This is a genomic window from Microbacterium sp. NPDC089190 (assembly GCF_040701795.1).
Classification (GTDB): domain Bacteria; phylum Actinomycetota; class Actinomycetes; order Actinomycetales; family Microbacteriaceae; genus Microbacterium; species Microbacterium galbum.
On the sequence record NZ_JBFBHF010000005.1, the window covers coordinates 224,620 to 270,929 of the forward strand.

Annotated in this window: 42 protein-coding genes (1 of these 42 running past the window's edge); 18 read left to right on the forward strand and 24 right to left on the reverse strand. The window is 71.7% G+C overall.

The genetic code is table 11. From position 1 onward, the window contains the following. Window positions 1-754: the 5' portion of an LLM class flavin-dependent oxidoreductase gene (locus AB0230_RS16830; protein WP_366376987.1), read on the reverse strand. Its footprint begins 452 nt before the window's first position; only the first 754 of its 1,206 coding nucleotides appear in the window; its start codon is at window positions 752-754; the stop codon falls past the left edge of the window. Between the two features lie 315 nt (window positions 755-1,069). On the opposite strand from AB0230_RS16830, the gene AB0230_RS16835 reads away from it, so the two are divergent. From AB0230_RS16835 to AB0230_RS16860, 6 genes are read left to right on the forward strand one after another with little or no spacing between them, the layout of a single operon-like run. Beyond that, a complete protein-coding gene (locus AB0230_RS16835; RefSeq protein ID WP_366376989.1) occupies window positions 1,070-2,485 on the forward strand; it encodes an FAD-linked oxidase C-terminal domain-containing protein in 1,416 nt (471 codons plus the stop codon). A gap of 43 nt (window positions 2,486-2,528) precedes the next feature. After that, on the forward strand, window positions 2,529-4,175 hold the full coding sequence (locus AB0230_RS16840; protein WP_366376991.1) for an ABC transporter substrate-binding protein: 1,647 nt from the start codon (window positions 2,529-2,531) through the stop codon (window positions 4,173-4,175). Window positions 4,176-4,210: 35 nt separating this feature from the next. Next, window positions 4,211-5,227 carry an ABC transporter permease gene (locus AB0230_RS16845; RefSeq protein WP_366376993.1) on the forward strand — a complete coding sequence of 339 codons (1,017 nt, stop codon included), beginning with the start codon at window positions 4,211-4,213 and terminating at the stop codon, window positions 5,225-5,227. Continuing rightward, window positions 5,224-6,132, forward strand: a complete 909-nt coding sequence (locus tag AB0230_RS16850) for an ABC transporter permease (protein ID WP_363577601.1) — start codon at window positions 5,224-5,226, stop codon at window positions 6,130-6,132. Before AB0230_RS16845 ends, AB0230_RS16850 begins: the two co-directional genes overlap by 4 nt. Continuing rightward, the gene (locus tag AB0230_RS16855; RefSeq protein ID WP_366376995.1) at window positions 6,129-7,775 is read left to right on the forward strand and encodes an ABC transporter ATP-binding protein; all 1,647 of its coding nucleotides are present in this window, start codon (window positions 6,129-6,131) and stop codon (window positions 7,773-7,775) included. The genes AB0230_RS16850 and AB0230_RS16855 overlap by 4 nt, the downstream gene beginning before the upstream one ends. Then, on the forward strand, window positions 7,772-8,956 hold the full coding sequence (locus AB0230_RS16860) for a PLP-dependent aminotransferase family protein (RefSeq protein WP_366376997.1): 1,185 nt from the start codon (window positions 7,772-7,774) through the stop codon (window positions 8,954-8,956). Before AB0230_RS16855 ends, AB0230_RS16860 begins: the two co-directional genes overlap by 4 nt. A 136-nt stretch (window positions 8,957-9,092) precedes the next feature. On the opposite strand, the gene AB0230_RS16865 is transcribed toward AB0230_RS16860, so the two are convergent. Both AB0230_RS16865 and AB0230_RS16870 read right to left on the reverse strand, forming a co-directional pair. Beyond that, entirely contained in the window at window positions 9,093-10,103 is a 1,011-nt protein-coding gene (locus AB0230_RS16865; RefSeq protein WP_363577607.1) for an LLM class flavin-dependent oxidoreductase, read from the reverse strand. After that, window positions 10,100-10,816, reverse strand: a complete 717-nt coding sequence (locus tag AB0230_RS16870; RefSeq protein WP_366376999.1) for a GNAT family N-acetyltransferase — start codon at window positions 10,814-10,816, stop codon at window positions 10,100-10,102. The genes AB0230_RS16865 and AB0230_RS16870 overlap by 4 nt, the downstream gene beginning before the upstream one ends. A 169-nt stretch (window positions 10,817-10,985) precedes the next feature. Between AB0230_RS16870 and AB0230_RS16875 the strand changes: the two genes are divergently transcribed. Together AB0230_RS16875 and AB0230_RS16880 are read left to right on the forward strand one after the other, a co-directional pair. Then, a complete protein-coding gene (locus tag AB0230_RS16875; RefSeq protein WP_366377001.1) occupies window positions 10,986-11,486 on the forward strand; it encodes a GNAT family N-acetyltransferase in 501 nt (166 codons plus the stop codon). 99 nt (window positions 11,487-11,585) lie between these two features. Next, window positions 11,586-12,884, forward strand: a complete 1,299-nt coding sequence (locus AB0230_RS16880) for a SpoIIE family protein phosphatase (RefSeq protein ID WP_363387726.1) — start codon at window positions 11,586-11,588, stop codon at window positions 12,882-12,884. Between the two features lie 16 nt (window positions 12,885-12,900). Here AB0230_RS16880 and AB0230_RS16885 read toward each other — a convergent pair whose 3' ends face one another. The 7 genes from AB0230_RS16885 to AB0230_RS16915 form a co-directional block, all read right to left on the reverse strand. Beyond that, window positions 12,901-13,416 (reverse strand): GNAT family N-acetyltransferase, encoded by a 516-nt coding sequence (locus AB0230_RS16885; protein WP_366377003.1) that lies wholly within the window; start codon window positions 13,414-13,416, stop codon window positions 12,901-12,903. A gap of 67 nt (window positions 13,417-13,483) precedes the next feature. After that, window positions 13,484-14,485, reverse strand: coding sequence for an ABC transporter substrate-binding protein (locus AB0230_RS16890; protein ID WP_366377005.1), 1,002 nt, complete (start codon window positions 14,483-14,485; stop codon window positions 13,484-13,486). Window positions 14,486-14,684: 199 nt separating this feature from the next. Beyond that, window positions 14,685-15,467, reverse strand: coding sequence for an amino acid ABC transporter ATP-binding protein (locus tag AB0230_RS16895; protein ID WP_366377007.1), 783 nt, complete (start codon window positions 15,465-15,467; stop codon window positions 14,685-14,687). Next, window positions 15,464-16,492: an amino acid ABC transporter permease gene (locus AB0230_RS16900; RefSeq protein ID WP_315993879.1), complete on the reverse strand. Its 1,029-nt coding sequence runs from the start codon at window positions 16,490-16,492 to the stop codon at window positions 15,464-15,466. The genes AB0230_RS16895 and AB0230_RS16900 overlap by 4 nt, the downstream gene beginning before the upstream one ends. Window positions 16,493-16,803: 311 nt before the next feature. Continuing rightward, window positions 16,804-18,129, reverse strand: a complete 1,326-nt coding sequence (locus AB0230_RS16905; protein ID WP_366377009.1) for a M20/M25/M40 family metallo-hydrolase — start codon at window positions 18,127-18,129, stop codon at window positions 16,804-16,806. Window positions 18,130-18,141: 12 nt separating this feature from the next. Continuing rightward, window positions 18,142-18,492 (reverse strand): carboxymuconolactone decarboxylase family protein, encoded by a 351-nt coding sequence (locus tag AB0230_RS16910; protein WP_366377011.1) that lies wholly within the window; start codon window positions 18,490-18,492, stop codon window positions 18,142-18,144. 122 nt (window positions 18,493-18,614) lie between these two features. Further along, entirely contained in the window at window positions 18,615-19,322 is a 708-nt protein-coding gene (locus tag AB0230_RS16915) for an SDR family oxidoreductase (RefSeq protein WP_366377013.1), read from the reverse strand. 231 nt (window positions 19,323-19,553) lie between these two features. On the opposite strand from AB0230_RS16915, the gene AB0230_RS16920 reads away from it, so the two are divergent. Next, window positions 19,554-20,585 (forward strand): alpha/beta hydrolase, encoded by a 1,032-nt coding sequence (locus AB0230_RS16920; protein WP_366377015.1) that lies wholly within the window; start codon window positions 19,554-19,556, stop codon window positions 20,583-20,585. 270 nt (window positions 20,586-20,855) lie between these two features. Continuing rightward, window positions 20,856-22,232: an amidohydrolase family protein gene (locus AB0230_RS16925; RefSeq protein ID WP_366377017.1), complete on the forward strand. Its 1,377-nt coding sequence runs from the start codon at window positions 20,856-20,858 to the stop codon at window positions 22,230-22,232. Between the two features lie 146 nt (window positions 22,233-22,378). Here AB0230_RS16925 and AB0230_RS16930 read toward each other — a convergent pair whose 3' ends face one another. Together AB0230_RS16930 and AB0230_RS16935 are read right to left on the reverse strand one after the other, a co-directional pair. After that, window positions 22,379-22,750, reverse strand: a complete 372-nt coding sequence (locus AB0230_RS16930; RefSeq protein ID WP_315993873.1) for a hypothetical protein — start codon at window positions 22,748-22,750, stop codon at window positions 22,379-22,381. A gap of 141 nt (window positions 22,751-22,891) precedes the next feature. Next, on the reverse strand, window positions 22,892-23,650 hold the full coding sequence (locus tag AB0230_RS16935; protein WP_315993872.1) for an SDR family NAD(P)-dependent oxidoreductase: 759 nt from the start codon (window positions 23,648-23,650) through the stop codon (window positions 22,892-22,894). A 68-nt stretch (window positions 23,651-23,718) separates the two neighbouring features. On the opposite strand from AB0230_RS16935, the gene AB0230_RS16940 reads away from it, so the two are divergent. Then, window positions 23,719-24,303 carry a TetR family transcriptional regulator gene (locus tag AB0230_RS16940; RefSeq protein WP_315993871.1) on the forward strand — a complete coding sequence of 195 codons (585 nt, stop codon included), beginning with the start codon at window positions 23,719-23,721 and terminating at the stop codon, window positions 24,301-24,303. Window positions 24,304-24,387: 84 nt separating this feature from the next. On the opposite strand, the gene AB0230_RS16945 is transcribed toward AB0230_RS16940, so the two are convergent. The 8 genes from AB0230_RS16945 to AB0230_RS16980 form a co-directional block, all read right to left on the reverse strand. Further along, the gene (locus AB0230_RS16945) at window positions 24,388-25,599 is read right to left on the reverse strand and encodes an MFS transporter (protein ID WP_366377019.1); all 1,212 of its coding nucleotides are present in this window, start codon (window positions 25,597-25,599) and stop codon (window positions 24,388-24,390) included. Between the two features lie 34 nt (window positions 25,600-25,633). Further along, on the reverse strand, window positions 25,634-26,413 hold the full coding sequence (locus AB0230_RS16950) for a creatininase family protein (RefSeq protein ID WP_315993869.1): 780 nt from the start codon (window positions 26,411-26,413) through the stop codon (window positions 25,634-25,636). After that, window positions 26,410-27,741: an FAD-binding oxidoreductase gene (locus AB0230_RS16955; protein WP_366377021.1), complete on the reverse strand. Its 1,332-nt coding sequence runs from the start codon at window positions 27,739-27,741 to the stop codon at window positions 26,410-26,412. The genes AB0230_RS16950 and AB0230_RS16955 overlap by 4 nt, the downstream gene beginning before the upstream one ends. Before the next feature lie 216 nt (window positions 27,742-27,957). After that, window positions 27,958-29,139 carry an ABC transporter substrate-binding protein gene (locus AB0230_RS16960; RefSeq protein ID WP_315993867.1) on the reverse strand — a complete coding sequence of 394 codons (1,182 nt, stop codon included), beginning with the start codon at window positions 29,137-29,139 and terminating at the stop codon, window positions 27,958-27,960. Between the two features lie 125 nt (window positions 29,140-29,264). Continuing rightward, a complete protein-coding gene (locus tag AB0230_RS16965) occupies window positions 29,265-30,155 on the reverse strand; it encodes an ABC transporter permease (RefSeq protein ID WP_363577630.1) in 891 nt (296 codons plus the stop codon). Further along, the gene (locus AB0230_RS16970; RefSeq protein WP_167494159.1) at window positions 30,152-30,928 is read right to left on the reverse strand and encodes an ABC transporter ATP-binding protein; all 777 of its coding nucleotides are present in this window, start codon (window positions 30,926-30,928) and stop codon (window positions 30,152-30,154) included. Before AB0230_RS16970 ends, AB0230_RS16965 begins: the two co-directional genes overlap by 4 nt. A gap of 28 nt (window positions 30,929-30,956) precedes the next feature. Next, complete coding sequence (locus AB0230_RS16975) at window positions 30,957-32,222, reverse strand: amidohydrolase family protein (protein ID WP_366377024.1); 1,266 nt, start codon at window positions 32,220-32,222, stop codon at window positions 30,957-30,959. Window positions 32,223-32,504: 282 nt separating this feature from the next. Then, on the reverse strand, window positions 32,505-33,698 hold the full coding sequence (locus AB0230_RS16980) for a glycosyltransferase (protein ID WP_366377026.1): 1,194 nt from the start codon (window positions 33,696-33,698) through the stop codon (window positions 32,505-32,507). Window positions 33,699-33,931: 233 nt separating this feature from the next. Between AB0230_RS16980 and AB0230_RS16985 the strand changes: the two genes are divergently transcribed. Beyond that, window positions 33,932-35,179 carry a glycosyltransferase gene (locus tag AB0230_RS16985; RefSeq protein WP_366377028.1) on the forward strand — a complete coding sequence of 416 codons (1,248 nt, stop codon included), beginning with the start codon at window positions 33,932-33,934 and terminating at the stop codon, window positions 35,177-35,179. A gap of 4 nt (window positions 35,180-35,183) precedes the next feature. Beyond that, window positions 35,184-36,200, forward strand: a complete 1,017-nt coding sequence (locus tag AB0230_RS16990) for a glycosyltransferase (RefSeq protein WP_366377030.1) — start codon at window positions 35,184-35,186, stop codon at window positions 36,198-36,200. Between the two features lie 53 nt (window positions 36,201-36,253). Here the strand turns inward: AB0230_RS16990 and AB0230_RS16995 are convergent, their stop codons facing one another. From AB0230_RS16995 to AB0230_RS17010, 4 genes are read right to left on the reverse strand one after another with little or no spacing between them, the layout of a single operon-like run. Next, window positions 36,254-37,201 (reverse strand): PDR/VanB family oxidoreductase, encoded by a 948-nt coding sequence (locus AB0230_RS16995; RefSeq protein ID WP_366377032.1) that lies wholly within the window; start codon window positions 37,199-37,201, stop codon window positions 36,254-36,256. 16 nt (window positions 37,202-37,217) lie between these two features. Next, window positions 37,218-37,868: an XRE family transcriptional regulator gene (locus tag AB0230_RS17000; protein ID WP_366377034.1), complete on the reverse strand. Its 651-nt coding sequence runs from the start codon at window positions 37,866-37,868 to the stop codon at window positions 37,218-37,220. After that, a complete protein-coding gene (locus tag AB0230_RS17005) occupies window positions 37,865-39,163 on the reverse strand; it encodes an amidohydrolase family protein (RefSeq protein ID WP_366377036.1) in 1,299 nt (432 codons plus the stop codon). Before AB0230_RS17005 ends, AB0230_RS17000 begins: the two co-directional genes overlap by 4 nt. Next, window positions 39,160-40,179: an XdhC family protein gene (locus tag AB0230_RS17010; protein WP_366377038.1), complete on the reverse strand. Its 1,020-nt coding sequence runs from the start codon at window positions 40,177-40,179 to the stop codon at window positions 39,160-39,162. Before AB0230_RS17010 ends, AB0230_RS17005 begins: the two co-directional genes overlap by 4 nt. A 50-nt stretch (window positions 40,180-40,229) precedes the next feature. Between AB0230_RS17010 and AB0230_RS17015 the strand changes: the two genes are divergently transcribed. From AB0230_RS17015 to AB0230_RS17035, 5 genes are all read left to right on the forward strand, one after another. Beyond that, complete coding sequence (locus AB0230_RS17015; RefSeq protein ID WP_315993857.1) at window positions 40,230-40,799, forward strand: NTP transferase domain-containing protein; 570 nt, start codon at window positions 40,230-40,232, stop codon at window positions 40,797-40,799. Between the two features lie 234 nt (window positions 40,800-41,033). Continuing rightward, window positions 41,034-42,152 carry a multiple monosaccharide ABC transporter substrate-binding protein gene (gene chvE / locus AB0230_RS17020; RefSeq protein WP_315993856.1) on the forward strand — a complete coding sequence of 373 codons (1,119 nt, stop codon included), beginning with the start codon at window positions 41,034-41,036 and terminating at the stop codon, window positions 42,150-42,152. Between the two features lie 117 nt (window positions 42,153-42,269). Beyond that, the gene (gene mmsA / locus AB0230_RS17025; protein WP_315993855.1) at window positions 42,270-43,799 is read left to right on the forward strand and encodes a multiple monosaccharide ABC transporter ATP-binding protein; all 1,530 of its coding nucleotides are present in this window, start codon (window positions 42,270-42,272) and stop codon (window positions 43,797-43,799) included. A gap of 5 nt (window positions 43,800-43,804) precedes the next feature. Then, window positions 43,805-45,025 carry a multiple monosaccharide ABC transporter permease gene (gene mmsB, locus AB0230_RS17030; protein WP_315993854.1) on the forward strand — a complete coding sequence of 407 codons (1,221 nt, stop codon included), beginning with the start codon at window positions 43,805-43,807 and terminating at the stop codon, window positions 45,023-45,025. Between the two features lie 123 nt (window positions 45,026-45,148). Next, a partial coding sequence (locus AB0230_RS17035; RefSeq protein ID WP_366377041.1) for an ROK family transcriptional regulator occupies window positions 45,149-46,310 on the forward strand: 1,162 nt, incomplete at its 3' end.

Sequence of the window (46,310 nt, forward strand, 5' to 3'; positions counted from 1 at the left end):
CGGCGTGCTCCGCGGCGAAGCGGTAGGGCACGCTCTGGTGCGCGAGGGCGGTGATCAGCGGCTGGCCCTGCGGGGAGCGCGGCACGATCGAGGCGCCGGTGATCGAGAAGAACTCGCCCGCGTAGTCGATGTTGTGCACGCGGTCGCGGTCGAGGAATCTGCCCGTCTCGAGGTCGCGCACGATCGCCTCGTCCTCCCACGAGTCGGCGAGCCGGCGGATCACCTCGGCGACCTCGCCCGCCTCGCGGAACGCACCGAGCAGCGCCGGGTCGTCCTCGACCCGACCCGACGCGGGCAGGCCCGCAGGGCCGCCGGTGCGGCGTCCGAAGTTGGCTCGCTCCTGCTCCGTCGATCCGGCCACGAGCCGCACGCCCCCGCGTCCGCGGCTCGCGTGATCGAGCGTCTGCAGCCCGGTCGCGACGTGGAAGGGCTCCGGGTGCGCCGTCGTCACCGTGGGCACGAGGCCGATCCGGCCCGTGACCGGGGCCAGGAACGACGCCAGCAGCACCGCGTCGAGGCGCCCGCGGACGCGGTCGCGCCGCGTCTCGGCATCCGGTTCGCTCGAACGGCCGCCGAGGCTGAGCGCATCCTCGATCGTGGCGAAGAGCACCCCGGCGCCTTCGGCGGTGCGGATCAGATCGCGCCAGTACGCGGCTGATGTCAGTGCGGTGGGGTGGGCGCCGGGCTCGCGCCAGGCGGCGGGATGCCAGCCGGCCCCGTCCAGGGCGACGGCGAGGTGGATGCGGTCCGGCATCGAGGCTCCTTGTTCTGCGGGCGGCGGATCAGCGGGCGGCGGATCGTCTTCACTGTCGCGCGAGGGTGGCGCGGGCCTCAATCGGTGACGTAACGCAACGCCTCGCAGCGACACGTTCGCCGACGAGGCCGCGGAACTTAGCGCTTCCCGCCGGACGACGCACTCCTCGGAGCGGTCTGTGACGCCGCGCGACGCGGCGTTTCCGACGGTGACGGGGCGCTACGGCCCGTGTCGGCCGAGGTGAGGGCGGCGGCACCGGGGCCTACCTTCGGCCGGAGTCCCGTCGCCCATCGCATCCCGGAGAGAGGTTCGCCCATGAGCACTTCCGTCGTCGTCGCCCCGCTCACCGGTCTGCCCGCCCTGCTCGACGCCGTGCGCGAGGTCGCCCCGCACCTCGACGTGCGCGCGCCCTCGGCCGCGACGGCCCCCTTTGCCTTCGACGCCGGAACCGCTCCCCGTCACGGGGAGGCGGACGAGGACGGGCCCGCGGTCGCCTTCCCCTACACCGTCTCCGAGGTGCAGCAGCTCGTGCTCCTCGCCGGGCGGCACGGGGTGAGCATCGTCGCGCGCGGTGCCGGCAGCGGGTTGTCGGGAGGCGCCTCGGCGACCCGTCATCAGCTCGTGGTGTCGACGGACCGTCTCGATCGCATCGTCGAGGTCTCGCCCGCCGACGAGGTCGCGGTCGTCGAACCCGGCGTCCTCAACGCCGCCCTCAACGAGAGGCTCGCGCCCCTCGGCCTGTTCTACGCCCCCGACCCCGCGAGCTGGCGCATCTCGACCATCGGCGGCAACATCGCCACCAACGCCGGGGGCCTGCGCTGCGCCAAGTACGGCGTCACCCGCGAGTCGGTGCTCGCCCTCGACGTCGTCCTCGCCGACGGGAGTCTCGTCTCGATCGGCCACCGCTCGATCAAGGGCGTCACCGGCCTCGACCTCGTCTCGCTCTTCGTCGGATCCGAGGGGGTGCTCGGCATCGTCGTCGGGGCGACCGTCCGCATCCGACCACTCCCCGTCGCCCGCCGCACGGTGACGGCGTTCTTCGACTCCACCGCGGCGGGGGCCGCCGGCATCGGCGCCATCACCGCGTCGCGCGTGCGCCCGAGCGTCATCGAGTTCCTCGACGAGCCCACCCTCGTCGGCATCGACGCCGCGCAGGAGTCGGGACTCCGTGCCCGGGGCGCGGCCCTGCTGCTCATCGAACTCGACGGCTTCGGTATCGACGAGCAGACCGCCGAGCTCACCGTCGCCCTCGAGAGCGCCGGCGCTCGCGTGCGCGTCGAGAGCGACGCGGATGCCGAGACGCTGTGGGAGCTGCGACGGTCCGGGCGCCGGTTCGACGACGACTCGTGGTTCGTCGGTGGAGATGTCGCCGTGCCGAAGTCGCGCATCGCCGAGGTCTTCGCGGGCTTCCCCGCCCTCGAGGAGCGCTATGGCGTCGCCGTGAGCGCCGTCGCTCACGCCGGAGACGGCAACCTGCACCCCGTCATCACCCTGCCCATCCCCGCCGGCGCTGATCCCGCCGCCTTTCCCGCGGTCCTGCACGACGCGGCCGACGACCTCGTCCGCGCGGCCCTCGCCGTCGGCGGCACGGTCAGCGGAGAGCACGGCATCGGCACGGTCAAGCGCGAGCTCGCGGCTGAAGAGCTCGCGGAACGCGTGCGCGTGGCCCAGCTCGCGATCAAGGACGCGCTCGATCCGACCGGGCTCTTCAACCCCGGAAAAGCCCTCTGAAACCCGTTCCCCACAGCACCTCCCCACAGCACAAGGACTCGTCATGAACCTTCGTCTCCGACGCCTCCTCGGCGTCGCCTCCGCCCTCACCGTCGGGGCCGTCCTGCTCAGCGGATGCGGCGCCGGTACCGCAGCCGGCCCGGCCGAGAGTTCGACGCCGAAGCCCGGCGGCGACCTCGTCTTCCTGATCGACTCGCTCGGCGCGACCTGGATCCCGAACAACAGCGCGATCTCGAGCTACCAGGGCCAGATCTGGGGCAACCTCACCGACAAGCTGATCTACGTCGACGCCGAGGGCACCCTCAGCCCGTGGATCGCCGAGAGCTGGGACGAGAACGCCGGCAAGACGCAGTTCACCCTGCACCTCAAGGACGGCGTCACCTTCTCGGACGGCACGCCCCTGGATGCCGCCGCGGTCGTCGCGAACATCGACATCTGGGCCAAGGGGCGCCCCGACGACGGCATCAACCGCATCGGCCTGTTCCCCTCGGCGAACTACGTGGGCGCCGAAGCGGTGGATGCCACGACGGTGACGGTGTCGTTCTCGGCTCCGACCCTGAGCTTCCTCCCGACCCTGGCCTACCACGGCTCGATCCTGATCTCGCCGGCGACCCTCGCCCTCCCCGCCGCGCAGCAGGCCGACCTCACGAAAGACATCGGCAGCGGCCCGTTCGTCGTCGAGAAGGTCGCCGAGGGCGACAGCGTCGTGCTGAAGAAGCGCGACGACTACGACTGGGGCCCCGAGGCCGTCGGCCACGAGGGCCCGGCCTACCTCGACACGATCACCTACAAGCAGGTCGCCGAGCCCACCCTGCGCACCGCCTCGGTCGAGTCGGGCCAGGCGCAGGTGGCGTACAACGCCAGCCCGCAGGATCTCGAGGCGCTCAAGGGCGAGGGACTGACCGTCGAGACGCCCCGCTACCTCGGGTTCGTCAACGGGTACGCCCTGAACACCTCGGTGGCTCCCTTCGACGACATCACGGTGCGCCGGGCCGTGCAGCACGGCATCGACCGTGACGAGATCCTCTCGACGGTCTACACCCCCGACTGGTTCGCGGCCGAGTCGCTGTTCCAGAGCACGGTGCCCGAGGCCACCGACCACACGGCCGACTTCGCTTACGACCCCGACAAGGCCGTGGCCCTGCTCGACGAGGCGGGCTGGACGAAGGGCGCCGACGGCGTCCGCACGAAGAACGGCCAGAAGATGTCGTTCACGCTCTACCCCAACCCCTACCTCCAGGCGTCGCAGTCCGTCGATGAGCTCGTCGACCAGCAGCTGACGAACCTCGGCTTCGAGGTGAACCTCGAGACCTACGACGTTCCGACCTACGGGCAGAAGGTCATCGGCAACGCCGCGGTCCCCGCGAACGAGATCACCCGCAGCTTCGTCGACGTCGGGACGGTGGCCGGCGTCCTGACCTCGCAGAAGAAGGGCGACGAGGACTGGTTCAAGGTCGGCACGTCGGATGCCACGCTGAACGACCTGTCGACGCGCATCGCCACGGCCACCGACCGCGACGCCCGCGCGAAGGTGGCCGACGAGCTGCAGGGCTACATCCTTCAGCAGGGCTACTTCGTGCCGCTCACCCAGATCGTGCAGCGCGTCTACGTTCAGGCGCCCGAGGTGAACGGCGTCTCGTACAACGGCCTCGCCTACGCGTACTACCTGGACGCCTGGCTCACCCGCTGACGTCCTCCCGACCTTCGCGAACGAAAGGAGAGAGCATGCTCGGCACCTACGGCCGCTTCGCGCTGCGGCGCACGGGCCAGGCGCTCGTCGTCGTGCTGCTGGCGTACCTGTTCACGTTCTTCGTGATCAGCATCCTGCCCGGCGACCCGATCACGAGCACCCTGCGCAACCCCGACAACGGCTTCACCGAAGACGACATCGCCCGCATCGTGTCGTACTACGGCCTCGACCAGCCGTGGTGGGTGCAGCTGGGGTCGTCGCTCGGGCGCTTCGTCGTCGGCGATCTCGGCGTCTCCCTGCGCTCGAACCTGCCCGTCGGAACCCTCGTGCTCGACGCGCTCGGCTCGACGCTCAGTCTCGCGGGGGCCGCCCTGCTGGTCGCCGTGGTGCTGGCCGTCGCGATCGCGTACGGCACGCAGTTCCTCCCGCCCCGGTTCGGTCAGGGAGTGCTGCGCTCGCTGCCCTCGCTCTTCCTGTCTGTGCCGAACTTCGTGATCGGCCTGCTGCTGATCCACGTGTTCGCTTTCGGGCTCGGGCTGTTCAGCATGATCGACACCGAGACGCCCTGGGGAACGTTCTTCGCGGCCGTGGCCCTCGGCATCCCGGTCTCGGCGCAGCTCGCCGAGGTGCTCATCGCCTCGCTCGACCACGAGTCGCGGCAGGAGTACGTCGCGGTGGCGCGCTCACGCGGCCTCGGTCAAGGCGCGCTGTTCCTGCGTCACCTCGTGAAGCCCTCCGCGCTGCCGACGGTGACCGTGCTCGCGCTGATCGTCGGCGAGCTGCTGGGCGGCGCGCTCATCACGGAGGCGATCTTCGGTCGCGTGGGCATCGGGACCCTCGTGGAGCAGGCCGTCGCGAGCCAGGACCTTCCGGTGCTGCAGGCGGTGGTCTCTCTCGCGGCGATCGTGTTCGTCGTGGTCAACCTCGTCGCCGACCTGGCCTACCCGCTCCTCGACCCGCGGGTGTCGATCGGCTCGCGCGGGAGCACCGTCGCCGCCCCCGCGGCCGATGCACCCGCACCGGCGCTGCGTGAAGAGGTGAGCATCGTATGACCGCCGCACCCCTGTCCCCGGTCGCGGCCCCGGTGCCGTCCGCGGCCGACCCGTCGCCGGGATCGGTGTCGGGATCCGCCCCGGGCGGGCCGCTCGCCCGCATCCGTGGCATCCGTCTGTCCGTTCCGGTCGACGTGATCGTCTCGTTCGGGGTCGTCGCCGTGGTCGTGGCGTTCTCGCTCGCGCCGTGGCTCTTCACCGCGCAGAATCCGGCGCAGGGCGTGCCCGCCGACAAGCTGCAACCGCCGAGCGCGGCGCATCTGCTGGGCACCGACCACCTCGGTCGCGACCTGTTCGCCCGCATCGTCTTCGGCGCGCAGTCGTCGGTGACGAGCGCCCTGGTCGCCGTGGCGATCGGGGTCGTCGTCGGGGGCCTCATCGGCCTGCTCGCCGGGTTCCTCGGCTCGTGGACCGATACCGTGCTCGCCCGCTTCGTCGACGTGCTGTTGGCGATCCCGGCGTTCCTGCTCGCCGTCGTGATCGTCAGCTCGCTCGGCTTCCAGACGATCAACGCCGCGATCGCGACGGGCGTCTCGGCCGTGGCGGTGTTCGCGCGGGTCATGCGGTCCGAGGTGCTGCGCGTGCGCTCGTCGGTGTTCGTCGAGGCGGCGCGGCTGCAGGGCGGATCGACCCTGCACGTGCTGTTCCGGCACGTGCTCCCCAACGCCTCGCGCTCGCTCATCCCGCTCGCCGTGCTGCAGTTCGGGCTGTCGATCCTCGTCATCGCGGGGCTCGCCTTCCTCGGCTACGGCGATCCGCCCCCGGCATCCGACTGGGGTCTGCTCATCTCGGCGGGCAAGGACTACCCGCGCGCGCCGTGGCTCGTCGTGTGGCCGGCCCTGGTGACCGTGGCCACCGTGCTCTCGATCAACCGCATCAGCCGGTGGCTGAGGAGGACGTCATGACCATCACCCTTCCCCTCCGCGAGGAGGCGGGCGCGACGCCCGCGCCCCTGCTGCACGTGCAGAACCTCTCGGTCGCGTACGGGCGCACCCCCGTGGTGCACGACGTGTCGTTCTCGATCCCGCGCGGCGGCAGCCTCGCGCTCATCGGCGAATCCGGGTCGGGGAAGTCGACGATCGCACGGTCGGTGCTGCGGCTTCTGCCGCGCGACACCGGTCGGGCGAGCGGGCGCGTGGAGTTCGCCGGCGACGAGGTGCTGGGGCTTTCCGAGACGCGGTTCCGGCCGTTCCGCGGCCGCCGCATCGGTTTCGTCCCGCAGGACCCCTCGCACGCGCTCAACCCCGTGCGCACGGTCGGCGCGCAGGCGCTCGAGGCGGCGGCGCTGACCGACGCCCCCGGCCGCCGCGCGGCCGTCCTCGACATCTTCGCCCGGGTGGGTCTGCCCGACCCGGCCCGCGTCTACGACTCCTACCCGCACCAGCTCTCCGGCGGCATGCTGCAACGCGTGCTGATCGGCCTCGCGGTGCTGCCGCGGCCCGATCTGCTCGTGGCCGACGAGCCCACGAGCGCCCTCGACGTCACGATCCAGAAGCGCATCCTCGACCTCCTCGACGAGCTGCGCGGCGAGCTCGGAATCGGTCTGCTGCTGATCACCCACGATCTCGCGATCGCCGCCGAGCGCACCGACGAGATCGTGGTGCTCAAGGACGGGCGGGTCCAGGAGGCGGGCGCCACCGGAGACGTCTTCGCCGCGCCGACGTCGGATTACACCCGGCAGCTGCAGGCCGACGCCCCGGCCCTCAACCCCGACCGCTACCGTCACGCCGACGGGCGCGGGGTCGACGCGTGGACCACCGACACCACCGCCGCCCGCATCGAGGTGCGCGAGATCTCGAAGAGCTTCGTCGTCGACGGCACCGCTCGCGCCGCCGTGGCCGGGGTCTCCTTCCGCGTCCCGCCGGGCACGACCCACGCGCTCGTGGGCGAGTCGGGTTCGGGGAAGACCACCACCGTGCGCCTGCTGCTGGGGCACGAGACCCCCGACGCCGGCGAGATCCTCGTCGACGGCGCGGCGGTGACCGGGCGCACCGAGGCGGAGCTCCGCGGCATCCGTCGTCACCTCCAGCTCGTGTACCAGAACCCCTTCACCTCCCTCGATCCCACGTGGAGCGTCGGGCGGATCATCCGCGAACCGCTCGACCGGTATCGCGTCGGCACGCGCACCGAGAGGTCCGCCAAGGTCGCCGAAGCCCTGGATGCCGTGGGCCTGCCGCCGCAGCTCGCTCGCCGCCGCCCCGACGCGCTGTCGGGCGGCCAGCGTCAGCGCGTCGCGATCGCCCGGGCCCTGGTGCTCGAGCCCGACGTCATCGTGCTCGACGAGCCGACCTCGGCCCTCGACGTCACCGTGCAGGCGGGGGTGTTCGACGTCCTCCGCCGCCTGCAGCGCGAGCGCGGCCTCACCTACCTGTTCGTCTCGCATGACCTGGCGCTCGTGCGGCAGATCGCCGACACCGTCTCCGTGCTCCAGGGCGGACGCGTGGTCGAGGCCGGACGCGTGGCCGACGTGCTCTCGCACCCGCGCGAGGAGTACACGCGCGCCCTCGTCGACGCGATCCCGTCCCCCGATCTCCGGAGCTCCCGATGACCGTTCTCGCCCCCTCCCGTCCCACGCTCGTCCGGGCCTTCAGAGCGCCGAAGGGGTTCGGCGACCAGACCCTGCGCGATCGCCGTCCGGACGCGATCGAGCTGCTCGGCGGCATCCCGGATCCGTCCGTGCTGCCGACCGCCGAACTCACCGAGGCCACGGCCCGCGTGCTCGCCCGGCCCGGCGCGCCGTCGCTGCAGTACTCGCGGACCGAGGGCATCCCGGCGCTGCGCGAGTGGATCGCCGCCCACGAGGGCGTGGCCGTGGAGCGGGTGCTCGTCACCAACGGCGGATTCCACGGGCTCGCCGTCGCGGTGCAGACGGTGCTGGAGGGCGGCGACCTCGTCGCGGTCGACAACCCGGTGTTCCCGCTGTTCCTGCGCGGGCTCGAGCTCGTCGACGCGCGCGTGCTGCCCATCCGCGTGGGGGCCGAGGGGCTCGACGTCGATGCGCTCGCCGCGGAGCTGCGCGCCGGAGCCCGGCCCGCCGCGGTCTACACGGTGCCCGAGTTCCACAACCCGTCGCAGTCGTCGCTGCCCACGGCTCGCCGCCGCGAGCTCGTCGACCTGGCCGAGAAGTACGGCTTCGTCGTCTTCGCCGACGACCCCTACCGCGAACTGCGTTTCCACGGCGAGCCCGAGTCGCTCGCCCCGTTCCACGACTCCGACCACGTCATCCACGTCAACACCTTCACCAAGACCCTCGGCCCGGGTCTGCGCCTGGGCTGGGTCGTGCTTCCCGAACGCCTGGTCCCGGATGCCGTGGCCCTGCGCAGTCGCCAGGACTCGCACTCGTCGACGCTCGTGCAGGCCGTGGTCGCCGAATTGTTGACGGGGGACGCCGGGCTGTTCGACCGGGTCCTCACGGGCGCGCGGGAGCTGTACCGGTCGCGGGCGCACGCCCTGGCCGAGGTGCTCTCGGCATCCGGTTCCTTCGACGTCACGGTGCCCGACGGCGGACTGTTCCTCTGGCCGCGACTCGTCGACGACCGGGTGGATGCCGATCGCCTCGCCGCCGACGCGAGCGCCGAGGGCGTGGAGTACCAGCGCGGCTCGTTCTTCCCCTCGGGGCCGGGGACGGATGCCGACCGGCACCTGCGCCTCGCTTACGGCGACGTCGACGAGGAGCGTCTGCGCGAGGCGGCGGCGCGGTTGGAGCGGGCGGTGGCGCGGCAGCTCTGAATCGCGCGGCGGGACCGACCGCACTCGCGCAGGCTGGGCGGTTCGCGGCTCTCGCGAGCCGCGCGACCCCGAGTTCTGCGCGGTTGCGGTGAGCGGCGCCCGGTCAGTGATCGCCGGTCTCACGCCGCGACGGGCGTCAGGTGGCAGGCGCCCATCCCAGCAGCGGCCCGAGACGCCCCGCGATGTCGTCCAGGATCTGCGCGTAGTCATCGGCCGCGAAGTCGAACGGCAGCGCGAAGGCCACCTCGTCGACCTCCGGGAACGCCCGCGACGACAGCAGGCGCTCCGCGATCTGCTCCGCGGTGCCGACGAGGTCTTCGGCGAAGAGCAGCCCGCGCGGGCCCTGGGGGATGCCGACCCGCCCACGCCGCGCATCGGCATAGGCCTCGTAGCGCCGGCGCTGTTCGGGAGTCGCCGAGTCGGTGGGGATGACGACGAGTCCCTGCGAGACGCGGGCGTGCTCGCCCGCGGGATGCGACTCGCGGTACAGCCGGATCTGCGCGTGCTGCTCCTGGTCGAAGTCGGTGCTCTCGCCCGCCTGCACGACGCTGCTGGTCAGCAGGTGGAAGCCGTTCTCGGCCGCCCAGGCCGCCGACCGGGCGCTTCCCGCCCCGTACCAGAGGCGTTCGGCCAGGCCGGGGGAGTGCGGCTCGACGCGCTCGGAGAACTCCTCGATCCCCTCGATGCCGGCGCGGGTGCTCACGGGTTCGCCGGAGATGAAGCGGCGCAACCGCGCGAGGCGTTCGTACCCGAACTCCTCGTGCTCGACGGTGTCGGGGTACAGGGCAGCGGCGACATCATCGAGACGCGGGGGAGGGCCCACCGAGAAACCCGGCTCAAGGCGACCGCCGGAGAGGACATCGACGGTGGCGAGGTCCTCGGCCAGCCGCAGCGGGTTCTCCCACCCGAGGGGGATCACGGCCGTCCCGAGCCGGATGCGACTCGTGCGCTGTGATGCCGCGGCGAGCACCGCGACGGGAGAGGAGATCCCGTACTGCAAGTGGCGATCGCGCAGCCATGCGCTGTCGAAGCCGAGGTCCTCGCCCCGCTCGATGATCGACAGCGTCGTCTCGTGTCCAGCCCGCGGATCGTCGCGGTCGAACAGGCCGATGGTGAGGAAGCCGAGGGAGCGCAGGCGGCGGGTCATGCCGGCGTACGCACCGCCGCGAAGCGGTTGCGCCGCCGCAGCGCGAAGCCGAGCTTCTCGTACGCGGCGATCGCGTTGACGTTCGTCGCGGCGGCGTGCATCATCGCGCGATCGCCGCGCTGCTGGATGTGGAAGGCGACGTCGAGCACGAGGCGCGAGGCGAACCCCTGGCGCCGGTGGTCGGCATCCACCGCCACCGCACTGATCTCGGTCCAGCCGGCGGGATGCAGACGCTCGCCCGCCATGGCGACGAGACGACCCTCCCGACGGATGCCGATGTACCGGCCGAGCTCGTACGTGCGGGGTCGGAACGGGCCCGGCTGGTTGCGCTCGACGAGCGCGATCATGTCGGCGGCGTCATCGGCCCCGAGCTCGATCGCCTCCTCGAAAGGGCGCGTGTGCAGGGCGTCGGTCTCGACGAGCTGTACGCCCTCGCCGCCGCCGAGGTACTCCCAGCCCGCCGGGAGCTCGCCCTCGTAGCCCGACAGGCCGACCTCGGCGCCGGGTCCGACGAGCGCGTGCAGGGCGTCCCACACCCCGGGCTCGTCCCACGAGCGCACGGCGACGAAGGGTGCGACGTCGGCCGGATAGCGCCGCGCGAGGTCGCCCCCGATCGCGAACGAGGCGTGCGGGCCGGCGAGCGAATGCCACGCGGCGTTGTCGAGGACGGTGGCGTCGGCGTGGGGGAGAGGCAGGGTCGAGGCGGAGGTCACCGGGACACTCTGCGCCGGTCGCGGGCGCGGTGCAACTCGTCGGTCATCACGCGCAACCCGGAGCCGCGAGAAGGGCTGCCATTTCGTGTCCCGAGCGACGCTGAGAGGCGTGTTACCGGTCGTTTCGCCGTCTCGTTCCGTCCTCCGGGACGAAGGCGATACTGACCAGATGACGGCTTCGCACGCGACATGGGTCCTCGAGAGCGTCGAGTGGGACGACCGCCGCGCGGTCGCGCTGCGCGAGGCGATGGATGCCGAGGTCTCCCCACGCTATGCCGAGGTCTTCGCCGCCTTCGATGCCGAGGTCGCCGCGCTTCTCGCCGAGGACTTCGCGGTCGATCCCGCGAGCATCGTCGACGCGGTGCTGGTGATCGACGCGTCGGGGGAGCCCGTCGGGCATGCGGCGCTTCGTGCCCTCGGCGACGAGCTGGAGGTCAAGCGGGTGTACGTCGACCCGAGGGCGCGGGGCCGGGGCGCCAGCCGCGCGCTGATGGCGGAGCTGGAGCGCCTGGCGCGCGGGCGCGGCGCCGACAGACTGATCCTGCAGACCGGCGATCGTCAGCCCGAGGCGATCGCGCTCTACGAGAGCATCGGGTACCGGGCGGTCGAGGTCTTCCCGCCGTACCAGCGGTTCCCGTCGTCGAGGTGCTTCGCCAAGCCGCTGCGCTGACCGAGCGCGGGGCACCCGACGCTTGCGCGACGCGGCCGAATTCTGTGCGGTTCCGGACCAGATCGGCCGCCATCCCGGCATCCGCTGTTGACTGGGAGGGTGACCCAGGAGCTTCCGCGCACCCGTGTCCGGCCGTTGAGCGCGGGGGCGAGGCTTCTGCCCGCCGTGCAGACCTCGTGGGAACCTCTCGCGAAGCAAGCCGTCGTGGCGGCTCTCGTCGTGGTGGCGGGCGTCGCGAGCGGGGCGATCCCCTGGCTGCTCGTCACCGATGCCGCGCGCATGTGGCAGGGCGTGGGTGTGGCACTCGCCCTGGTCGTGGTGACGCTGCTCATGGCGCGATGGCCCGCCCTTCGCCGGGCCGAGATCGTGGTCCCGCTCGGTGACTTCCTCGCGATCGGGTTGCTGCGGTACGGCACCGGCGACAGCCAATCGGTCTTCTTCGTCATCGTCGTGCTCCCGGTCATCTGGATCGCAGCCGGACGCGGCCGGTGGCGGATCCTCGTCCCGCTGCTCGGGGTCTGCGCGGCGCTCCTGCTGCCGCTGCTGCTCTCTTCGGAGCGCGGTCTGACACCCAGCGAGCTCGTCCGCCTCTCCATCGCGATGCTCGTGTACGCCGCGGTCGGCGGGGTGGTGAACGAGTTGTCGCGTCGGTCCCTGCTCAAGCTCTCGCTTTCGCAGCACCGTCGACGGCTCGCCGAGGCGGAGGTGTCGGAAGCCGCTTTCGTGCAGCGCTCGCTCCAACCCGCCGACGGTTCGGATCTGCCGGACGCGTTCCGGGTCGCGGGTGCGTGCGTTCCGGCTCGAACGGTGGGCGGCGACTTCTTCGACTGGTATCCGACGCCCGACGGGGGCGCGGCCGTCACCCTCGGCGATGTGATGGGCAAGGGCGCGGGCGCCGGCATGATCGCCGCCGCGGTGCGCACGGTCATCCGCAGCGGACGCGACGATGCGGATCCGGCCGTGGCCTTCGAACGGACGGCGGTCGGCCTGAGCACGGGGCCGACCGATATGGTCGGCGCGCAGTTCAGCACGTGCTTCCATGCGCGCATCGCCCCCGACGGCACGATCCGGTGGGTCGACGCCGGTCACGGTCTGACCGTGCTGCGGCGCAGTGACGGCGCTGTCGAGTTCCTCCGGTCCGGTCACCTGCCCGTCGGTGTCGGCACCAGCTGGTCCAGCTTCGACGCGGCTCTGCATCCCGGCGACAGCCTCGTCAGCGTGAGCGACGGAGTGCTCGACCTGTTCGGAGGCTCCCTCGACTCGATCGACCGCTACGCCGCCCTGGTCGCCGCGCACCACGACATCGACGCCCTCGTGGACGACCTCATCACCCGCGCCGGCGCCCAGGAGCAGGACGACGACGTCACGGTGCTCGCCGTCACGTGGTCGCCACGCTGAGCGGATCCGGAACGTCTCAGAGGTCGTATCCGAAGGCCTTCAGGTCGAGGAAACGCCCCGGTTCCACCTCGACGGGGTTCTCGCGTTCCGTGAGCCGGCGGAACCCCAGCTTGCCGTAGAGCGCGTGGGCGCCGAGCATCTCGGGCCCGCTGTTCATGACGACGCGTGCCGCCCCGCGCTCGCGCGCGATCGCCAGCACGTGCCGCGTGAGCAGCTCCCCGATGCCACGACCGCGCGCCGACGGTGCCACGGCCAGCTGACGGAAATCGAGTTCGCCGTCCTCGGCGAGCGGTGACAGGCGCTCGCCGGGTCGGGGCGTCCACACCGTGCCCAGGATCTCGCCGCCGTCCACCGCGACCCAGACCTCGCCCTGCGAGACGCGGCCCGCGACGTCGGCGAGCGAGTCGAGATACGCCTCGGACAGGCCGTCGTAGCTGTGACGGTAGGCGTCGGCGGTGACGCGACCGGCCTCGGCGTACTCGTGCGGTTCGACCAGACGGATCGTCACGGTCGATGGGGGCGTGGGGGTCATGGCATCCATTCTTCTCGCAGGACAGGCAGCGGGGCCCGGTCGCGGACGACCGGGCCCCGCCGGAGGGTCAAGACTTCGGGAGTCCGGGAGGGTTGATCTCGCTCTTGTCGACGCCCTCCGACGTCAGGCCCCAGGCGTCGAGCACCTTCGCGTAGGTGCCGTCGGCGATGTAGGCGTTCAGCACGATGCCGACGGGCTCGATGAGGCCGTTGCCCTTCTTCGTCGCCGCGGCGATGTCGGCCGCGAGCGGCCAGCCGCCGGGGATGATGCCGACGAGCTTCGTCTGGCCGGTCTCGCGCGCGGCCCAGGCGGCGGTCGCGTTCGGGCCGAAGGTGGCGTCGACGCGGCCCGACTGCAGGGCGAGGGTCGCGGCGGCGGTGTCGTCGTAGTAGTTCAGCTCGGCGGGGGCCTTGCCCGCGGCGGTCAGCTCTTCGTTCCACTTCAGCAGCACCTTCTCCTGGTTGGTGCCGGAGCCCACGACGATCTTCAGGCCTGAGATGTCATCGGCCTCCTCGATCTTCGAGATCGCGCTGTCGGAGCGCACGTAGAAGCCGAGCAGGTCCTGGCGGTAGCTGGCGAAGTCGTACAGCTCCTTGCGCTCGTCGGTGACGGTGACGTTCGCGGTGATCAGGTCGTACTTTCCCGATTGGATGCCGAGCGGCCAGTCGGCCCACGCGACCACGACCGGGTTGTACTCCAGGCCGAGACCCTCGGCGATGAGCTCGCCGACGTTCGGCTCCGTGCCGGCGACATCGGTCGCGGCGGTCGTGCCCTCGGGCTGGTAGCTGAGCGGCGGGACGAAGGCGCCGACCGCCACGGTGAGTTTGCCGGGTTCGATCGGGGTGAAGCCGCTCGCCTTCAGGGCGGCGACGGCCTCGGGCACGGCCGTGCCCGTGATGCGGGGGATGTCGCCCGTGTCGGGGTTCGCGCCGGCGGTGGCCGTGGGGGCGGCCGCTGCCTCCGCCTCGACGGGGCGGGTGAGGCCGATCGTGACGCCCACGCCGACGACGGCGACGAGGGCGGCGGCGATCACGCCGAGGGCGATCCCCTGTTTCTTGCTGAGGGCCATGGTGTGTGTCTCCTTGTGAGGGTGGGATGCCGTGGCGCGGGGTCGCGTCGCGGGGTCGGAGGTGGCTGAGCCTGTCGAAGCCACGGGGCGCATCGTGGGTGTCGGTCCCTTCGACGGGCTCAGGGACCTGGGTTGCACCGGGCGCATCGTCGGTCCCGGTCCCTTCGACGGGCTCGAAGACCTGTGTCGGGGGTGCGCGTCAGCCGAGCACCTTCGCGAGGAACTCGCGCGTGCGCGGGTGCTGCGGGCGCACGAGCACGTCGTCGGGCGTGCCCTGCTCGACGATGCGCCCCTGGTCGAGGAACACCACGCGGTCGGCGACCTCGCGGGCGAAGCCGATCTCGTGCGTGACGATGACGAGCGTCGTCCCGAGCTTCGCCAGGTCGCGGATGACGTCGAGCACCTCGCCCACGAGCTCCGGGTCGAGGGCGCTCGTCGGTTCGTCGAACAGCAGCACCTTCGGTTGCAGCGCCAGGGCGCGGGCGATCGCGACGCGCTGCTGCTGGCCGCCCGACAGCTGCCGCGGGTAGGCGTCGGCCTTGTGCGCGAGTCCGACGCGGTCGAGCAATCCGCGCGCGAGTTCGGCGGCGTCATCCTTGCCGAGGCGTCTCAGGGCCAGGGGTGCTTCGGTGACGTTCTCCAGCGCGGTCAGGTGCGGGAACAGGTGGAAGTTCTGGAAGACGATGCCCACCTGGGTGCGACGTCGCAGCACCTCCCGCTCGCGCAGTTCGTGCAGTCTGCCGTTGCGGAGCTCGTAGCCGATGAATTCCCCGTCGACGGTGACCGAGCCGGCATCCACGGTCTCGAGGTGGTTGATCGTGCGCAGCAGCGTCGACTTCCCCGAGCCGCTCGGGCCGAGCAGCGCCACGACTTCGCCGGGGCGCACCGTCAGGTCGATGCCTTTCAGCACCTCGGTGCCGTGGAACGTCTTGTGGACGTTGCGGACCTCGACGAGTCCGCGAGTGGGGGCGATGGCGCTCATGCGCGCACCCCGTTCGCGGCGGCGGGGCCGTCGGCATCCGTTCCGCCGGGAGGGGCGTCGCCGAGCCGTGCCCATTGCGCGCTGACCCAGCGGCGGGTGCGCTGCACCGGCGTCGGCGGAAGAGCGCGGGCCGAACCGCGGGCGTAGTGCCGCTCGATGTAGTACTGCGCGACGCTGAGGATCGTGGTGATGAGCGTGTACCAGACCACCGCGACCAGCAGCAGCGGGATCACGCGACTGTTGCGGTTGTAGATGACCTGCACGGCGTAGAACAGCTCGGGGATCGCGATGACGAACACCACCGACGCGCCCTTCACGAGCCCGATCACCTCGTTCGTGGCGTTCGGCACGATCGAGCGCATCGCCTGCGGGAGGATGATGCGGAACAGGCGACGGGATGCCGGGATCCCGAGGGCCGCAGCCGCTTCGTGCTGGCCCGGGTCGACCGAGACGAGCCCTCCGCGGATGATCTCGGCGGAGTACGCCGCCTGGTGAAGGCCCAGGCCGAGGATCGCCGCGGCGAAGGCGCTCACGAGCTGCACGGTGGGGAACTCGACGATCCAGAAGTCGGTCGTGAACGGGGTGCCGAGGCCGAGCGTCGGGTAGAGGTAGCCGAGGTTGTACCAGACGATGATCTGCACCACGAGCGGCACCGACCGGAAGAACCAGATGTAGCCCCACGCGACGGCGTTCAGCAGAGGGGAGGCCGACAGGCGGCCGAGGGCCAGCAGGGTCCCGAGCGCGAAGCCGACGACGGCCGAGATCGCGGTGAGCCCGAGCGTGTACCCGATGCCGATCAGCACCGGCTCCGCGAAGAAGTACTGCGCGAAGGTGCCCCACATGTAGCGGTCGTTCGTCACGAGGCTCCAGGCGAACTGGGCGACGACGAACAAGAGCAGGGCGCTGAAGATCCAGCGCCACCAGTGGCGGGTGGGGACCACGGCGATCGTGCCGAGGTCGACCTCGGCGGTCGACGCGGCAGGCGGTGCCGTGCGGTCGGCGGGTGCCGGCGCGGTGGTGGTCATGGCGTACTCCTCGAGACTCCGGAACGACGCGGGGGCGTCGGTGGGTGAGGGTCACGGTACGACCGCCTCGGAGAGCTCCGCGAGGCGCGGATTCACGGGTCGAAACGCTCCGCCACGCACCGAAACCCGGTGTCACGGGCGGTAATGCGCTCGACGGCAGAAGGGCGGCGCGCTATCGGTGCGGACCGGGGTGCCGCGGGCCGGAGAGGCGCGCTGAGACACCGGCATCCGGAAGGCTTCCCACGGTGGGGACCCGACCTCGCCGGAGTCCGGCGCGGCTCGCGGTGCGGACCGGGCTCCCGGGCGGTGTTTCAGGCCTCGCGCAGGATCCGCGCCGTCACCCGCGTGCCGAACGCGAGCGCCTCGACGGGAACCCGCTCGTCGGCGGCGTGGAATTGTCCGAACACGTCGAAATCGGCGGGCACGCGCAACGGCACGAACCCGTACCCGCGGATGCCGAGCCGGCTCAGGTGCTTGTTGTCGGTGCTCGCCGGCAGCAGGTACGGCACGACCACCCCGTCGGCATCCTCCACGCTGATCGCGCGCTGCAGCACCCCGACCAGCGGTGCGTCGACGGGCGACTCGATCGCCGCGATGTCGCGCGCCCACGTCACCTCGACGTCGTCGCCGACGACGGCGGCCAGCGCCGCGCGCACCGCGTCGTGCTGCCCGGGGACGATCCGCACGTCGAGGACGGCGCTCGCCGAACCGGGGATGACGTTGGGCTTGCCGCCCGCGGTCAGCACCGTGGGCGACGCGGTGTTGCGCTGCCCCGCGTCGAGGAGGGATGCCGCGAACCCGAGGTCGTCGATCCGCCCGCCCGCGCGCTCCCAGGTCTCGACGAACCGTTCGAGCGTCGCCGTGCGGACCACGGGGAACGTGTGCGCACCGACCGCGGCGACGGCCTGCGCCAGGCGCACGACGGCGTTGTCGGCGGTCGGACGCGAGCCGTGCGCGGCGCGCCCGCGGGCTGTGAGGGTCGCGGTCGAGACCCCCTTCTCGGCTGTGGCGACGAGGTACGCGCGCCGGTCACCGGGCAGCGGTAGCGAGAACCCGCCCACCTCGCTGATCGCCTCGGTCGCCCCGGCGAACAGCTCGGGGCGGTTTCGCACGATCCATCGCGCACCCCACACGCCCCCGGCCTCCTCGTCAGCGAAGAACGCGAAGATGAGGTCGCGGCGCGGCACGATCCCCTCGCGCCGGAATGTCCGCGCGATCGCCAGCAGCATGCCGGCGAAGTCCTTCATGTCGACGGCTCCCCGGCCGTACAGCATGCCGTCGTGGATCTCGGCGCCGAACGGCGGATGCGTCCAGTCGGCGGCATCCACCGGCACCACATCGAGGTGCGCGTGGGCGACGAGGGCACCGGCATCCGGATCCGACCCGGCCAGGCGCGCGATCACGCTCGCCCGCCCGGGAACGGGCTCGACCAGCGTCGTGTCGTACCCGGCGTCTTCGAGCTGCGCCTGCACGAACCGCGCCGCCCGGGTCTCGCCGTCGCCGATCGTCGCGGGGTCGCCGGTGTTGACGCTGTCGATGCGGATCAGGGCGCGGATGAACTCCAGCGCCTCCGCCTCAAGGGCGTCGGGCTGCGGGCCGCCCGGCTGCGGCGACCCGGCCCCGGTCTCGTCGTCCACGGGGAGGAGTCGTCAGTGCTCGTGGGGACGGGCGTCCTTGCCGAGCTTGAACGCCAGGCGGCCGTGCGCGTACCCGCCGCCCGCGCGGATGGCGGTGGCGACCCAGGCGGCCTCGGCCAGCTCGGCCTCGGTCGCACCCGCCTTGACCGCGTTCTGCGAGTGCCCGTCGATGCAGTAGACGCACTGCGTGGTGATGCCGACGGCGAGGGCGATCAGCTCGCGGTACTTCAGCGGGATCGCGCGCCCCTCGGGAGCGAAGACCGCCTGATCGAACGCGGCGAATGCGGCGAGGATGTCGGGCGTCTCGTTCTTGTAGACCTTCGTGTAGGTCTTGTCGGCGGTGCGGTCGAAGTACTCGGACATGTGCTCTCCAGGTCGGGAACGGCGGGACGGATGCCAGAGCCCCACCGTAACCACAGCCCTCCGGCGCGCCGCGGGGCCGCCGTCACGCGCGGTCACACGCCGCTGTTCACCGCGCCCCCGCCTCAGTGCATGATCATCCCGCCGGTGACGTTGATCGCCTGCCCCGTGAGGTAACCGCCCGCGGGGGAGGCGAGGAAGTGCGCGACCCCGGCGACGTCCTCGGGCACGCCGAGTCGGCCGAGCGGTGACTTCGCGCTCCACGCCCTCACGTCGTCCTCCGAACGCGTGTCGGCGCCCATGTCGGTGAGCACGTAGCCGGGGCACACGGCGTTGACGCGGACGCCGTGGCATCCCCATTCCTGTGCGCCGGCGCGCGTGAGGGCGACGACCGCCGCCTTCGAGGCGGCGTAGTGCCCCTCGCCGCCGCCACCTTGTTTGGCGGCCATACTCGCGATGTTGACGATCGTGCCGCCTCGCGCCTCGAGCATCCGGGGGGCGACGGCCTGCATCGTCACGAGCGTCGCTCGGGCGTTGACGTCGAGGACGAGATCCCAGTCGTCGACGGTGATGTCGAGCAGCGATGCGTGCTGGAACACCCCCGCGCAGTTCACGAGCACGTCGATCCCGCCGAGCGCCTCGACGGCTTCTCCGACCGCTCGTCGCGTGTCGAGAGGATCCCGCAGGTCGACGGCGAAGAACGCGGATGCCGCATCCTCGGCCGGGGCGCGGCGATCGAGCACCGCGACCCGGTCCCCGTCGGCGGTGAACCGGGCCACGATGGCGGCGCCGATGCCGCCCGAGCCTCCCGTGACGATGACGCGCTGCGACATGAGGTTCCTTCCGCGGGCATCGGGTCGCCCTGGCGGTCACGGTACGCCCGGCCCCGTACGCCGCGGAGACGGCGCTGTTTCGCGGCGGTAACAGGCGTCGGGGGGTGGGGAGGCGCCGATGTTTCGGCGGCGTGAAGCTTCGTCGTGACGGCGGCGACGGCGGCATCCGGCGGTCTACGCTCGGGGCGTCGTGCGATCAGCGGCATCCCGAACCCCACCGGAAGGACCCCCGTGACCGACGCCGTGCACCCGGCCATCACCGATCCGCCCGTGCGTGCGCACCTCGCGCGCCTCGCCGCTCAGGCAGGGACGATCCCGTCCGGGGCGACGGATGCCGACGGCGACGACGCCACGCGGATCGCCGAGCTGCGCGCGAACCCGTCGTGGGTGCGTCTGCCCGACGACCAGGATCTCGAGTCGTTCGACCTGGATGCCGACGGCCTCGCCCTGCGCCTGTACCGGCCACGCGCCGGTCACCGCGGCACGCTCGTGTTCGCTCACGGCGGGGGATGGGTCGCCGGGGACCTCGACAACAACGACGCGCTGTGCCGCGCGCTGGCGCTCGCCGCCGGGACGCAGGTGCTCAGCGTCGACTATCGACTGGCGCCCGAGCATCCCTTCCCGGCCGGACTCGACGACATCGAGAGCGCGCTGCGCTTCGCGGCGTCCGGAGCGGAGGGGCTGATCGACCCCGCGCTGCTCGGAGTCGCCGGGCACAGCGCGGGCGGGAACCTTGCGGCCGCCCTCGCCCTGCGTGCGCGGGACGGCCGCGCTCCCGGCATCCGGGTGCAGGTGCTGCTGTGCCCCGTTCTCGACGCCCCCGATCCCGACCGTCCCAGCTACCGCGCCCACACAGAGAACCTGCCGCTGACCGCGAAGGGGATGCAGTGGTACTGGGGGCTGTACCTGCAGGATGCCGGTGGCGGGGCGCCCGTGGCCGCGTCGCTACCGCGGCCGGATGCGGCCGGTGCGGCGCCGGGTGGCACGACGGGGAACGGCGCGGCTGAGGTTCCCGTGGAGGCCGCGCCGCTGCGGGCGCCGGAGCTCGCCGGCTCCGCGCCGGCGGTGATCGTCGCGGCGGCCGTCGACCCGCTCTCGGACGAAGCCGAGGAGTACGCCGCGCGGTTGGCGGCATCCGGAACCCCCGTCGAATTCGTGCGGCGCGAGGGCGTGCCGCACCTTTTCCTCGTGTTCCCGTCCACGCCCGCGCGCGACGAGGTGCTCGCGCAGATCGCACCGGCGGTGCGGGCGGCGTTCGCCTGACCCGCTCGACCCTCGTCCCACTTGTGGTGGGTTGAGGGGCGCTGCACAGGCCCTTTCTGGGACACGCACCGCCAGAAGTGGGACAAGGTTCTGCTGGGGCGCTGCCTTCGCGCTGCGCTGCGCACCCCTGTCCCACTTGTGGTGGGTTGAGGGGCGCTGCACCGGCCGTTTCTGGGACATGCACCGACATAAGTGGGACGAGGCTCCCTGCAAAACCCCCGCCACCGGCCCGGAACACCGCGGAAACACGCCATTGTTACCGTCATCAACATGTCGCTCCTCGTCACGAACGCACGTCTCATCACGGTCCCCGCGGGCACCGACGACCCCGGCTACATCGAGCGCGGGTACATGCTCGTGCGGGACGGCCGTATCGCCGCGATCGGCGCGGGCGACCCCGATCCGGGACTCACCGCCGACGAGGTCCTCGACGTCGACGGCAAGTTCGTCGCCCCCGGCTTCGTCTCGAGCCACAGCCACCTCTTCACGAGCGGTTCGCGCGGACTCGGCGTCGACCAGACGCTGTACGGCTGGTGCACCTCCATGTTCAGCGTGCTCAACAACGCCTCGCCCGACCAGATCTATTGGGCGACGCTGCACGGTTCGCTCGACTTCCTCGCCAACGGCGTGACGACCGCCTACAACTTCACCGACCCGCTCCTGCCGTGGGAGCCGATGGTCGAGGGCAAGCGCGCCGACGGCGGCGGCATCCTGCGCGATCACGCCTGGCACACCCGACAGGCCGACGGATGCCATGACGCCGGGCTCCGCTTCGTCGACTCCATCGCGCTCGACGCGACCGTCGGCACCGACGACGAGATCTTCGCCCGGTTCGAGGCCTCCCTCGATCACGTCCTGGCCATGGACCCCGACATCGCGCTCGGTGCCTCGATCATGGGCCAGGTGCAGTGGTCGACCCGCCCCGACGCCGCCGAGATCGAGGTCGCCGTCATGGACCGCTTCGGCGTCACCAACCAGGCGCACTTCCTCGAGACGTACGAGGCGATCGAGCACCAGCAGACGAAGTTCCAGCTGTACAAGAACGCCGGCGCCCTCCGCCCCGGCATGATGTTCGGTCATTTCATCCAGACGACGCCGGAGATCATCGCGGATGCCGCCGCGGGCGGCGCGAGCATGTCGTGGCAGCCGGCATCCAACGGACGTCTGGCGTCCGGCATCGCGCACGTGCCCGAGATGCTGGAGCAGGGCATGAAGGTCGGCATGGGCCTCGACGACCAGGCGTGCACCGACGTCGCGGACCCGTGGCAGAACATGCGCATGGGCATGTTCATGCAGCGCGCCCGCACCCACGACCCGCTGTCGATGATGCCCGAGCGCGTGCTGCGCCTGCACACCCTCGGGGGAGCGGAGATCATGGGTGTCGACGACCGGGTCGGCAGCCTCGAGGTGGGCAAGTTCGCCGACTTCGTGGTCGTTGATCCGCGGAAGCCCGACGTCGGCCCGCTGTGGAACCCGGTGCGCAGCTACGTGCTCGCGTGCGGCCTGCGCAACCTGACGAAGGTCTACGTCGGCGGGAAGCTCGTGAACGAGAACGGCGTCTCGACGAACCCGCTCGCGGTCGAGGCGTCCGAGGTGCTGCACACGCAGCTGCCCGCCCTGGCGGACGAGTTCGGCGTCATCCTCTAGTCCGACGGTTCCGCCAGCCCTGCGGCTCCGTTCTGCCCCGCGCCTCGCGCGCGCGGCGGTTCCTATCGCCCCGAGCGTCCAGAACGCCCGGACGTGCCGTGGCAGGCGCCCGGTGTTCTGGACACTCAACCACGGGGACGCGCGCGTCACCCTCCGAACTCGGCCCGCACCTCGGCGATGTCTCCGAGCTCGTCCCGGAGCCGCGCGACGAGCTCCCCGCCCTCGGCGACCCATCGATCCCGGTCGGGGATCTCCTCGTCGAGGTCTCGGTCCTGCCAGTGCTCGTTCCAGGCCTCGAGCGCGTCCTGCAACTCGGGCGAGAGCGGCAGGACGTCGCGCTCGAAGGGATAGTTCTCGGTGTAGCTCTCCCACAGGGGAAGGCAACTGACCCACTCCGGGAAGACGCGGATGAGCCGACGACCGTCCTCGAGCCGCGGCGGCTGGGTGGATCGCAGGGACCGTTCCTGCCAGCTCCGGTGAGCCAGGCGCGATCGCTGCTCCTCGGTCTCGGGCTCCATGAGAACCACGCTACGCGTCACGTGATCGCCGCCGAGAGGATTCCGGTCCGCTCGACAGGCTCAGAGTCCTCGCTCGCGGCCGCGGCGCAGGCGCTTGAGCTCGCCGGAGCGTCCGGCCGAGCGCGCGGCGGTGAATGGCCGTCAGATCACCGACCATCCCCCGTCGCTCGGCAGCAGCGCGCCGTTGACGTTGGCGGAGTCGTCGCTCAGCAGCCAGGTGATGGCGGCGGCGAGCTGTTCGGGCTGGGCGACGGGCGGGACGACGACCTGCAGAAGAGGGCCGACGCGTCCCGCGGCGTAGGCGCTCCCCATCGGAGCCTCGATGTTCGTCGCGACCGCTCCCGGGGCGACGGCGTTCGCGCGGATGCCCTGCGGTCCGTGGAAGAACGCGACGCTCTTGGTGAATCCGGCGATCGCGTGCTTAGACGAGGTGTACGCCACACCGGCGGCAGATCCGCGCAGCGCCGCCTCCGAGGCGACGTTGACGATCGCGCCCCCGCCGGCCGCGATCATGAGGGGGAGCACGGCGCGCGTCAGGCGCATCGGGCCGGTCAGGTTGACGCTCAGGACCCGGTCCCAGGTGGCGTCGTCCACCTCGCTCGGCGGCAGGAAGGCATCCATGATCCCGGCGACGTTCGCCAGTCCGTCGACGTGATCCCCCGCCGCCTCGATGAGGGCGGCGATGGTGTCGGGCGCCGAGACGTCTCCGACCACCGTCTCGACGGCGAGGCCGCTCAGCTCCTCGCGCAGGGCGTCCAGCCGCTCGGCGACGACGTCGGTCGCGATGACGCGGCCGCCTTCGTGCGCGATCCGCGTCGCCGTGGCGCGCCCGATGCCGGACCCGGCGCCGGTGACGATGATGGTCTTGTCTGCGAATCGTGCGACGGTCGACGCGGTCATGATCTTCTCCTCCGTGAGGGCGCGAGTGCGCCACTCCCGGTTTTAGCACTCAGTGCCGAAAGGTGTCTATGGAACATCCGAACGAGCGTGCCGCGGGGCGACCGCGCACGATCGATCCCGGCCGCGTCTCCCTCGTCGCGCTCCGTCTCTTCGATGAGCAGGGGTTCGACGCGGTGTCGATGGACGACGTCGCAGCCGCGGCGGGAGTGAGCAGGCGGTCACTGTTCCGCCTGTTCCCGAGCAAGGCCGCTCTCGTCTGGGACGGGTTGGAGGAGTCGCTCGAGCGCTTTCAGGCCGCTCTGACCGAGAGCGCGAAGGAAGACCCGGTCTGGGAGGTGATCCGCCGCGCCTTCGAGGCCAGCGCGGCCATCCCCGCCGAGTCGATCGAAGTCACGCGCCACCGGCTTCGCGTCATCCGTGCGAACCCGTCCCTCGCGCAGCTCGGTGCCCCGACGATCGGGACGATGACGGATGCCGCGGCGCTCTTCGCCGCGGAACGGACGCACGCGCGACCCGACGACTTCTCGATCGTCGTCCGCGTGCATGTGCTCGCCGCGGCGGTCGATGCGTCCGTGGTCTGGTGGGCGCTCCACGGGGGCGAGGAGACTCCGCGGAGTGTGGCGGGGCGAGCGCTCCGCGAGATCGCGATCTGATCCCGAGGGCCGGGTCTCGCGCGTGCGTCCCGGGCTCTCGACGGACTCGGGGACCTCGCTCGTGCAGCGCCGCCGCGTCCGTGGTCACCGCCGCGCCACCCGCAACAACGCCTCACCCGCAGCCGCGATGCCCGCGGCCAGCGCCAGCGACACCGCGATGGTGACGAGAGCCGTCGCAGGCCCCGTGGCATCCAGAGCCGCTCCGGCGATCACCCCGCCGATCGGCACGCCGAGCGACATCGCGGCGGTCGGGTAGGCGAGCGTCTCGGTCACGCGGCCCTCGGGGGCGCGCGCGGATGCCACGAGGATGCCGGAGACCATCACCGGCGACACCGCGAGACCCAGCAGCAGGATGACGCCGAAGAGCAGCGGCACCGAGCCCTGGGCGAACGGGAGCCCTGCGGCGACGACGGCGGCCAGGGCGGCGAAGCCGATGTACCGCGCGGCGGGGGACAGTCGCCACGTCCGCGCCCCGGTCACGACCGATCCGATCGCGATGGCCACCGCGAGGGCGCTGAAGGCGGGCCCGGCGAGCCAGGGACGGTCGCCGACGTCGGCCCACCCGACGAGGCTGACGTCGAACGCCCCGAAGACGCCGCCGAGCGCGACGCAGGCCAGGGCGATCGGCACGACGCCCGCGGGCGGGAGGACGAGCCCGCGGCGCGCCCCGCCCGGCTGCGGGGGAGGCTGCGTTGCGCGCTGGGCGGCGAGCCATACGCCGCCGACCACTCCGAGCCCGAGCGAGCCCAGCATCGCCACCGCCGGATCCAGGGCGGCGGCCACCGCCGTGATCGCGGGCGGACCCGCGATGAACACCATCTGATCGGCGATCGTCTCGAGCGCCAGCGCCGGGGTCCGCTGGGACTCCGGCGCGAGCACGGTCCATCGTGCACGCACCGCGGAGGTCAGGTCGGGGGTGGCTGCTCCCGTCGCGAACGCCGCGACAAGCCACGTCCAGAACGGCGCGCCCGTCAGCACGAGCGCGAGCAGACCGGATGCCGCGAGCACGAGGCATCCGAGCGAGGTCAGGATGACGCGGGCCTGGCCGTGCCGGTCCATCCGCGACGACCAGAGAGGTGCGGCCACGGCCATGCCGCCCACGAGCGGCGCCACGACGAGCCCCGCCGAGGCGAAGCTCCCGGTCGTGGCCGACACGAGCAGGATGATGCCGAGCGACAGCGTCGCGCGCGGGAAGCGCGCGAGGATGCCGGCGGCCACGAAGCTGCGGGCCCCGGGCAGGCCGAGCACCTGTCCGTAGGCGCGGACGCCGGTGGCCGGGGCGGCCGTGACGCTCACGTCGTCATCCCTCGGATGCCGGCATCCGGATTCGTCACGCCGTGTAGTCGAATCGGCTGATCTCCTCGAGCGCCTCGACGACGAACGAGACGCTGTCCTCGAACAGCTCCGCGCCGTGGGCGGCGTTCGCCCCCGTCGGGTCGCCGAGCACGCCGGTGGGGCCGAAGTCGTTCGAGAGCCACCCGAAGGTCACGGGCTTGCCGTTGAAGCCGATGTGCCGGAAGTCGCCGATGTGCGCCGGAACCGTGGCCTCGAATTTCGTGGCGTCCACGAGCTCGGGGCGCAGGTGCATGATCATGCTCGTCTCGCCGTGACCGGCGTGGATGCCGGTCCCGTGCTCGTCGGGGCCCCCGTCGGTGCCGTCGAACGAGGGCACGCGCGCGGCGGGCATGAAGAACGTGCGCAGTCCGAAGCGGCGCCGCAGCTCACGGTTCGCGACGTTCAGCAGCGCGACGTTGCCGCCGTGGCCGTTGAGGAACACGAGCGTGCGCGCCCGGGTCGTGAGGATCGAGCGGCCGATGTCGACGATGGTCTGCAGCATGGTCTCGGGCGTGAGCCACAGCGTCCCGGGGGCCCACGAGTGCTCGTCCGACTTCGTGATCGACAGCGTCGGCAGCTGCCACACGTCGAGCCCCTGGGCGGCGGCGCGCGCGACGGCGGCCGTGGCGGACGCCTCGGCGACGATGGCATCCGTCGCCAGGGGCAGGTGCGGTCCGTGGTGCTCGATCGCCCCGGTGGGCAGCACCAGGATCGAGTCCTCGGTGAGGGCCTCGGCGGCGGCGGAACCGCTCAGCTCGGCGAGAAGACGGGTCATGAGATGATCGCTCCCTTGCGCGCGCCGGTGTAGTCGGGGTTGAGCTTGCCGGGGTTCAGCAGGCCGTTCGGGTCGGTGAGGCGCGCGGTCTCGACCGTCTGCTCGACGTTGAAGTCGACGTTCCACTGGTGGGGGTTGTGCACGCCCACGCCGATGGCGTTGAGCGCGGCGATGCCGCGGTAGACGTCGTCCTCGCTGACGTAGGGGGCTGCCAGCATGCCGATCGGGAACGCCTTCGTCGACTCGATGTGCAGCTTGCCGCCGGCGAACACGCTCTCGACGGCCTCGATGTCGTCCGCGAGCGGCGCACCCGCGACCTCGAGGTGGAACACCTCGTGCGGCTGGCTCTTCTGGTACCACTCGATCGGGTGGTTGTAGCTGAGCATCGACAGGCGGATGCTGGCCTGCGGCCCCTCGCGCACCGCCTCGACACGTCCGCCCGCGCCCTCGACGATCGCGGTGATCTCCTCGATCAGCGACGCGTCGACGATCGCGCGCAGGCTCGATCGGCCCTCGGGGATCGCCTCGTCGGAGGGGAGGGATGCCGAGATCTCGGGCCCGTCGCCCGACACGAGCCGCGGGGTGGGCTCGAGATTGCCGATGGTCTGCAGCACGGCGAGGGTGCCGGCGAAGTCGGGGAAGCTCGCCCACAGCCCACGCCACTCGCGCAGCGGTTCGAGGCGGACCGTCGCGCGCACGATGACCCCGGCGGTGCCGTAGTTGTGCACGTACTTCTGGGCCTCGTCGCCCTCGACGTGGATGATCTCGTCGCTGCCGTCGGCGTGCACGACGTCGAGGGCGGCGACGAAGCCCCGATCGTTGGAGCCGTGTGCGATCGACCCGGTGCCCCCGGAGCCGCCCGAGAGGAAACCGCCGATCGTGGACTGCGCGGTCGACGGGTACATCCACAGCGCCTGGCCGGCGGCCCACGCGGCCTGCTCGAGCAGCACCATCGGAGTCCCGGCCTCGGCGGTGATGTACCCGTCGCCGACCTCGACGATGGCCTTGGCGCGCGTGGTGTCGATCACGAGGCCGCCCTGCATCGGGATGGCCTGACCGTAATTGCCGGTGCCCTTGCCGCGCACGGTGATCGGTACCCCGTGACGGGATGCCGCGGCCACGGCCGTGGCGATCTGCTCGGCGTCGGCGGCGAACACGACGAGGTCGGCGAGGCCCAGGGGGAGCTTCGCGGCGATGATCGGCGACATCGGGGAGCCGTCGACGCTGGCGCGCTCGCGCACGCGCGGTTCGGTGCTGACGGCGGCGGGGCCGAGCAGGTCGAGCAGTTCGTCCTCCAGGGAGAGGACGCGGGTGGCGGTGTCGCTCATGGGTGTTTCTCCGGGTGGGGCGGGTGGGGTGGGGTGGATGCCGCGGTGCGGCCGAGGTCGTCGTCGTCACCGGTGGTGCGGTGGGGCGGACGTGGCTGAACCTGTCGAAGCCACCGGGGGTGTCGGGGGCTCCGGTCCCTTCGACGAGCTCAGGGGCCCGGGCGCGAGAGGGAGCCGAACGGCCCGGCCCGCACGAGGCGGACCGGGCCGAGCGGGTCAGAACGAGATCGAGGTGTCGATGAACTCGTTCGTGTAGAGGTCGGCCGGGGTGTAGCCCGACGCGGGCGGGGTGCCGAGGTCGGTGTAGACCTTGCCGGCCTTGTCGAAGAAGTCCGCGAAGCGGTCGTCGTCGAAGTTGCCGTAGGTGGAGTCGGGGCCGTCGCCCACGAGGCCGAGGTCGACCTGCGTCTTCACGGAGTAGTCGGCCACGCCCTGCGTGTAGGTCCAGCCGGTGGCGTACTCGTCGACGAGCTTCAGGATGAGGTCGTTCGCGGCGGAGGGGTCCTTGTAGTACGCGACGCCGGCCTTCTGCAGCACGGGCACGAGCTTCGACAGGCACGGCGACAGCTCGTCGAAGGAGTCGGACTTGACCGAGACCGACGACTGGTAGGTCTGCCACCCGGCGTCGTGGATCAGGGCGAAGTCGACCGGCTTGCCCCAGGCCGACACCTCGTTCTGGTAGACGTACGGCTCGGCCGAGGCGAAGCCCTGCTGCATGTCCTTGCCGCCGGCGGCGACGAAGTTCGAGGGCGTGCCGTCGTACGAGCCGTCGAGGATCGCCGAGTCGGCGAGACCGGCGCTCTTGAGGTACTCGATGTAGGCGGAGCCGTCGAAGTAGCGCCAGACGCCGCCCTTCGCCGTGAGGGCGGCCTTGACGTCATCGATCGTCTTGACGTCGGGGTAGGTCTCCGGGTCCCACATGACCATCGTCGGGCTGATGTCGAGAGGGGCGAAGACGGCCTTGGTGGGCGTGGTCGACGAGAGCTGGATCGCCTCGTCGGTGCTGATGTAGCCGAGGGTGATCGCGTCGTCCTGGTACATCTGCGCCGAGACCGTCTGGAAGCCGATGGCGGGGCCGCCGGCGCGGATCTCGAGGTTGACGCCGGTGTATTCGCCGTCCGACATGAGGGGACCCGTGACCGCCTTGGTGTTGGCGTCGATCGTGTAGTCGTCCTTGATCATCTCGTAGAGGTGACCGTGCTCGGCCTCGGGGTTCCAGTCGGTCTGGACGACGATCGTCGAGGGGCAGTCGGTCGAGAGGTCGACCGAACCGATCTCCATGTCGGAGGAGGCGGCCGGCGCACTCTCCGCCGCGCTGCCGGCGCAGGAGGTGAGGGTCAGGGCGATCGCGACGGCGCCGGTGACGGCGGTGCCGCGGAGAAGGGTGGAGCGCTGCATGCTGGTTCGCTTTCTGTGACGTCGGTGGTGCTCGGGTGCGGGAGGGGGAGCTGCGGTATTTCGGGTACGCCGGATGCCGCCTCCGGCGCCTGCGCGCGGGAGGGCGGTGCGGTGGCATCCGGGGTCTAGAGGGCGCTTTCGTACCAGCGGCCGACGGCCACCTTCGACAGCCAGCCGAAGAACGCGAAGATCGCGACGCCGAGCAGGCAGGCCGCGAGGATGGCGGCGAACAGCTCGGCGCTCTGCAGGCGCGACTGGTAGTTGGCGATGAGTGAGCCGATGCCCGGCTCGCCGCGGCGGAAGAAGTAGTCACCGACGATCGCGCCGATGACCGACAGGCCCGCCGAGGTGCGCATGCCGACGAAGATCGAGGGCAGGGCGGCGGGGAGGGTGAGCTTGGTCAGCACCGTCCACTTGTTCGCCTTCTGCAGGCGGAACAGCTCGCGCTGCGACTTGTCGACCGACTGCAGGCCGAACAGCGTGTTCGAGACCATCGGGAACAGGGCGATCAGCACGCAGACGATCACGCGGGCGGTGAACTCGTACCCGAACCAGAAGCCGACCAGCGGCACGAGCGCGAGGATCGGGATGCACTGCAGCATCACCGCGTAGGCGTAGGTCGAACGCTCGACCCACCGCGCCAGCGACATCGCGATCGCCCAGCCGATGCCGAGGATCATCGCCACCGCGAGGCCGGTGAGCGCGACGCCGGTCGTCCGGAACAGGGCGATCCAGATGTCGGCGCCCACCTGCGGGTCGAAGAACCCCAGCGTGAACATCTCGTGCGGCATCGGCATGAGGAAGCCCTTGCCCGACGCGGCCAGGGCGATCGACACGGCGTACCAGCCGCCGAGCAGCACGACGAGGACCGCGAGCGGGGGACCGATGACGGCGGCGCGGGATCCGAAGCCCCGACGCCGCGGTGCCGTGCGGGTGCGGGGCGGCTCGATCGGGGGAGTGGATGCCGGGGGTACGGCCGCCTCGTCGACGACGGGCTCAGCGGAGGTGGTGCTCATGAGTGTCCTTCCCGGAGGGCGTGGGAGACCTCGCCGACGAGCTTCGCGAACTCGGCGGTGTAGCGGATCTCGGGGTCGCGCGGCATGTCGAAGGGGACCTCGAACGTGTCGACGAGGTGGCCGGGGCGACCCGACATCACGACGACCTTCGTGGAGAGGTAGATGGCCTCCGAGACCGAGTGGGTGATGAAGAGCCCGCCGAACTTCTGCTCGACGAAGATCTTGATGAGCTCGTCGTTCAGGCGTTCGCGGGTGATCTCGTCGAGCGCACCGAAGGGCTCGTCGAAGAGGAAGAGCTCGGGGTCGAGCGTGAGGGAGCGGGCGAGCGAGGCGCGCATCTTCATCCCGCCCGACATCTGCTTGGGGAGGTGCTTCTCGAACCCCTTCAGGCCGACGAGGTCGATCGCCCACTGGGCCTTCGGGGTGCGCACGCGCTTGGGCTGCCAGTTGAGCTCGGCGAGCAGCTCGACGTTGGCCTGCACGTCGCGCCACGGCAGCAGGGTCGCGTCCTGGAAGACGTAGCCGATGCGGTCGGTGTTGACGGTCGCGGTGCCCTCGCTGGCGGATTCGAGACCCGAGGCGATGCGCAGCAGCGTGGATTTGCCGCAGCCCGAGGGGCCGACGACGCTGACGAACTCGCCGCGCTCGACGGTGAGGTCGACGCCCGAGAGGGCGGTGGTGCCGTTGGGGAACGTCATGGCGACGTTGCGGAAGTCCAGGATCGGCGCGGTGGGATCCGCGACGGATGCCGGGGCGGGGGAGGCCAGGGTCACGGGGGCGCTCACTTTCCGTGGGGTCGGGTTACGACGCCGTCGCGGGTGCGGCGGTGCGGGTGGGGACGGACGAGGAGAGGGCGGCGGTCTCGGTCGCGACGCGGGTGCGGCTGACGAGACGTCCCCGATGGATGACGACGCGGTCGGCAGTGGCGAAGGCGACGGCTTCGCCGAGGGAGTCCGCCTGGATCGCCACCAGTTCCGCCCGCGCGCCGGCGACCGGTCCCGCGAACGGCAGCCCCATCACGTCTCGTGCGCCGACGGTGACGGCATCCAGGGCGTCCTCCGGGGCGAGGTGCCCGGCGCTGACGAGCAGCGAGGCGGTCTCGAGGTGGTCGCAGCGGCCCACCGGGTTGAAGGGGTCGCGCACGTTGTCGGCTCCGGCCGCGACGCGGACGCCGGCGGTCTTGAGCCGTCCGATCGGCGCGATCCCGCGGGGCACGGCGTGCTCGGCATCCCATCCCTGCAGGTACAGGTTGGTGATCGGCAGGGCGATGACGCCGATGTCGGCGGTGCGGACCTGCTCGGCGAGGGCGGTGAGGTCGGCCGCGGGCATCATGCTCAGCCGCACGCAGTGGCCCGCGGTCCGTGGCCGGTGCCAGCCGGTGACGGCTCGGGCGTAGGCGGCCAGGGTCTCGGCTCCCGCGAGGCTCTCGTCGGTGTGCAGGTCGAGGCCGACGTCGCGGCGCCGGGCGAGGGCGACGAGGCGTTCGAGGTCGGCGACCGGGTCGGCGGCGAGATGCGGCGCACCGCCCACCAGGTCGACGCCCGCGTCGAGCGCGGCCTCGAAGACCTCGTCGGCGACCGTGGGGCCGCCGAGGGCCACGAGCTCGAGGTCCATGACTCCCGCGAGCTCCGCCCGCAACCGGACCAGGGCGCGGACACCGGTGAGGGCGTCCTCTCCGCGCAGGAGGTCGACGTGGGTGCGGACGGAGGTGATCCCGGATGCCAGCATCCGCAGCGCCGTAAAACGGGCCCGGCGCAGCGTGTCGTCCTCGTCCAGGGTCAGGGCGAAGGCGTGCCAGCTCTCGATGGCGCGCTCGAGGTCGCCGAACGGGGGCCGGATGGCATCCCACGACTGCGACTTGTCGAGGTGGGCGTGCGGCTCGGCGCCGGCGGCGGTGACGAGGTAGCCGGGGAGGTCGAGCACGACGCCGTCGGTCTCGGGCAGCGGGGTGCCGGCCGGGACCACCGCGAGCACCGTGTCGCCGTCGAGCGCGATGTCGACGATGTCGCCGGAGGCGAGTCGCACACCCCGCAGAGCGGCGATCGAGACGGGTGGAACGGCGGACACGAAGACCTCCGGAGAGTCGGGAAGGCAGGAGTCGAGACGAGCGCCACGGCGATGGGGCGAGCCGCTCGGGGCGGCTGCGTCAGTGTTGGTGTGAGCAACATCCGGCGGTGATCCGATGCTAGGAAGCGTGCGTTTCCGCCGTATTTCTCCCGCGTGACCCTCATGACAAACATGTCGGACAGGCTGCGGTTCGGTGCGTGAACGCGGGATGCCGACAGCGTCCATGCGTTCGTCGCGGACGACGCGCGCCCCCCGCCTCTCGCGAGGGTGGTCGACGTCGGCTCAGCGCGCCCGAGCGAAGATCCCGCGCGCGTCGGCGTAAACCGCCTGCACACGGTCGACATGGCGACCGAAGTCGAGCGCCGCGGCGCTCGCGGCGGCCCCCCGGGCCAGGCCCTCCCGCAGCGCCGCATCGTGCGCGAGGCGACGCAGGGCGCGGGCCAGCGACCCCGGTGTGGCGTCCGTCGTCACGAGTCCGTTCTCGCCGTCTCGCACGAAAGCGCCGGCGGCCTGGGGGGTCGCGATCACCGGGCACCGCATGAGCAGGCTCTCGGCGATCACGAGCCCGAACGTCTCGGGCCAGAGCGAGGGGAACACCAGCGCCGTCGCGGAGGCGATCAGGTCGGCCTTCTGCTGGGCGTCGACCCATCCGACGTAGGTGATCCGCCCCGTCGCCGCCGCGCGTTCGATGGTCGGCCGCTCGGGGCCGTCGCCGGCGACGACCAGCTCTGCGTCGATGTCGGCCTGCTCCCACGCCCGCAGCAGCAGGTCGATGCCCTTGGTCGCCTGGAGCTTGCCGAGGAACACGAAGCGCGGACGGGTGCGTCCCTCGGTCTCGATGCGGGCGGGTGAGACGGCGGGTGCCGGCCACCCGTGCGGAACGACCCGCTGCTCGACACCCTCGGCGGGCATGCCCAGGGCATGGTGACGGGCCAGGGCGCGCTCGCTCGGGAACACCAGGATGCTGGCGCGTCGGGCCGCGAGCCAGTTGGCGCGAGCGCGCAGCCGCTGCACGCCGCCGAGACGCGCGGGCTCGTGTCCGTCGCGGATGGAGGTGGACGTCGTGTCGACGAGGCAGTAGTCGTGCGCGGTGTGCACCACCGCGCCGTGTCGAGCCCGGAGCACCTGAGCGCCCACGCCTTGGAAGCGGTGGACGTGCACCACTGCGTCGGACCGCGCCTCCTCCGGCATCCAGGTCGCCGGTCCGAGGGTGCCGAGCACGTCGAGCGCGTGGAACGCGATCTTGGCGGCGGTGCCCGCTCCGTGCTGGTCGGGGCGATAGGGGCGATAGGTCGCGCGCACGCGCACGGCCACGCCGGCTCGGCGCGCCCGCTCGACGGTGTCGGGGTCGGTCCACGCGGTGAGGATCTCGACCTCGTCACCTCGCCGGGCCTGCTCGGAGGCCAGGGCGAGCACGTACGACTCGGCCCCGCCCAGCGGTGCGACGAAGCTGCTCTGGACGTGCGTGATCCTCACCTCGGCTCCTTTCCCGGGCGGACACTACGCGTCGGTGGAAGCGTCGACGCCCCCGGTCTCGCGTGGCCGCGCGGCATCGTGAGCGCGCACCGTCCCCGTTCTCACCCGCTGGCGGAACTCGCCGCGACCGGCTGCTTCACCCGCCCTGTGCGGGAGCGCGGCCGGGGGAGTGCGCGAGCGATATCCGCAGAGTGGGCTCGAGCGCCGCGCCGTCGGCGCCGGGGAGGAAGCACGTGAGGATCGTCAGTGTCGCGCCGGTGGTGCCGTTCGACGGCATTCCGCACGCCGGAGGCCAGTACTACCTCCGCCACCTGCGGGCGCTCGCCGATGACGGACACGAGGTCACCGTCGTCGCCCCCGACTCCGACGATAATCGCGCGGCCCGCGCGCGATCCACGGTGACCGCGACCATCGTCCTCGTGCCTCTCCCCGCCCCCCGACGCGGCCTGCGGCGCCTTACCGTTCTCGACGAACGGCAGCAGCGGCGGTTCTTCCCCGTCCGCCCGGTGAGGCGCGTGCGCCGCGCCTTCGCCCAGTCGGCCGAGGTGCGCGCGCTCTTCGCCGCGGCCGATGCCGTGGAGTTCCAGTGGACGCAGATGGGGTGGTTCGCCCGCTGGGTGGGGGCTCCGGCCCGACGCCTCGTCTTCGCGCACGATGTCATGCTGCAGAGCGCGGAACGCTTCCTCGCCGCGGCCGGATCCCGGTGGTCTCCCCGGGGCCTCGTCGCCCGCGTGCGACTCGCCACCGTGCGCCGTGACGAGCGGCGGGTGTACACCGACGTCGACACGGTTCTCGTCTTCAGCGCGAAGGATGCCGCGGTGGTGCACCGCGCGGCGCGTTCCGCGGCCCCGGTCCGCGTCGTGCGGCCGCCCCTTGCCGAGCCGGCCGTGCCGGGTGCCGCCTCCGGTGCCGCGTCGGCCGTCGCGACGGCCACGGGTGGGGGAACGGTGCTGTTCGTGGGGGCGTTCGACCGCTCCGTCAACGCCGACGCCGCCCTGTGGACCCTGCGCGAGATCGCTCCCCGCGTCCACCGGCGGCACCCGGGTGCGCGGTTCGTCTTCGCGGGCGCGAACCCCACCGACGAGATGCGGCGGGAGGCGGAGCTCGTGCCCGACACCGTCACGGTGACCGGTCGCGTCGACTCCCTCGAGGAGTACTACGCCGACGCCGCCCTGGTCCTCATCCCGCTGCGATCGGGTGCCGGCGTGAAGTTCAAGACGGTGGATGCCATGGTGCGCGGCATCCCCGTCGTGTCGACCTCGATCGGCGTCGAGGGCATCGTCGACGACGTCCTCGCGGCCTTCGCCGTCGCCGACGACGCCGCGGGTCTGGCGGACGGCGTCTGCGCTGCGCTCGACGATCCTGCCGGCGCGCGCCGCCAGGCTCGCGCGGTGCAGCCCGCGGCGGCTGCCGAGTTCTCGGTGGAGCGCTTCCGGCGCACGCTGGCCGATGTCTACGCCCCCGCCTCCGACGAAAGCTGAGCTCGTGACCTCTTCTTCTCCTCTCCCCCGCGTGGTCGGGGCCACCGTCACCTACGGCGCGCGATCGGCGTCATGTCTGGCGACCGTCGACGCGTTCCTCGCCACGGGGGTGAGGGAGGTCGTCGTGGTCGACAACGGCTCGACCCCGTCGTCCCGGCAGGCGCTTGTGGAGTATGCGCGCGAGCACGCGCCGCGGGTGCACCTGCACCACCTGGAACGCAACGAGGGATCGGCGCTCGCGTTCGGGATCGCCCTCGCCCGGGCCGTCGAGGCGGGGGCCGACCATGTGTGGGTGCTCGATGACGACAACCTTCCCGCCGGCGACGCGCTGGCGGCGCTCCTGCGCGAGGAGCGGGCTCTTCGCGCGGCGGGACACGGGCTGTGCGCGGTCGCCCCGACCCGGGCCCCGGGAGCCGCGCCCGCCGAGGTCGCCGAGGCGATCCGGGTGGAGCAGGCGCGGGAGCAGCCGCGCGAAGACCGGTCGTTCGCCGGCGTCGAGCTGACCCTCTTCGCCCGCCGCGCGGGGGAGCGCCTGGGGCTGCGGCGTCCGGCGGCGGCTGCGAGCGGGGCGGATCTGGCCTACGCCCCGTATGGGGGGCTCCTCCTGGGGGCGGACGTCATCCGGCGCATCGGCTTCCCCGACACCGCTCTCGTGCTCTACGGCGACGACCTGGAGTACACCTCGCGCATCGTCGCGGCGGGCGGGCTCATCCGTCTGTCTCGCGACGCCGTCGTGGTCGATCCGCGCGGCGAGCGATGGATGCCGCCCGGGTTCGAGGTCCTGGCGATGTTCCGGTCCACGAACGACGCCCTGCTGTACTACTCGGTCCGCAATCGCATTCACCGTGAGCTGCGCACCGGTCGTCGGCGCAGTCCCGCCCGCTCGGTGAATGCCGCCCTGTTCTGGGCCCTGTGCCTCGGCTGTACGGTGCTGACGGGGCGTCCCGGGAAGCTGCGCGTGCTCCGTCGGGCGGCTGCCGATGCGCGGGCCGGCCGTTTGGGTCGCCGCGTCGAGTTCTGAGCCGCCGTGCGCGAGGGGTCCTGCGACCAGCGGGTGATCGTGAGGGTGAAGCCCTAGAGCTCGAGGGTGATCCGATCGCACGCGGCTCGCGAGACGCACGGCATCATCGTGCGGTTGGCCTCCTGCTCTTCCGGAGACAGCACGGAGTCGCGGTGCTCGACGTCGCCGTAGACGACCGCGACCTCGCAGGTGCCGCACGTGCCCACGCGGCAGCTCGAGGGCACGACGATGCCGTTCTCCTCGACCACGTCGAGGATCGACCGCTCCGGCGGAACGGTCACGGTCAGGCCCGACATCATGAGGTCGACCTCGAAGGGCTCCGTCCACACGGGCGGACCGAGCACCTTCGCCTCGAAGCGTTCGACGTGCAGGCTCCCGCGCGGCCAGACCGCCATCGTGGCGTCGAGGGCCTCGAGCAGACGCGCGGGTCCGCACGCGTACACGACCGTGCGGGCGACGGGCGTGCCCAGGCGTCGGGGGATGTCGAGTCGGCGCCCCTCGTCTGCGGCGAACACCTCGACGCGGTCGCCGTGGCGCTGCTCGAGCTCATCGACGAAGGCCATCGTCGAACGGGACCGTCCGACGTAGAGCAGGGTCCAGGCGGCCCCCGCCGCCTCCGCGGCCTCGATCATGGGCACGATCGGCGTGATCCCGATGCCGCCGGCGACGAACACGTACGAGCGCCCCGCGGTCGGGGCGAAGAGGAAGTGGTTCGCGGGGCCCCGGACCCGCAGCGTGGCCCCGACGTGCGCGTTCTCGTGCAACCACACCGAGCCCTCGCGCTCGCGGAGCACCCCGATGCGCCACGTGCCGCGCGCGCTCGGCGAGCCGCACAGCGAGTATTGCCGCTCGAGTCCGTCGGGCAGCACCACGTCGATGTGCGCCCCCGGTGACCAGTGCGGCAGCGTCCCCGTCGCGCGCTCGAGGTCCAGCACGACGATCCCGTCGGCGGCATCCCGTCGCTCCCGCACCACGGCATCGAAGCTCACCCCTGCGCTCACGCGTTCTCCTCCTCGGTCAGACGTCGGTCGGATCGTCGGCGCCGTCGCCGTGGACGACCTCCTTGACGATCAGCAGGCGATAGGGCGTGCCGTCGGGCGAGTGCCAGCGGTGCGGCGTGCCCGAGCGGCAGTACACCGAGTCGCCGACGTGCAGCGTGCGCTCGCCGAAGGCGCCGAACGAGATCACGATCGAGCCCTCGAGCACCGTGAGGAACTCGTCCTCGTCGTGCACGTAGTGATCGCCCGGCTGCGGGTTGGACCCCGTGAACTCCAGCGGCTCGAAGCGGCGCGGGCCCTCCGCGAGCAGGCGCGCGGTGCCCTCCGCGTACGGACCGGTCACGCCCTCTCCGGCCGCGACGAACGACGGCTGCGCATCGGCGTCGGCACGCGGGGGCTCGGAGCCCGCGATCAGCTCGACCCGGCTCGTACCCAGGGCCCGTGCGAGCCGCTCGAGACTCGCCATGCTCGGCCGGGCGAGCCCGCGCTCCAGCTGGCTGAGGAACGGATGCGACAGCTCGGCCGCCTCGGCGAGCTGGGTGAGCGTGAGCCCGCGCGCCTTCCGCAGGCTGCGCAGGTGCGAGCCGAGGCGCTCGTCGCTCGTGGGGGTGTGCGCGTCGGGGGTCGGAAGCGCGGAGAGGGGGACCGCCGGTGGAGCCATGGACGTCATCGTGCCACCCTCTCGAAGAGGCGGGCGACGATCTCGCCCTCGTCGGCCGTCGCGAGGCGGCCCTCGTCGACCACGATCCGCCCGCCCACGACGACCGTGCGCGGGCGCCGGCCGGGCGAGGCCCAGAGCAGCCCCGCGACGGGATCCGCGACGCCCGCATCGGCCACGCCCGAGACGTCCCACAGGCACAGGTCGCCGGCCGAGCCCGGCGTCAGGCGTCCGAGTTCGGGGCGACCGAGACCGTCGGCGGAGCCCTCCGTGGCCATCGACAGCACCTCGGATGCCGGCAGCTGCGGTCCCACCAGCGCCGAGACCTGCATCGCCAGGCGCGCGTCCGCGAGGAGATGGCCCGCGTCGTTGCTGCCGCCGCCGCTGGTTCCCAGGCCCACCGCGATCCCCGCGTCGAGGAGACGCCGAACCGGGGCGACTCCCCAGCCCATCGGCACGTCGCAGCCGGGCGCATGGGTGGCAGTGGCCCCGGATGCCGCGAGGCGGGCGATCTCGTCGGGGGCGACGTCGCAGAGGTGGGCGAGCGTCACGTCGGGAGCGAGCCAGCCCCACTCATCGAGCAGATCGAGGGGTCGTCGTCCGTAGCGCTCGAGCGCGATCGCGACGTCGACCACCTCGTTGGCCTGCGTGCGTCGTCGGAGCCCGTGGCGTCGGGCCACCTCGCCCAGCAGCTCGAACGTCTCGCGGGGATCGCTGTGCACCCCGGCGGGCCCGACCGCGACCTGCAGCATCCCGTCGACCGAGACGCCGCCGGCGCCCTCGGGCACGAGCGTCGAGACGATCGCCTCGGCCGAGGCGGCGGCCTCCTGCGGGTCGTCGCGCGCGGCTCCTCGCACGAACGCGAGGCGTGCACCGAGCCCCGCGGAGGCGTCGGCCGCGGCCCGCGCCATCCCGACGGTGTCGGCACCGCTCGGCCAGGTCAGATGGTGATCGGCGACCGTCGTCACCCCGCTCAGCAGCGCTTCGGCGAGGCCGGCACGCGCGGCGAGCAGCGTCAGGTCGGGGTCGACGCCCGCTTCGCCGTATGCCGATGCCATCGCCGGAAGCCACTCGCGCATCGGGATGCCGCGGGTGCCGGGGAGCGTACGGAACGCGGTCTGCAGCAGGTGGTGGTGGGCGTTGACCAGGCCCGGCGTCACGACGCACCCGCTCGCGTCGACGACCCGCGCCCCGGTGAGGTCGACCGCGTCGACGACCCGCCCGTCGGCGATCGCGACGTCGCCCGTGCGCACGCGGCCCGCCGCCTCGACGACGGCCACGGCGCCGCGCACCACGAGCGCGCTCATGCGGTCCTCACGCCGCACGCGAGGCCGGCGTCGTCCGCGGCCGAGACCCGGGCGCGCGCTCCCGAGGAGGGGCCGTGTCCCGCGGCACCCGATCCGTGCAGCCTCGCCCCCGCGTTCTCGCGCAGGGGTCGTGCGCTCGCCGCGTTGCGGGATGCCACAATCTCGGCGATCACCGACAGGGCGGTCTCTTCGGCAGAGGCGCCTCCGAGGTCGAGGCCGAGAGGGGAGTGGAGCCTCGAGAGCTCGGCATCCGTCACCCCCGCGTTCCGCAGCAGTTGCGCGCGGCGCGCGACGGTCGCCCGCGCGCCCATCGCGCCGACGAAGCCCACCGGCATCCGCAGTGCCGTGCGCAGGGCGGGGATGTCGAGGCGCTCGTCGTGCGTCAGGACGCACACAGCGGTGCGCTCGTCGGCGTCGCCGACGGTCGCGAGGTACTCGTGCGGAGCGGCGACGACGACCTCGGCGGCGTCGGGGAAGCGCTCGCGCGTGGCCAGGAGCGCCCAGTCGTCGCACACCGTGACCCGGAATCCGGCGGCCGCGCCGAGCCGGCACAGCGCCGCGGCGTGCTCGCCGGCGCCGAGGACGATCAGGCGCGGGGCCGCGGGCCGCTCGAGCACGACCGGTCCTCCGTCGAGGTCGAGGCGCACGGTCGCCTTCCGTCCGGCGCGGGCTGCTTCGAGCGCCGGGCGGACACTGTCGTCGAGCGGGTAGGCCACGACGTCGACCGCACCCCCGCACGCGAGGCCCGCCACGATCGGGGTGACGGTGCCGTCGTCGGCGAACCCGAAGCGCGCGCGACGCACGTGTCCGGTGCGCAGGGCGTCGAGACCGAGCATCACGGCGTCGTTCTCGACACAGCCTCCGGAGATCGATCCGATGACGCGCGCGTCGCGCGTGACGACGAGGGTCGCGCCCACGCCGCGCGGGGCGCTGCGCACCACGGCGGTCACCGTGACGGCCGCGAGCGGCACCCCGGCATCCATCAGAGGCACCAGGTCGGCGGCCAGATCGAGCATGGGACGACGGTAATCGGGGCGTGTTTCGCGCACGCTACGCTGTCGTGACCATGCCCGCCGCGCCTCCCGTCGCCGTCTCGGGGCTCGTGCTGGCCGCGGGCGCGGGTCGTCGTTTCGGCGGTCCCAAGGCTCTCGCGCGCACCCCCGCGGGAACGCCGTGGATCGCCCTCGCCGTCCGCGCGCTGACGGAGGGCGGATGCCGCGACGTCACGGTCGCGCTGGGAGCCGGGGCTGAGGAGGCCGTCGCTCTCGTTCCTCCTGTCGCGACGATCGTGACCGTGGCCGACTGGGAGTCGGGGATGGCGGCCTCCCTGCGGGCCGGCCTCGGCGCGCTGGGATCCGGGGCGGGGATCGCCGCTGTCGTCGTCCCCGTCGACACCCCGGGGATGCCGCCCGCGGCGGTGGCGCGCATGCTCCGGCACGCGGATCGGGACGCGCTCGCGCAAGCGGCGTACGCCGGGGCCCCGGGTCACCCCGTGCTGCTCGGCCGATCGCATTGGGCCGCCGTCGCGGACGCCGCCCGGGGCGACGTGGGTGCGCGGCCGTACCTCGTCGCGCAGGGCGCGTCGCTCATCGAGTGCGGCGATCTGTGGTCGGGCGCCGACCGCGACACCCGCTGAGGACTGTCTCGGCCGCGTCTTTCCGGGGATCCGGCACGTTCGGTCACGGTCTGATCACGGCGTGGGCAATTTTGACGTGCCTATAGACAAAACCCCCCGCGGTGGATATTTTTTCGGAGCCGTCATAATTCGACGGACCAGAGTGCCGGGACGATGACGTACCCGATCCGACGCCGGGGAGGGCGCGGGTACGGACCACACGGTCCCTGCTGTTCAGAGAGGAACGCAGATCACATGCTGAAGAAAATCCTGACCGGTGCGGCCATCGCCGCACTCGCGGTGGGCCTCGGAGCCTGCAGCTCGACGCGCCCCGCCGAGGGCGGCGGAGACGCCGCCGGCGCGAGCGGCGACTGCAACGTCGGCATCGCGATGCCGACCCGCAGCCTCGAGCGCTGGATCAACGACGGCGAGCAGCTGCAGAAGAAGCTGCAGGATGCCGGGTGCACGGTCGACCTGCAGTACGCCGACAACAAGACCGACCAGCAGATCAGCCAGATCCAGAACCAGATCTCGGGTGGCGCGAAGATCCTCGTCATCGCCGCCATCGACGGTTCGACGCTCGGCCCGGTCCTCGAAGAGGCCAAGTCGCAGAACGCCACCGTCATCGCCTACGACCGCCTGATCAACGGCAGCGAGAACGTCGACTACTACGCCACCTTCGACAACTACAAGGTCGGCACCCTGCAGGGCCAGTACATCGAGGAGCAGCTGGGCCTGAAGGACGGCAAGGGTCCCTTCAACCTCGAGCCCTTCGCCGGCAGCCCCGACGACAACAACGCCAAGTTCTTCTTCGCCGGTGCCTGGGACGTGCTCCAGCCCTACGTCGAGAAGGGCCAGCTGGTGGTCCCCAGCGGCAAGTCGCCCGCCAACGACGACGCATGGGCGTCGATCGGCATCCAGGGCTGGGCGTCCGACAAGGCGCAGGCCGAGATGGACAACCGTCTTTCGTCGTTCTACGGCGACGGCAAGAAGGTCAACGTCGTGCTCTCGCCCAACGACAGCCTCGCCATCGGCATCGAGGCGTCGCTGAAGTCGGCCGGCTACACCGCCGGCGCCGAGTACCCGATCATCACGGGTCAGGATGCCGACAAGGCCAACGTCAAGGCGATCCTCGACGGCACGCAGTCGATGACGGTCTGGAAGGACACCCGTGCCCTCGGCGATCGCGTCTTCACGATGATCCAGGAGATCAAGGACGGCAAGGAGGTCGAGGTCAACGACACCAAGACCTACGACAACGGCAAGAAGGTCGTCCCGTCCTACCTGCTGACCCCCGAGGTCGTCGTCAAGGACGACGTGCAGTCCAAGCTCATCGACTCGGGCTTCCTGAAGGCCTCCGACGTCGGGCTCTGATCCCCATCGGCCGGGGCGGGCTCGCCCGCCCCGGCCCTCTCGCGGCGGGGCGGGTTCGCCCGCCCCGTCGCTCGATCCTCGCCATCGCGGCGAGGGAGCTGACGGAGGAAACACACCATGACCGAACCGATCCTGCGCATGGCGGGGATCTCGAAGTCGTTCAACGGCGTGCCGGCCCTGGCCGACGTGTCGATCGACGTGTACCGCGGTGAGGTCCACGCGATCTGCGGCGAGAACGGCGCCGGCAAGTCGACCCTGATGAAGGTGCTCAGCGGCGTCTACCCGGCGGGCTCCTTCGAGGGCACCATCACCCTCGAAGGCGAGCGGATGGAGTTCCGCTCGATCAACGACAGCGAGGCCGCCGGCATCGTCATCATCCACCAGGAGCTGGCGCTGAGCCCCTACCTCTCGATCGCCGAGAACATCTTCCTCGGCAACGAGAAGTCCAAGCGCGGCGTCATCGATTGGAACGCCACCAACACCGCCGCCGCCGACCTGCTCAAGCGCGTGGGGCTCCGCGAGAACCCGGCCACCAAGATCTACGAGCTCGGCGTCGGCAAGCAGCAGCTGGTGGAGATCGCGAAGGCACTGGCCAAGGAGGTCAAGCTCCTCATCCTCGACGAGCCGACCGCCGCCCTCAACGACGACGACTCGGCGCACCTGCTCGACCTCATCGACCAGCTGCGCACGCAGGGCATCACGTGCATCATCATCAGCCACAAGCTCAAAGAGGTGCTGCGCATCGCGGATCGCATCACGATCATCCGCGACGGCCGCACCATCGAGACGATGCACCGCTCCGACCCCGACACCGACGAGGGGCGCATCATCCGCGCCATGGTCGGCCGCGACCTCAACAGCCTGTTCCCGCCGCGCGAACCCGACATCGGCGAAGAGCTGTTCCGCGTCGAGAACTGGACCGTGCACCACCCCGTCGACACCGAGCGCGTCGTCATCCAGGACGCGTCGTTCATGGTGCGCGCGGGCGAGATCGTCGGCTTCGCCGGTCTCATGGGCGCCGGTCGCACCGAACTCGCGATGAGCATCTTCGGTCGCATGTACGGCACCGGCATCTCGGGCGAGGTCTACAAGAACGGTCAGCAGATCGACGTGCGCACCGTCGACGCGGCGATCAAGCACGGCATCGCCTACGCGACCGAGGACCGCAAGAAATACGGTCTCAACCTCATCGGCGACATCCAGGTCAACGTGTCGGCATCCGCTCTGGCCCGCCTCGCCCGCCTGGGCGTGGTCGACCGCTATCGCGAGTACAAGGTCGCCGACTCCTACCGCTACAAGATGAACATCAAGGCGCCCAGCGTCGCCGCGATCACCGGGCGCCTCTCCGGCGGGAACCAGCAGAAGGTGGTCCTGTCGAAGTGGATGTTCACCGGACCCGACGTGCTGATCCTCGACGAGCCCACCCGCGGCATCGACGTCGGGGCCAAGTACGAGATCTACGGGATCATCAACGAGCTCGCGGCCCAGGGCAAGGCCGTCATCGTCATCTCGTCGGAGCTGCCCGAGGTCATCGGCCTCTCCGACCGCATCTACACCATCTCCGAGGGACGCATCACGGCCGAGGTCAGCCGCGACGACGCGACGCAGGAGACCCTCATGCGGCACATGACCGCCGGAAGGAACTGACAGCAATGGCCACCGCATCCACCCAGACGGTCGAGGCGCCGACGCAACCGGGTCCGCGCCGCCGCGGCATCCTGTCGCGCATCAACTTCCGTCAGTTCGGCATCCTCGCCGCTCTCGTCATCATCATCGTGTTGTTCCAGGTGCTCACGGGCGGGCGCCTGCTCATGCCGGGCAACGTCAACAACCTCATCCAGCAGAACGCCTATGTGCTGATCCTCGCGATCGGCATGGTGATGGTGATCATCGCCGGCCACATCGACCTGTCGGTCGGTTCGGTCGTCGCGATGGTCGGCGCCATCGCCGCGATCGCGATGAATCAATGGGGTCTGCCCTGGTTCGTCGCCGTACTGCTCTCGCTCGTCGTCGGTGCCGTGGTCGGTGCGTGGCAGGGCTTCTGGGTCGCTTTCGTCGGCATCCCGGCGTTCATCGTCACCCTGGCCGGCATGCTGCTCTTCCGCGGCCTCACGCTCGTGCTCCTCACCGGTGGCACGATCAGCGGCCTCCCCGACGGCTTCACCGCGATCGGCGCCGGCTGGCTGCCGCCGTTCCTGGGCTACCTCGGCAACTGGGACTCCCTGACCCTCGTGCTGGGCGCGATCGCGTGCGTGCTGCTGATCGTCCAGCAGCTGCGTACCCGGGCCACACTGCGCCGCCTCGAACTGCCCCGCGAGCTCGCGTGGTCGTTCTGGCTCAAGAACGCCATCGCGGTTGTCGCGATCATGGCGGTCGCCTTCACGATCGCCGCCTACAACGGCACCCCGATCGTGCTGATCATCCTCGCCGTGCTCGTGCTGGCGTACACGTTCGTGCTCAACCGCACCACGTTCGGTCGCCACATCTACGCGATGGGCGGCAATCTCTTCGCCGCCGTGATGAGCGGCGTGAAGACGAAGTGGGTCAACTTCTTCATCTTCGTGAACATGGGCGTGCTCGCGGGCCTCGCCGCGGTGGTCAGCACCGCTCGCGCCGGTGGCGCCGTGGCATCCGCCGGTCAGAACTACGAACTGGATGCCATCGCCGCGGTGTTCATCGGCGGCGCCGCCGTGCAGGGCGGCATCGGAACGGTCGTGGGCGCGGTCGTCGGTGGCCTCGTCATGGGCGTGCTGAACATGGGCCTGTCGATCCTGAGCGTGGACGCCGCCTGGCAGATGGCCATCAAGGGCATCGTGCTGCTCCTGGCGGTCGCCTTCGACATCTTCAACAAGCGCCGCAACGGCGGTGTCTGACCGGATGGGGAGCGCGGCCCCGGGGCCCGCTCCCCATCCGCGTCGCCGCCTCACCCGCCGCGTCATCCGCTGCGTTTCTCGTCCGTGTGACTCCGATGGGATGATGGGGGAGGTGCTCCCCTCATGACCCCTGCCGTGTTCGAGCCCGCGACCCCGCTCGCGCCCCCGGCCGGTCGTACGACGAACGACCTGATCCGGCAGCAGAACCTCGCGTCGGTGCTCGCGCTGCTGCACTCTCGGGGAGCGCTCTCACGCGCGCAGCTGGGGGCGATGACGGGGCTGAACCGCTCCACCGTCACCGGGCTCATCATGGAGCTCACCGAGCTCGGCCTCGTGCGCGAGGCGCCGAGCGGGGAGCGCACCGGCAAGGTCGGGCGCCCGACCCTCGACCTCGAGCCGGAGGACCACGTCGCCGCCCTCAGCGTGCGGGCCGAACCCCACGCGGTCACCGTCGCGCTCGTCGGTCTCGGGGGAGTGGTCCACGCCCGACTCCGACACGACACGGCCTCGGCGCCCTCGCCCCGCCGCTTCGTGCAGATCGTCGCGTCGTCGGTCGAGGCGATGCGCGCCGACATCGACCGGCACTACCGCGTGGTGGGGGCGGGTCTCGCCGTGCCCGGGCTCGTCAACGCCAACGGCTCCGTGCTCGTCTCGCCCACTCTCGGCTGGCGGCGCGATCCGGTGTCCGCCCGGCTGAGCGACGAGCTCGGGATGCCGGTGACCGCGGGCAACGACGCCAGCATCGGCGCCCTGGCCGAGTCGCGTTTCGGGGTCGGGGTGGGCGTCGGCAACCTGCTCTACCTCGGTGGCGCCATGCACAGCATCGGCGGCGGCCTCATCATCGACGGCACCCTGCTGCGCGGCACCTCCGGCTATGCCGGGGAGCTCGGGCACACCGTCGTCGACCCGCGGGGTCGCGCGTGCGTGTGCGGACGTCGAGGGTGCCTCGAGGCCGAGGTCAGTCTCGACATCCTCGAACCGCTGCTGGGCCGTCGCAAGCTCGACGAAGACGAACTCGACGTGGAGCTCGGCGTCGCCCGCAACCCGCGCGTGATGACCGAGGTCACGCGTCAGGTCGAGATGCTCTCGCTCGCCCTGACCAACTTCGTCAACGCCTTCGCCCCCGAGACCGTGGTGCTCTCCGGGTACCTCGGGGCGCTGCTCTCGGTGAGCCGTGAGCGTCTCGCCGATGCCGTCCGCGTGCATCCCCTCGGCGCCGAGGGGCGCACCATCCGGCTCGAGCGTGCGCACCTGCGGTCGCGGCTCATGCTCATCGGCCCGGCGG

Excerpts from the sequence above, each read along its gene's own strand:
- AB0230_RS16845 (WP_366376993.1), top strand. The coding sequence starts at position 4,211 with ATGCTCGGCACCTACGGCCGCTTCGCGCTGCGGCGCACGGGCCAGGCG.
- AB0230_RS16950 (WP_315993869.1), bottom strand. The coding sequence starts at position 26,413 with ATGACCCGTCTTCTCGCCGAGCTGAGCGGTTCCGCCGCCGCCGAGGCC.
- AB0230_RS16955 (WP_366377021.1), bottom strand. The coding sequence starts at position 27,741 with ATGAGCGACACCGCCACCCGCGTCCTCTCCCTGGAGGACGAACTGCTC.
- AB0230_RS16890 (WP_366377005.1), bottom strand. The coding sequence starts at position 14,485 with ATGGCCCTCAGCAAGAAACAGGGGATCGCCCTCGGCGTGATCGCCGCC.
- AB0230_RS17000 (WP_366377034.1), bottom strand. The coding sequence starts at position 37,868 with ATGACGTCCATGGCTCCACCGGCGGTCCCCCTCTCCGCGCTTCCGACC.
- mmsA (WP_315993855.1), top strand. The coding sequence starts at position 42,270 with ATGACCGAACCGATCCTGCGCATGGCGGGGATCTCGAAGTCGTTCAAC.
- mmsB (WP_315993854.1), top strand. The coding sequence starts at position 43,805 with ATGGCCACCGCATCCACCCAGACGGTCGAGGCGCCGACGCAACCGGGT.
- AB0230_RS16850 (WP_363577601.1), top strand. The coding sequence starts at position 5,224 with ATGACCGCCGCACCCCTGTCCCCGGTCGCGGCCCCGGTGCCGTCCGCG.
- AB0230_RS16965 (WP_363577630.1), bottom strand. The coding sequence starts at position 30,155 with ATGAGCACCACCTCCGCTGAGCCCGTCGTCGACGAGGCGGCCGTACCC.
- AB0230_RS16960 (WP_315993867.1), bottom strand. The coding sequence starts at position 29,139 with ATGCAGCGCTCCACCCTTCTCCGCGGCACCGCCGTCACCGGCGCCGTC.
- AB0230_RS16895 (WP_366377007.1), bottom strand. The coding sequence starts at position 15,467 with ATGAGCGCCATCGCCCCCACTCGCGGACTCGTCGAGGTCCGCAACGTC.
- AB0230_RS16930 (WP_315993873.1), bottom strand. The coding sequence starts at position 22,750 with ATGGAGCCCGAGACCGAGGAGCAGCGATCGCGCCTGGCTCACCGGAGC.
- chvE (WP_315993856.1), top strand. The coding sequence starts at position 41,034 with ATGCTGAAGAAAATCCTGACCGGTGCGGCCATCGCCGCACTCGCGGTG.
- AB0230_RS16840 (WP_366376991.1), top strand. The coding sequence starts at position 2,529 with ATGAACCTTCGTCTCCGACGCCTCCTCGGCGTCGCCTCCGCCCTCACC.
- AB0230_RS16900 (WP_315993879.1), bottom strand. The coding sequence starts at position 16,492 with ATGACCACCACCGCGCCGGCACCCGCCGACCGCACGGCACCGCCTGCC.
- AB0230_RS16875 (WP_366377001.1), top strand. The coding sequence starts at position 10,986 with ATGACGGCTTCGCACGCGACATGGGTCCTCGAGAGCGTCGAGTGGGAC.
- AB0230_RS17005 (WP_366377036.1), bottom strand. The coding sequence starts at position 39,163 with ATGAGCGCGCTCGTGGTGCGCGGCGCCGTGGCCGTCGTCGAGGCGGCG.
- AB0230_RS16835 (WP_366376989.1), top strand. The coding sequence starts at position 1,070 with ATGAGCACTTCCGTCGTCGTCGCCCCGCTCACCGGTCTGCCCGCCCTG.
- AB0230_RS16910 (WP_366377011.1), bottom strand. The coding sequence starts at position 18,492 with ATGTCCGAGTACTTCGACCGCACCGCCGACAAGACCTACACGAAGGTC.
- AB0230_RS17010 (WP_366377038.1), bottom strand. The coding sequence starts at position 40,179 with ATGCTCGATCTGGCCGCCGACCTGGTGCCTCTGATGGATGCCGGGGTG.
- AB0230_RS16940 (WP_315993871.1), top strand. The coding sequence starts at position 23,719 with ATGGAACATCCGAACGAGCGTGCCGCGGGGCGACCGCGCACGATCGAT.
- AB0230_RS16860 (WP_366376997.1), top strand. The coding sequence starts at position 7,772 with ATGACCGTTCTCGCCCCCTCCCGTCCCACGCTCGTCCGGGCCTTCAGA.
- AB0230_RS17015 (WP_315993857.1), top strand. The coding sequence starts at position 40,230 with ATGCCCGCCGCGCCTCCCGTCGCCGTCTCGGGGCTCGTGCTGGCCGCG.
- AB0230_RS16925 (WP_366377017.1), top strand. The coding sequence starts at position 20,856 with ATGTCGCTCCTCGTCACGAACGCACGTCTCATCACGGTCCCCGCGGGC.
- AB0230_RS16915 (WP_366377013.1), bottom strand. The coding sequence starts at position 19,322 with ATGTCGCAGCGCGTCATCGTCACGGGAGGCTCGGGCGGCATCGGCGCC.
- AB0230_RS16885 (WP_366377003.1), bottom strand. The coding sequence starts at position 13,416 with ATGACCCCCACGCCCCCATCGACCGTGACGATCCGTCTGGTCGAACCG.
- AB0230_RS16935 (WP_315993872.1), bottom strand. The coding sequence starts at position 23,650 with ATGACCGCGTCGACCGTCGCACGATTCGCAGACAAGACCATCATCGTC.
- AB0230_RS16855 (WP_366376995.1), top strand. The coding sequence starts at position 6,129 with ATGACCATCACCCTTCCCCTCCGCGAGGAGGCGGGCGCGACGCCCGCG.
- AB0230_RS16865 (WP_363577607.1), bottom strand. The coding sequence starts at position 10,103 with ATGACCCGCCGCCTGCGCTCCCTCGGCTTCCTCACCATCGGCCTGTTC.